Source organism: Peribacillus kribbensis DSM 17871 (assembly GCF_000430765.1).
In the GTDB taxonomy this organism is placed as follows: domain Bacteria; phylum Bacillota; class Bacilli; order Bacillales; family DSM-1321; genus Paraperibacillus; species Paraperibacillus kribbensis.
This window is the reverse complement of record NZ_AUMQ01000016.1, coordinates 288,357-346,027: the sequence shown is the minus strand read 5'-3', so window position 1 is coordinate 346,027 and position 57,671 is coordinate 288,357. Positions and strand designations below refer to the sequence as shown.

38 protein-coding genes, 5 pseudogenes and 1 riboswitch are annotated in these 57,671 nt (G+C 38.9%); of the genes and pseudogenes, 30 read left to right on the top strand and 13 right to left on the bottom strand.

All coding sequences use genetic code 11. The annotated features are described in order from the left end of the window. Nucleotides 1–463: 463 nt before the first annotated feature. On the top strand, nt 464–1,669 hold the full coding sequence (locus H539_RS0101595; protein WP_026692048.1) for an MFS transporter: 1,206 nt from the start codon (nt 464–466) through the stop codon (nt 1,667–1,669). Between the two features lie 419 nt (nt 1,670–2,088). On the opposite strand, the pseudogene H539_RS30535 reads toward H539_RS0101595, so the two are convergent. Beyond that, nucleotides 2,089–2,292 (bottom strand): annotated as a pseudogene (locus H539_RS30535) (alpha/beta-type small acid-soluble spore protein). A 207-nt stretch (nt 2,293–2,499) separates the two neighbouring features. Here H539_RS30535 and H539_RS0101585 point away from each other — a divergent pair. Together H539_RS0101585 and H539_RS0101580 are read left to right on the top strand one after the other, a co-directional pair. Next, a complete protein-coding gene (locus tag H539_RS0101585; protein ID WP_026692047.1) occupies nt 2,500–5,616 on the top strand; it encodes an efflux RND transporter permease subunit in 3,117 nt (1,038 codons plus the stop codon). 276 nt (nt 5,617–5,892) lie between these two features. After that, on the top strand, nt 5,893–6,561 hold the full coding sequence (locus H539_RS0101580; protein WP_026692046.1) for a zinc metallopeptidase: 669 nt from the start codon (nt 5,893–5,895) through the stop codon (nt 6,559–6,561). A gap of 1,006 nt (nt 6,562–7,567) precedes the next feature. Here H539_RS0101580 and H539_RS27515 read toward each other — a convergent pair. From H539_RS27515 to H539_RS27510, 3 genes and pseudogenes are all read right to left on the bottom strand, one after another. After that, the gene (locus tag H539_RS27515) at nt 7,568–8,620 is read right to left on the bottom strand and encodes an N-acetylmuramoyl-L-alanine amidase family protein (protein WP_081415751.1); all 1,053 of its coding nucleotides are present in this window, start codon (nt 8,618–8,620) and stop codon (nt 7,568–7,570) included. A gap of 161 nt (nt 8,621–8,781) precedes the next feature. Beyond that, entirely contained in the window at nt 8,782–8,940 is a 159-nt protein-coding gene (locus H539_RS31280) for a hypothetical protein (protein ID WP_155889915.1), read from the bottom strand. Nucleotides 8,941–9,398: 458 nt separating this feature from the next. After that, nucleotides 9,399–9,536 (bottom strand): annotated as a pseudogene (locus H539_RS27510) (four-helix bundle copper-binding protein); the annotation flags it as partial. Nucleotides 9,537–9,890: 354 nt separating this feature from the next. On the opposite strand from H539_RS27510, the gene H539_RS0101545 reads away from it, so the two are divergent. From H539_RS0101545 to H539_RS0101535, 3 genes are all read left to right on the top strand, one after another. Then, nucleotides 9,891–10,214 (top strand): metal-sensitive transcriptional regulator, encoded by a 324-nt coding sequence (locus H539_RS0101545; protein ID WP_026692045.1) that lies wholly within the window; start codon nt 9,891–9,893, stop codon nt 10,212–10,214. Between the two features lie 13 nt (nt 10,215–10,227). Then, nucleotides 10,228–10,434, top strand: a complete 207-nt coding sequence (copZ, locus tag H539_RS0101540; RefSeq protein ID WP_026692044.1) for a copper chaperone CopZ — start codon at nt 10,228–10,230, stop codon at nt 10,432–10,434. Nucleotides 10,435–10,516: 82 nt separating this feature from the next. Beyond that, on the top strand, nt 10,517–12,952 hold the full coding sequence (locus H539_RS0101535) for a heavy metal translocating P-type ATPase (RefSeq protein ID WP_026692043.1): 2,436 nt from the start codon (nt 10,517–10,519) through the stop codon (nt 12,950–12,952). A gap of 250 nt (nt 12,953–13,202) precedes the next feature. Here the strand turns inward: H539_RS0101535 and H539_RS0101525 are convergent, their stop codons facing one another. Further along, nucleotides 13,203–13,613 carry a hypothetical protein gene (locus tag H539_RS0101525; RefSeq protein WP_026692042.1) on the bottom strand — a complete coding sequence of 137 codons (411 nt, stop codon included), beginning with the start codon at nt 13,611–13,613 and terminating at the stop codon, nt 13,203–13,205. Between the two features lie 232 nt (nt 13,614–13,845). Between H539_RS0101525 and H539_RS31275 the strand changes: the two genes are divergently transcribed. The 5 genes and pseudogenes from H539_RS31275 to H539_RS0101500 all read left to right on the top strand — a co-directional run bounded on the left by H539_RS31275 (nt 13,846) and on the right by H539_RS0101500 (nt 15,777). Then, nucleotides 13,846–13,995 (top strand): hypothetical protein, encoded by a 150-nt coding sequence (locus H539_RS31275; RefSeq protein ID WP_155889914.1) that lies wholly within the window; start codon nt 13,846–13,848, stop codon nt 13,993–13,995. Between the two features lie 177 nt (nt 13,996–14,172). Then, entirely contained in the window at nt 14,173–14,454 is a 282-nt protein-coding gene (locus H539_RS0101515) for a hypothetical protein (protein ID WP_026692041.1), read from the top strand. Between the two features lie 44 nt (nt 14,455–14,498). Continuing rightward, nucleotides 14,499–14,633, top strand: a pseudogene (locus H539_RS30530) (HAD hydrolase family protein); the annotation flags it as partial. A gap of 393 nt (nt 14,634–15,026) precedes the next feature. Beyond that, nucleotides 15,027–15,452 (top strand): MarR family winged helix-turn-helix transcriptional regulator, encoded by a 426-nt coding sequence (locus tag H539_RS0101505; RefSeq protein ID WP_026692040.1) that lies wholly within the window; start codon nt 15,027–15,029, stop codon nt 15,450–15,452. Further along, entirely contained in the window at nt 15,436–15,777 is a 342-nt protein-coding gene (locus H539_RS0101500; RefSeq protein WP_026692039.1) for a DUF3147 family protein, read from the top strand. Before H539_RS0101505 ends, H539_RS0101500 begins: the two co-directional genes overlap by 17 nt. A 293-nt stretch (nt 15,778–16,070) precedes the next feature. Here H539_RS0101500 and H539_RS33345 read toward each other — a convergent pair. Further along, nucleotides 16,071–16,163, bottom strand: a pseudogene (locus tag H539_RS33345) (zinc metallopeptidase); the annotation flags it as partial. 1,643 nt (nt 16,164–17,806) lie between these two features. Between H539_RS33345 and H539_RS0101485 the strand changes: the two are divergent. From H539_RS0101485 to H539_RS0101460, 6 genes are all read left to right on the top strand, one after another. Continuing rightward, nucleotides 17,807–18,571: a SurA N-terminal domain-containing protein gene (locus tag H539_RS0101485; protein ID WP_026692038.1), complete on the top strand. Its 765-nt coding sequence runs from the start codon at nt 17,807–17,809 to the stop codon at nt 18,569–18,571. Nucleotides 18,572–20,347: 1,776 nt separating this feature from the next. Beyond that, on the top strand, nt 20,348–22,516 hold the full coding sequence (locus H539_RS0101480; RefSeq protein ID WP_026692037.1) for a hydantoinase/oxoprolinase family protein: 2,169 nt from the start codon (nt 20,348–20,350) through the stop codon (nt 22,514–22,516). A gap of 29 nt (nt 22,517–22,545) precedes the next feature. Next, nucleotides 22,546–24,855 (top strand): hydantoinase B/oxoprolinase family protein, encoded by a 2,310-nt coding sequence (locus H539_RS0101475; protein WP_026692036.1) that lies wholly within the window; start codon nt 22,546–22,548, stop codon nt 24,853–24,855. 79 nt (nt 24,856–24,934) lie between these two features. After that, the gene (locus H539_RS0101470) at nt 24,935–26,554 is read left to right on the top strand and encodes a long-chain fatty acid--CoA ligase (RefSeq protein ID WP_026692035.1); all 1,620 of its coding nucleotides are present in this window, start codon (nt 24,935–24,937) and stop codon (nt 26,552–26,554) included. 66 nt (nt 26,555–26,620) lie between these two features. Next, the gene (locus H539_RS0101465; protein ID WP_026692034.1) at nt 26,621–27,181 is read left to right on the top strand and encodes an FAS1-like dehydratase domain-containing protein; all 561 of its coding nucleotides are present in this window, start codon (nt 26,621–26,623) and stop codon (nt 27,179–27,181) included. A gap of 27 nt (nt 27,182–27,208) precedes the next feature. Beyond that, entirely contained in the window at nt 27,209–27,649 is a 441-nt protein-coding gene (locus tag H539_RS0101460) for a hotdog family protein (protein WP_026692033.1), read from the top strand. A 73-nt stretch (nt 27,650–27,722) separates the two neighbouring features. On the opposite strand, the gene H539_RS0101455 is transcribed toward H539_RS0101460, so the two are convergent. After that, nucleotides 27,723–28,628: a LysR family transcriptional regulator gene (locus tag H539_RS0101455; RefSeq protein WP_026692032.1), complete on the bottom strand. Its 906-nt coding sequence runs from the start codon at nt 28,626–28,628 to the stop codon at nt 27,723–27,725. Between the two features lie 176 nt (nt 28,629–28,804). Here H539_RS0101455 and H539_RS0101450 point away from each other — a divergent pair, with 176 nt between their 5' ends. From H539_RS0101450 to H539_RS32700, 11 genes and pseudogenes are all read left to right on the top strand, one after another. Then, complete coding sequence (locus H539_RS0101450) at nt 28,805–29,653, top strand: 3-hydroxyacyl-CoA dehydrogenase family protein (RefSeq protein ID WP_026692031.1); 849 nt, start codon at nt 28,805–28,807, stop codon at nt 29,651–29,653. Between the two features lie 230 nt (nt 29,654–29,883). After that, complete coding sequence (locus H539_RS0101445; protein ID WP_026692030.1) at nt 29,884–31,071, top strand: acetyl-CoA C-acetyltransferase; 1,188 nt, start codon at nt 29,884–29,886, stop codon at nt 31,069–31,071. A 193-nt stretch (nt 31,072–31,264) separates the two neighbouring features. Further along, the gene (gene fabG, locus H539_RS0101440) at nt 31,265–32,005 is read left to right on the top strand and encodes a 3-oxoacyl-[acyl-carrier-protein] reductase (protein WP_026692029.1); all 741 of its coding nucleotides are present in this window, start codon (nt 31,265–31,267) and stop codon (nt 32,003–32,005) included. A gap of 276 nt (nt 32,006–32,281) precedes the next feature. Next, nucleotides 32,282–32,582, top strand: a pseudogene (locus H539_RS32705) (hypothetical protein); the annotation flags it as partial. Nucleotides 32,583–33,229: 647 nt separating this feature from the next. Further along, a complete protein-coding gene (locus H539_RS0101430; protein WP_026692027.1) occupies nt 33,230–33,691 on the top strand; it encodes a nuclear transport factor 2 family protein in 462 nt (153 codons plus the stop codon). A gap of 1,248 nt (nt 33,692–34,939) precedes the next feature. Then, nucleotides 34,940–35,024, top strand: a riboswitch (cyclic di-GMP riboswitch). Nucleotides 35,025–35,214: 190 nt separating this feature from the next. Next, the gene (locus H539_RS29965) at nt 35,215–37,815 is read left to right on the top strand and encodes an EAL domain-containing protein (protein ID WP_026692026.1); all 2,601 of its coding nucleotides are present in this window, start codon (nt 35,215–35,217) and stop codon (nt 37,813–37,815) included. Nucleotides 37,816–38,198: 383 nt separating this feature from the next. Then, nucleotides 38,199–38,375, top strand: a complete 177-nt coding sequence (locus H539_RS33340) for an EAL domain-containing protein (RefSeq protein ID WP_081415746.1) — start codon at nt 38,199–38,201, stop codon at nt 38,373–38,375. A gap of 3 nt (nt 38,376–38,378) precedes the next feature. Then, a complete protein-coding gene (locus H539_RS31930) occupies nt 38,379–38,522 on the top strand; it encodes a hypothetical protein (protein ID WP_162144676.1) in 144 nt (47 codons plus the stop codon). A 100-nt stretch (nt 38,523–38,622) separates the two neighbouring features. Next, complete coding sequence (locus H539_RS0101405) at nt 38,623–38,865, top strand: EAL domain-containing protein (RefSeq protein WP_342663989.1); 243 nt, start codon at nt 38,623–38,625, stop codon at nt 38,863–38,865. Between the two features lie 74 nt (nt 38,866–38,939). Then, nucleotides 38,940–40,301 (top strand): sensor domain-containing diguanylate cyclase, encoded by a 1,362-nt coding sequence (locus tag H539_RS0101400; RefSeq protein WP_051348393.1) that lies wholly within the window; start codon nt 38,940–38,942, stop codon nt 40,299–40,301. Between the two features lie 213 nt (nt 40,302–40,514). Then, entirely contained in the window at nt 40,515–40,688 is a 174-nt protein-coding gene (locus H539_RS32700) for an NUDIX domain-containing protein (RefSeq protein WP_245602107.1), read from the top strand. Nucleotides 40,689–41,028: 340 nt separating this feature from the next. On the opposite strand, the gene H539_RS27495 is transcribed toward H539_RS32700, so the two are convergent. Continuing rightward, nucleotides 41,029–43,482: a bifunctional YncE family protein/alkaline phosphatase family protein gene (locus H539_RS27495; protein ID WP_035321718.1), complete on the bottom strand. Its 2,454-nt coding sequence runs from the start codon at nt 43,480–43,482 to the stop codon at nt 41,029–41,031. 424 nt (nt 43,483–43,906) lie between these two features. Here H539_RS27495 and H539_RS0101385 point away from each other — a divergent pair, with 424 nt between their 5' ends. Further along, nucleotides 43,907–47,038, top strand: coding sequence for an efflux RND transporter permease subunit (locus tag H539_RS0101385; protein ID WP_026692022.1), 3,132 nt, complete (start codon nt 43,907–43,909; stop codon nt 47,036–47,038). Between the two features lie 928 nt (nt 47,039–47,966). On the opposite strand, the gene H539_RS0101380 is transcribed toward H539_RS0101385, so the two are convergent. From H539_RS0101380 to H539_RS27490, 5 genes are all read right to left on the bottom strand, one after another. After that, a complete protein-coding gene (locus H539_RS0101380) occupies nt 47,967–49,613 on the bottom strand; it encodes a 5'-nucleotidase C-terminal domain-containing protein (protein WP_026692021.1) in 1,647 nt (548 codons plus the stop codon). Between the two features lie 1,007 nt (nt 49,614–50,620). Further along, nucleotides 50,621–51,508 (bottom strand): STAS domain-containing protein, encoded by an 888-nt coding sequence (locus H539_RS0101370; RefSeq protein WP_081415744.1) that lies wholly within the window; start codon nt 51,506–51,508, stop codon nt 50,621–50,623. 544 nt (nt 51,509–52,052) lie between these two features. Then, nucleotides 52,053–53,153 carry a Ger(x)C family spore germination protein gene (locus H539_RS0101365; protein WP_026692018.1) on the bottom strand — a complete coding sequence of 367 codons (1,101 nt, stop codon included), beginning with the start codon at nt 53,151–53,153 and terminating at the stop codon, nt 52,053–52,055. Continuing rightward, complete coding sequence (locus tag H539_RS0101360; RefSeq protein WP_026692017.1) at nt 53,150–54,238, bottom strand: GerAB/ArcD/ProY family transporter; 1,089 nt, start codon at nt 54,236–54,238, stop codon at nt 53,150–53,152. Before H539_RS0101360 ends, H539_RS0101365 begins: the two co-directional genes overlap by 4 nt. After that, on the bottom strand, nt 54,239–55,603 hold the full coding sequence (locus tag H539_RS27490) for a spore germination protein (RefSeq protein WP_051348392.1): 1,365 nt from the start codon (nt 55,601–55,603) through the stop codon (nt 54,239–54,241). It lies immediately after the preceding gene. 502 nt (nt 55,604–56,105) lie between these two features. Between H539_RS27490 and H539_RS0101350 the strand changes: the two genes are divergently transcribed. After that, nucleotides 56,106–57,200: an L-dopachrome tautomerase-related protein gene (locus tag H539_RS0101350; protein WP_026692016.1), complete on the top strand. Its 1,095-nt coding sequence runs from the start codon at nt 56,106–56,108 to the stop codon at nt 57,198–57,200. Nucleotides 57,201–57,671: the final 471 nt, after the last annotated feature.

Here is a 57,671-nt window from a genome sequence, read left to right as displayed (position 1 = left end):
AACCTTTAAAGAGAGCCTGGTTAGAGCTGAATATAAAGTAATAAAGGATAAATGAGGAACGGGGATGTTATAACTTGGGTTAATGATAAGGATGTAATCCATCACTCATCCTATTACATGGGAAATAACCTTTTCTTTAATAAAAATGAGCAAACCTTCTTTAATCCTTGTAAGATTATGACCTGGAAAGAATTGAAGGAGGAATGGGACCATTACGAAAAAAAGATTTATCGAACACAAAAGTAGTGCTTCCGGAGTAAGTTAAGGCTGCATTACCAGTGGTGGTAATGTATTCTGTTTATCTCTCATATTTAATGGATAGTAAGTGTTTCAATAGCGTTAAAATTTGTGATGAATCTAATCCCCCAGATTCATCCGATCTAGATTGGAGCTATAAATTAATGAGACGTCCAATTTAACATTCCCCTTTTCAAGGTATCATCTAAAAAATGGGGGATATAAAATGATAGGGAACAAAAACTTTTCTTTATTACTAGTGGGTCAATCGTTCGCTAATATTGGCGATGTTTTATATATAGTCAGTGTCATTAAAACCATTTTTGTTTTAACAGGCTCTTCAACTGCATCGTCCCTTGTGCCATTTACGATTACTTCTTCCATGTTCATATCTAGTCTGTTAACACCTCTTTTGGTTGGGAAAGTCAATCTTAAGTGGTTGATGGCTGGGTCGCAAATCGGAAAAACGATTTTGCTATTTATACTTGGGTTTATGTTAATTGGAATTACAGCATCAAATTATTACTGGATCTTTTGGATAATAGGGTTAATTGTTTTTCTTGATGGATGTGCTAATCCAATAAGACAGACATTGATTCCAAATTATGTAGAACGTAAACATTTAATCCAAGCTAATGGTTTGGCAGAAACGGTTACACAGGTCATACAAACAGTCATGTGGTTCGCAGGGAGTATGTTTCTACTTATTATGAATTCCCAACAACTGGTTTGGTTAGTGGGAGCTTTGTTCGGGATTGCGAGCTTCTTACTCTGTCTTTTAGAAAATGTAACTCATAAAGCTGACCCAAAAGGGAAACTAGAGCAAATTAAAGAGGGATGGATAACTTTATCTAAAACTCCAGTATTAAGAAAAATTGCCTGGATCAGTTTTTTCGAAACATTGGCAGGAACCGTTTGGATTGCGGCTATATTATATGTGTTTGTCAGCGAAGCATTGCAAGTTGATGAAAAATGGTGGGGGTTTATCAATGGTGCTTTCTTTTTAGGATTAATTATAGGAAGTATCTATTGTCTTAAATATTCTACTTTTGTTGAAAAGAAATTGGGTTTCTTTATCCTCGCTGGTTCAACTGCCAGTTTCTTAGTCACAATACTCTTTAGCATGAACAGCATCCCAATTATTGCATTACTGTTATCGCTCTGTACAGGGATTTTCGGGCAACTGAAAAACATCCCTCAACAATCCATAATCCAAACTAGTATCTCGAAGAATCAGCTGTCAACCGTATATACTTCATTAGGTGCGATAGAGTCTGGAATCTTTGGCGTTGGTTCTCTTGTTATGGGATTACTAGCAGATTCGTTAGGGATTAGAGTCGTTTTCATTATTTCAGGAATATTGCTGGCGATCGTAAGTACAATAATTCATAAAAATAAGCGATTGTTCGGTAGAAATCTAATGGAAAAATAATAGTAAGCTCATCGAAGACGATTACATATTGGATGGGTTATGGCATTTGCTGTCTTAAATGTATTCGGATACTTAGCTTATTTTGTATATGGGAAAAGGATTCGATCTAAAATTATTAGTTGACTGGCGTACGGCTGCTTAGACAGCCGTTTTTTATTGTTAGTATAAAGGGTAGGTAGTGCATGAAAAAAGTATGAAATTCTTTAAATTGATTAAGTTCCTTGCGAGATAGAAAAATAATTAAGAAAGATTGGAGAATAAGAATATAAAATTTGAGGAAGAGAAAAGAAATAGCGAGAGGAGAAGGTGATATTTTGAAAGCATTAAAAGAGAAACTAGATGATTTATGGGCAAATGTTATTGATGAAATGAATATGAAATAAAGGGACAGTTCAACACTGCCCCTATGTAAGTATGAATTATCTAAAACCAGACATTTGCTGCTGAGCCAAGCTGACTAAACGTTTGGTAATTTCGCCTCCAACGGATCCGTTGGCACGCGATGTAGTATCTCTCTCCCAGTTGTACACCGAATTCCTGAGTAATCTCATATTTCATTTGTTGAATAGATTGTCCTGCACCTTGAACTAATATAGTTGATTCTCATTGCTGTTACTAGCCATTTCTTGAAACCTCCTGAGATTTGATGGTGTTACTTTAATAGATGGACTTTGCAGAGTTTGCGTTATACATGCTGTTTTTCCAATGTTCCATTCCGTTTTAATCTGAATTTAATTCTTCTTTAACCAGGAATTCAGTTTCAGAACTTACACTCCAAGTAGTGAAGCATAAATTTTACACTTCTGAAAAAATGGATGGAGGAAAAGTAAATGAAAAAAATAGTGGAAGGGACGATGCAAAGAGCTATTTTAATGATCGTTTGTGTGGTCATTATCCTGGCTTGGGGCGGAATTTCAGCTTATCAAATGCAGCGGGATTATCTGCCCGGCATCAATAATACGACCTTAACGGTCAGTATGAAACTGCCCATGTATCAAGCGGAACAAGTAAAACAAAATATCACAGATAATCTTGTGAGTGCCGTTAGACAAACGGATGGATTGCAGGATATCGAGACAAGCTCTTACGATGGCGGCGTGTTCATGAGTTTGTATTTTCCGATGAATGCAGACATGAAGCAGGCGGAAACAGATGTTAACAAGGCGTTATCAAATGCCGATATCCCTTCTACCATTACTCAACAGCCGGTTGTAACCCGCATTACGACCAGTTCATTTCCGATTTTAACGTATAACCTAACGAGTGATAAATTAGATCAAAATACTTTGCGGTCAACAGCCCAGCAGGACATTGTGAAGCAGCTGAAGACCGTGCCTGGTGTATCAGATGTAACCACATTTGGTGGAGCAAAAGACGGCTATGTGTTAACCGTAAGAATGAAGGATCTGGCTAAAAATAAGTTAACATTGGATGATATCAATAAATCCTTTACAGGTGCCATTCCGGCATTGCCAAAAGGGAATATCATGCATAACCAGCTCTCTATTCCAGTCAATTTTGAAGGATGGAAATTCAATGAGCAGCAAGTAAAAGACACGAAGATCAAGAATGCAGAAGGAAAAGCTATTCCTTTATCAGCAGTAGCAGCCGTTTCTCATTCTTTAAACGATGTACGTACCGTTGCAAGATCTGACGGGAAAGCCAGCGTGCAGCTAAATGTTATCAAAACACCAAGTGCTAATATCACGGATGTGGCTAAAAATGTAAAAGAACGAGTTCATGGACTGCAGCTGGTAAAAGACGGTTCAGTACATCTTACACCACAGCTTGACCGTGAAAAAGAATTAAATGATTCATTGAACGGATTGATTCGAGAAGGACTTTTAGGATGTTTGTTCTCCATGATCTGTGTATTCTTCTTTTTCCGAAATGTTCGTTCTACTTTACTAATAGCTCTTTCCCTGCCAATTTCGCTATTGGCAACGGCGGCTATACTAAAAACAATGGGAATTACACTTAATATATTAACCGTATCTGGTCTTATTGTAGCGATGGGGCGGATTGTCGATGATTCCATTGTTATTCTGGATAATATGTACCGAAGAAGAGAGGAATCTAAAGATATAGCATTGCTTCCTCTGTTAGGATCTGCTGTACAGGAAATGCTTCCGGCTATTTTGGCTTCCACACTGACCACGGTCGCGGTATATATTCCAATCGCATTTGTTGGCGGTTATGTAAGTGCTTCTTATAGTGGATTTGCCTGGTCAGTGGTTATAGCCTTGATTATCTCATTTTTTGTAGCGATGCTGGTGATTCCTACCCTCGCCTTTATGGGCTGGAAAGGGGCTCCTTCAGCGAAAAAAGCCGTTTCACTCGATCAGTCAATGAAGCCATTGCTTCTAAAAAGTTTAAAACATCGAAAACTAGTTGTGTTGGTGTCCGTCCTTATCTTTGCATGTGCAGCTGCGTATTCTGCATTCCTGCCGGTATCCCTGCTGCCTAGTGCGAAGACTGGCCAGGTTGCCATAAAATTGGAGCTGCCTCAAGGCAGCACATTACCTCAGGTCGATGCTGAAGTGCAAAAAGTTGAAAACAGCTTAAAAGAAAATTCAAAGGTAAAATCTTATTCTTCTACGTTTGGAGCTGCAAGCACACCGCAAAGTGATGATGTGTTTGACCAGGGCGGAGGATTTTTACAGAAACCAAACGTGGCCAACGTTTCAGTGGAGCTGAAGAATGAAAAAGAGGCGGATGCCGTTATTAATCAGCTGGCCTCTGACCTTCCTGAACTCTCAAAAGATGTAGCATACACAGTTACGAGCCAAAATATTTCAGGCGATGACTCGCAAATGAAAATCATGTTTACGGGTTCAGACCAAGATACCTTAGATAAAACGGCTGAAAACGCACGAACAGCTCTAGCAAAGATAAAAGGATTAAGTGTGGATGGGAAAGTGGACTTAACCAACGGTCTGCCAAAATTCAAAGTATCCTTTAATCAGCAGGCAATCCAGGAAAAAGGTGTCCAGATTTCTGATATTACCAAAGTGATTAATAGGTACTTGTCTCAAACAAAGGATGCTACATTAATCGTTAATCATATGAGTCTGCCAGTTGATGAATATCTAGATCAAATCGCATCTGGTGAACAAGCATCCATTCAAGTAAATGCTACACCGGACCAAGTAATAAAATCACTTGGTAATGAAACATTCCAAGGAAACGGTAATCAAACCGTTAAATTAAATGAAATTGCTTCTATTAAAAAAGATACGTCTCCTTCAACGATAAATGAAAGAAACGGCTTGCCTTATGCAGTGGTTACTGCTCAAATCACAGCGAAGGATATGAGTAAAGTATCCAGTCAGGTAGACGACGTCTTAAAGAAACAGGACCTTCCAAGCGGAGTAAACTACTCTATGGGTGGCATATCTCAACAAATTAAGGACATGATTTTTGATATGTCTGTAGCTGTCGCCTTCTCCATCCTGCTTGTTCTGTTAATTACCTCTACCTTATTTAAAGGATGGAGAGCACCGTTGTCTGTACTGCTAAGCATCCCGCTGGCTCTTAGCGGCGTTGTGGTAGCCCTTGTTCTGTTCGGGGGAGAATGGAACCTGGCTGCCCTCATCGGTGTATTAATGCTGACAGGTATTGTTGTGACGAATGGAATTGTATTAATTGATAAGATCGAGAGAAATCGTAAAGAAGGAATGGACTTGCAGGACGCGGTCACTTCCGGTAGTCTGTCAAGGGTGCGTCCAATCTTAATAACAGCAGCAACAACGGTACTAACTTTAATACCACTCGCATTTTCACATAGCAGTGATACGGTTATTTCCCAAACACTCGGTATAGTCGTGATTGGCGGGATGATTACTTCGACTATAAACAGCTTCCTGATCATCCCGATTATTTATCAGTGGCTGCATAAGAAACAGTCTGTAAGGGAAATAAGCAGAGGCGCAGACATGCATCAATAAGATATAACTCTTTAATCGGTTTCCTGTCGAGAAAAAATAAAAAAATTGTGCATCGAATTCCGGTGCACAATTTTTTTTACTTGCGAAATAGAGCAGGCTGGCAGTACGCGGTTTATATTCTAGATCTGACCAGATAATAACAGGGTATTTTTCGGTCTATGTCAATTTAATAGGATTTTAATGAAATGTTCAGAGGATGTTCAGTTTAAAACCTTATAGTGATCATGAACAGAAATTAGGAACTCTTTTTTACCGTACCCTGGGAGGTAATATATCATGATTTTCCATCCGTTGGATATCCTATTATTTTCATCTATGGGTATTTCCATATGGGCGGTAATAAAAATATACCGCTCTATTATTCGCTGCCGGAATGTAAGGTCCTACTCAGGTTTCTCCGGTGCTGAGATTGCCAGCCAGATCTTAGAAAGGAAGAATGTAAGAAATATAAGTATCAGGATTGGCAGGGGGTCTCTTCCAAACAGATATGACCCGATCAGGAAGGTCATTCTTTTATCAGAGGCCGTGTATCTTGGTAAAGATGTGTCTTCGATTTCTATTGCAGCTCATACAGCGAGCTATGCTTTGCAGGAGGGAGCTATTCAAAAACTTATATTAGTTTTTAGGCACTATTTATTTCCTGTGGTAAATGCTGCATCAAGAGCAGCCGCTATTCCATTCATATATGGAATATGGACTTCCAATTCCTCACTTATTGGAATCGGGATCGTCCTTTTTTCAGCCGCTGTCGCTTTTCATGTTGCCATACTCCCAATAGAATTAAATACGAGTGAGCAGGCTTTTCACTATATGGTACAAGAGGGATTCATCCGGAATTTAGAAGAAGAAAATGTCCAGACTGTATTGGATGCAATATCCTTTAATTATGTAGCAGCGGCAATTCCCCGGATTCCTATTTATAATATGAATTTAAACGCGAAGTAAATGCTTGGTCATAATCCCAGAATATCAATCCGGCTTGTCATCAGAGGAAGAGCAACAGTGTAAACTAAATAATGGACAGACCAAACCTCTAATTAGAGGTTTTTTGTACATATTAGTAAAATGCGGATAACATATCTTAAACTATATTCCTACTTCCCTCCTGAAGGAATTAAAAAGAAACCACTTGAAAAACAAGGACTGGCTATAGATATTTCCTATTTACCAACAAGGTTTTTCTACTTCGATTAATCCTATACGCGGAGACTACTTTCCGTTTGTCTACGAAGGACAAGCACCATATATATTTTCGTTATATGGATTTTATTTACCGGAAACCGATAAATATTTTTTACCTATATGGATGGAGAACATTCGTGCGTAGCCCATTTATATATGTGCTGAAGTCCCAGACTATAAAAGCTACAAAGATAATTCTAAAATCATGGCAGGAAGAGTTTTCTGATTACGATGATGAAGAGGATAAACAGGCAGACGACTCAATTTTGTTCATCTCTCTTGCAGTCTTCAAATGAGACATAAGGTATTGACCGCATCAGTGAAAAAAAAGGCGATCCAGTTAATTGAAAAAGGTGGAGATCTTGCTCTGGGAGGAAGGCGATGAGGAAAGTTATCAAGAAAGAAAAAAGGTACTGGAAGAGTTTAAAATTAAGCTGAAAAACACGAAGTCCAGTCTATTTTACTTTAAGCCATAAACGTATATTACCTATAGAGAATGTAAGAGGACAAAATAATCTAGCATTATTACAACCGGTCTCCTTATTCTCGAATAAAAGATTGTGATAACATTGTACTTAAACTAAAGGGTACATTGAAGATCGTCGGGCTATTTCTGTGGCCTTTTTGTTATTTATCAAAATAATTAAATGAAAAAATATGGTAAAGGGGATTGTTATATGATAGAAGAAAACAATCCATTTTTGCATGATATTGTTGATAGTGATGTTAAAAACCACAGGTATAATCCCTGTGGTTTTCGCATTGTTAATTAGTATTTTTTAAAGTAACTCACAATTCCGTTAGTAATGCCAAAAGCTGCTTTATCTCTGAACGAACTTGTCTTTAACAAAGATGCGTCATATGAATTGGACAGGAACCCTGCTTCTACAAGAACGCTCGGAACTGTGTTCTTTCGGAGAACGATAAAAGATTCACTTTTCACACCATTATTTTTCAAACGGGCTGCCGAGTAAGTGGAACTCTGGATGAATGTTGCAAGTTCCTTGCTTTTGGCTGGATATGGATTAATTCTGTTATCATCTTCATCCCTGGAACCATTATAATAGGTCTCCAGTCCGTTAGCTGAAGAAGATGTGTACGAATTATTGTGGATGCTCACGAAAATATCCGCTCCAACCTTTGAAGAATAAGCGGCACGAGTATCAGGAGAAACATAAACATCCGTACTTCGAGTTAAGTACACCTTCGCTCCGTTCGCTTCAAGCTTAGTTTTCGCTCTTTTTGCTATATCGAGAGTAATGTTTTTTTCGTATAAACCAAACCCAGCAGCTCCAGGGTCGCTTCCTCCGTGTCCAGGGTCTAATACAATGATATCACCTGTTGTTAAAGGTTTCACAGCCGTAGTGGAAGTTGTGGCCGTTGCTAAATAATCTTTTGACACATAAGCATCTTTACCGTTATATGTGACGATTTTCCAATTCCCTGTCTGTCCGTGTGTACTAATGATGGTTCCCTGTGCATATGAACCTAGAATTCTGGCTGAAGTGGATGGAGTTTCTCTGATATTCAGCGAAGTGGCGGTCACTTTATATTTAGTTATATAGAGTCTGAGATATTGGTCGAAGGCATATACAGTCTTACCATTGTAGGATACCTTATCCCAATCTCCAGTGGTGCTTATTGCTTGCAATACCGTCCCAGTCGGAACATTTGCAATGATTCTGCTGGAAGTAGACGGTTGTTCCCGTAAATTTAGGGAGGTAGCGTTATACACTTGAACGTTCGTGTAAGCACTGGCATTTATAGCGGCAAGTGGCAATAACATAAAAACGGCAACAAACGACAATAGGAATTTCATCATGTTTCCCTCTCTCTGATGTTTTATCTATTAAGTTACAAAATTATTATAAAGTTAAAAAGCAGGGAAAACAGGAGATAAAAGTCACATTTCATCATAGGTCGATAGGTCTTATAATTGCATCCCTTTTTAATCATAAGGCTCTATTAAACATTCAAGTGGCATTAACGGATATGATGGAGAGTAGAAGAATCGAATGATATTTCTAATACATCCCGATGACTGTTTCCTCGTGCCTTTAATGACTGCAATTCCTGGCTCACACGTGAATGAATGACATGGCTGTGCAGATAGATCATGGACGGTGCCTCGATAATGACCATGCAAGTAAAAAACCATAGCCCGAGTTTCAATGAAATTTTTATTGAATCATCCTTTTGCTTAATAAGCTATTTTATCTGGAAAGTGTGAAGAAATTATGCAGATTTACTAAACCTATAAAAAATGTGTAGTGCAACTCTAGGAAAACCATTATGGTTATATACGTATCCACCATAAACGTTGTGAGGCATGAAGAGCAAGGGAAATTAACCTTTGAGGGAAAGTATTTCAGGAAAGGGGAATAATGGTTTTTAGCTGTGTCCATTCTGCTTCTAATAATCGCAGCAACCAGGCGTAAAAAGAAAGGAATGGTTGCTAACGGTTTAATAATAACTGGAATGATTAACTTAACAGCAAGTGTTTTGATGATTTTGGGGCTATACGATCCGTATCAAAATCATATCCGATAGCCTTATAGATATAATACAAGCATCGGTGTCGGCATCGCTGTGACTGCTATTGCACACTCGCGATCCAAACTGATACATTCTGCCATCATGTTGACATCCTCTTCTTTTAAACAGGAATCAAAACAGGTATTGCAGGCATCCAAGCATTCTAAGCATGCCTTGATGCAATCTTCATACTGGGTTGGCATGGTGTCTTCCTCCTCATATTGGGTTCGTTTTTATGATTACCCCTTTTTAAAAAGGTGTAACAGAGAGAGGGGGGAACTCCATAAGATCTGCACAGATCTTAACATTAGAAGCTACGATAATGAGGCTTATTAGTGGGGATACCAAGAATCTATTTAACGAATAGGCTTTTTAAATAAGTTCTTTATGTTTTTATGGTACCTTGTATAAAGAAATAAGAACCGATACATAGGGTGATTAATTTTTTTAAAAATAAGTTTACTAAAAAGTACTCAATACGAATTTAGCCTTTTTTGAGCAAAACCCTTCACATAGGGTGGGGGGGTAATGTATGATACTATAAAGGGGGTGGAGAAATGGATGAAAATGTAAATAAGCATTGTTCAGATCCTTCTCAAGAAAGAAAAAGCCACCATTCAGAAAAAGTAAAAAAGAATCTGGTCACCAGGTTAAATCGTATTGAAGGGCAGATTCGCGGTATTAAAGGAATGATTGAAAAGGATACTTACTGTGATGATGTCATTACTCAAATTGCAGCGACACAGTCAGCTTTAAATGGTGTGGCAAAAATCCTTCTTGAGGGGCACTTGAAAAATTGTGTTCTGGATAGAATCAATGAGGGAGATTTGGAAGTGCTGGATGAAGTACTTGTTACAATAGATAGGCTGATGAAAAAATAAGGGAGCGATAAAAATGGAAAAAACAACATTAAATGTAAATGGCATGTCTTGCGGACATTGTGTAAAGGCAGTGGAAGGTAGTGTAGGAGAACTTTCAGGGGTCAACTCTGTAAAAGTGCACTTGAAAGAAGGAAAAGTGGACGTAGAATTCAATCCTTCTGAGGTGTCTCTAGATAAAATTAAAGAAACAATTGATGACCAAGGATACGATGTTAAATAAAAAGGATAAACGTGCTTTCAAAAGCACGTTACCCTTAAGAAAATAATATACCCCCTACCCCTATGTAAGAGGTGATGAATTAATGAGTAATGATGTTAAAGAAACCCATTTCCAAATTACTGGAATGACATGTGCCGCCTGTGCTACAAGAATTGAAAAGGGACTTAAAAAACTAGAAGGCGTGAAGGAAGCTAACGTCAATTTGGCGCTGGAAAAGTCAACCATCCAATATGATCCGAGTTTGGTTTCTGAGGAAGATTTCCAAAAGAAAATTCAAGGGCTTGGTTATGATGTCGTTATGGAGAAAAAGGAATTCGATATTACGGGAATGACTTGTGCGGCATGTGCGACAAGGATCGAAAAAGGGTTAAACAAATTGGAAGGGATAGAAAAGGCAGCGGTCAACCTTGCTTTGGAAACCGCCACCGTAGAATATAACCCTTCATTAGTCGGCACACAGGACATTGTGAGTCGGGTCCAAAAACTAGGATATAACGCCATCTCTAAAGAAAATAAAGAAAATCATGTGGATTACCGCCAAAAAGAAATCAAGAGGCAGCAAACGAAGTTCATCGTTTCTGTAATTCTTTCATTCCCATTATTGTGGGCAATGGTAAGCCATTTTTCCTTTGCGTCATTTATTTACCTTCCTGAAGCTCTCATGAATCCATGGGTGCAGTTAGCTCTTGCCACTCCCGTTCAATTTATCATAGGATGGCAATTTTATATCGGGGCCTATAAGGCGTTTATAAACAAGAGTGCCAACATGGATGTCCTTGTGGCACTGGGAACGTCAGCGGCCTATTTTTATAGTCTGTATGTGACCATACAATCCACCGGTTCTCATGGTCATATGGTGGAATTGTATTTTGAAACAAGTGCGATACTCATCACGTTAATTCTTTTAGGGAAACTTTTTGAAGCAAAAGCAAAAGGACGTTCCTCAGAAGCTATCAAAAAACTGATGGGCCTTCAGGCCAAGACAGCCGTTGTATTTAGGGATGGCGCTGAAAAAGAAATACCGCTTGAAGAGGTCGCAGCGGGCGACGTCGTATACATCAAGCCGGGTGAAAAAGTCCCTGTTGACGGCGAAATTATTGAAGGACGTTCAGCAGTAGATGAATCTATGCTGACAGGGGAAAGCGTACCCGTGGATAAAGCGGAAGGTGACTCCGTCATTGGTGCCACCATCAATAAAAACGGATTCCTGAAGATCAAAGCCACGAAAGTGGGAAGAGACACAGCCCTAGCCCAGATCATCAAGGTAGTCGAAGAAGCTCAAGGATCTAAGGCACCGATCCAACGACTGGCCGATCAGATTTCAGGAATATTCGTCCCAATTGTAGTGGGAATAGCCGTGGTAACATTCCTAATCTGGATTTTATGGATCAGTCCTGGCGAGTTTGCAGTGGCCCTGGAAAAACTAATTGCGGTTCTCGTGATAGCCTGCCCTTGTGCTCTCGGGTTGGCAACACCTACATCCATTATGGCTGGCTCAGGAAGAGCCGCTGAATTTGGTATTCTTTTTAAGGGCGGGGAGCATCTTGAAACGACTCATACCATTGATACAGTGGTACTAGATAAAACTGGTACGGTTACAAAAGGCACTCCTCAGCTAACCGATGTCATCATTGCTGGTACACTGGAAGAACATGAGTTTTTGTCCCTGATTGGGGCTGCTGAAAATCAGTCAGAACACCCGCTTGCCCAGGCCATCGTTCAAGGGATAAAAGAAAGAGAAATCCAGCTAAAAGACGTTCAGGAATTTGAAGCCATTCCAGGATATGGTGTAAGGGCAACGGTTGAACACCATAGTATTTTTATTGGTACCCGCAGGCTGATGAACCGAGAAGACATTGAAATTAGCGAAGCCGTTCCTATCATGGAAAGCCTGGAGGATGACGGTAAGACTGCCATGCTTGCTGCAATTGACGGAACGTATGCGGGTGTTGTAGCCGTCGCCGATACCATAAAGGAAACATCAAAAGAAGCCGTACGGAGATTACAAGAGTTAAACATTAACGTAGTCATGATTACAGGGGATAATGCAAGGACAGCCGAAGCCATCGGTAAACAGGTAGGAATTGACCAGGTGATTGCAGAAGTGCTTCCAGAAGGAAAAGCAGAAGAAGTAAAAAAACTGCAGCATGAAGGAAGAAAAGTCGCCATGGTCGGTGACGGCATTAATGATGCACCAGCTCTTGCCGTTGCGGATATAGGAATGGCATTGGGGACTGGTACGGATGTGGCCATGGAGGCAGCCGATATTACCCTCATCAGCGGCGATTTAAATAATATTGCCGATGCTATTTCCATGAGCAAGAAAACCATTCGGAATATCAAACAAAATCTATTTTGGGCATTCGCTTATAATGTAGTGGGTATACCCATTGCCGCTGTTGGTCTTCTTGCCCCTTGGCTTGCTGGTGCTGCAATGGCCTTCAGTTCTGTTTCTGTCGTTTTGAACGCACTGACGCTGCAAAAGGTCAAACTTACCCAGGGCAAAACGATTTCCTAACAGTTTCATTCGAAAGCTAACTCTATCCGTTAAGGAATTTGGTTCGGTGGCTTATCGACTAAGAGGCTCCGTAAACATAGGAATCATGAAAGTTGGCGAAGATCACTTCGACGTATATGTAGGTGGAAAAGCTAAAGGGAGAGATGCTCAAATAGGGCAATTATATAAAGAGACCAAAGGAGTTATATGACATAGTCTAAACGATTATAGATTCCTATGAGTCCTATTCTGCATATAATCTTCTTTATTATTACCTTTTTAATAAAAATCTTGGGGAAGGAAGAACTTCTTGCTCAGCTTCAAAGTAAGCGAGTTTATCTGGTATACAGGAAATGATTGACGGCATTCCCATCCCAACAGCGTGTTCCAGGGCAGTTAATAATGGCAGCTCCTTGCCGTCAATTTCTTCATCCCAAGAAATCACATAACAGGAGTTTCCAGCGCCATTTTCTTTTAATAACTTTACTATTGCTTCGGGATCTGAATTTGGTTTTGCAATGTCAAACATATACTCTTCACGTAGAGTTGTTCTATAAGAATGACAAAGACGATTTAGAGCATTTTTTCGTTTCTTGTCTGAAGACATTTCGAACAAAACCCTGTCTTGGAGCCTTTTAGTGAAAAATGCTTTAACAATTCGTTTCTCTATGTTTTTATCCAATCTAATCCCCCTTACCTCTGTTTTTTTAATGATTATTCAATCGGGGAAAACCTGATAGTCATAGGCTATCATAAGTCACATCCGTCAGGAACAGCTAGCTAACAATGACTATTTTACTTATATGACTTAATACTTTCCATCCGGTTGGAGGGGATGATAAAAATGACCCTGTTCAACTAACGGACAGGAATACTTTAAGAAGCATCTGTTTCAAGGAGGTGTCCAAGGGACTATGGGAAAACAGATTGGATTTTATATAGAGTTAGACTCTTTTAATTTATTGGTTAAAAAGGCTTTTAAATTAGGTTTTAAGGTGCTGCAAGGAAGAGTGGAGAAAATGGAGAAATTAATAAACCAGGTATGCATTGATCCTGAGGATTAATGCTTTTTTTAATGCATTTCCTTTAAAACTGGGTTGCTACAGTAGTCTCATTCGTCTAATGTGTGTTATTTGGGAAAGTAATGGCTGCCTCTGCAGCTTATTTTATGGAAAAGCCAGCAAAATCGGGTTAGATTAATTTTATGTGGTAAAATATTGAAATGTAGGAACGGTGAAATAATGAGTAAAAAAGTACTTATAGGATTTTCTGTTGTATCGTTGCTTTATCAGTTTAGTTTCTTATATACATATTGGATTAAAGATGAATTAACGGGACTAAGTTCGGGAATCGCTGATTTGTATTGGGTTACGGCAGGTCTTTTTGGCATTTCACTAGGAATTTATGTTTTTACTAAATATAGAGTACCCGATATTGCATTTCTTTTTTCCTTAGTCACCTGTTTTCTTGGTTTTCCTATACTCGGACTATTTGTTTTCGCTGCACTAATTACTACCATGTAAATCAGGAAAAAATAGTTCCTGTTCTGTTAGGCGAGGCATAAATAATATTGGAACTTGTAGGTTTTGGTATAGCAATGGGTAACGGAAGTGAAGAGTTAAAAAGTGCTGCGGATTTTGTAACGAAAAAGTCCAGTGAAGATGGAATTCATTATGCATTAAAAAGGTATGAAATTATTTAAATGGATTCCAGTCTGAGTAAATTTGATGTCAGAAAATGAGTTTAACTTGATTGTTGAAATGTTTATGAAACAATGTAGAATACTGGGTAAAGAGAAGATTTATATTGTATCTCACGATGGAACAATAACTTCTTATAGGCAGTTTATTACTGGTGAAAAACTTTCAAGAGTGGATTTTCCCAAAGAGACAGGATGGTTTAAGTTGACTATTAACATTTAACTGATTGCGAAGAAATGTACTTGAACGGGTGCGTTAACTGAAGATCAATCGGTTGCTTATGCAGTCTTTTTCCACTAAAAGAGAAGGTTAGTGGAAGAAGGGTTGCCTTATATTCATATATATCGTAATATAAGATATAATCTTATATTACGATGAAATGGTTGGTAGGTAATATGAATAAGGATATCGTACTTTTAAATCATCTTTGGACGGACATTTACTATCAGTTACGCTATAAGCATCAAGAAAAAATTACTCACCAAGGTATTCGTATCCTACAAGTTATTGACAAAGAGGACGAAGTAGGAATAAAAGAAATTGCGAATGCAATTCACGTTTCCCATAACACAGCTTCAGAGCATATTAAACGTTTACTGGAAAAAGATTATGTTTTTAAAACTCGTAGCAGCAAGGATGAGCGAAAGGTTATTCTTAGGCTTTCTGAATTAGGAATCGATGTACTGCATCGTCATTCGAGTTTAGATGAAGAAAAACTAAAACATATTCTATTCGAACAAATGAGTGATGAAGAAAGGAAACTTATCTTAGAGGCATTTACACTACTAAAGGAGAGAGCAAGTGATGTTCACAATAGTTAAAATTCTAATCTCAGCAATTATAATAGGCACTATTACAGAATTTTCGAGGAGGTATCCTCAACAAGGTGGAATCATTGCCGCTTTACCAATTGTCAGCCTTTTAAGTATCTTATGGCTTTATACTCAAGGAGAACAGATAGACAAAATAAGTAAGTTTGCTATGGGTGTTGTGTGGGGGCTGCCTGGAACAGTAGTTATGTTGTTAATCATAGGAATTGCATTGAAATATTCCATACATTTATTTCCTTCACTAGGTCTTGGTGTTGCTGGCTGGCTAATCTTCTATTTTGCTCAAGACCTCATAGTGAAACATCTTATTAACTAATCTTGAGAAGTTTATGAATATATGTACTTCAACCGAAGGCGCCAGAGGCGCACTGTTTTTCATGCCTGTCTCCCGACCTCGACTTTCGAATCTCAGTTGCCGGTCGAATCATAGGGGTTATACCAACTACCTTTATGACAGTAGCTAATATCGGTTACTTTGGATTTTCGAACGGAATACTTCTTTCGCTTATTGGTGAAACATTAGGAGCTATTTTAAGTTTTTATATTTATAGAAAAGGAATCACTAAAGGAAAACCTTAAATCATAAATACATACAAAAACTGAAACAATCTCAGCCAGCATCAGTTTTTTAGCACGGGAACTGGCATTGAACTCCACAGGCAGTGTAATCAATTGAAAAGCTACTGCTGCTGAGAAAAAGATGCCCATACTTCCCCAGGCCAGGATTTTCTGGCAGCCGTGAAACCATAGTACGCGGTGATTTCTGTTTGAGAAGGCAATCGGTATGGCCATCCTACCCAAGAAGTGCTCGATCGATTGGAGGAAATCGGTGTACAAATTTACCGTACCGATCAAATGAAGACCGTTTTAGCGGTGGCAGACGATAAAAGCATATGGATTTTAAAAAGAAACATTAAAAAGAGCCGCCTGTAAAGGGCGGCTTTTATATTCGTTTGTAATTGAATTTTATTAGGTATTTACTGGGATCCACGGATGTGCCGTTTATCTTGACTGTAAAGTGCATATGCAATCCAGTGGATTTTCCTGTTGAGCCGACTTTGACGATTCCGACTGTTGTATTAATGGCGCTTATATGGCCGTAAAGTCATGCCGTTTCCGTGATCCAGGTAACACAACTCCCTAAACCGCCCATCAGTCCGGCAAACTGACGGTTCCCGGCAGGAAAGCAACGACTGGTTTCCCCATGATTCCGAGCTATCCTCTTTAAATCAAGCCTTTAATTAGGAAAAATCCCGTCTATTAACCGGGATTCAAGTATTAATAACACTTCCTAGAAGTATAATGTCTTGTACAATAAGCTTTTTTATTTCTTTATCTGGACAGTGGTAATATTCAGTAAAGAGGTTCCCCAGTTCTTTAATAAATAAATAATTTTCCCATTCCTCGATTTTTTTCATAAGTGTCCAAACCTTTTTTTATTATTCCTTATTCTTTATTTTAATAGGTAGTTTAATAAAATGATGTAACAAAATTAAGACAAATAAGGATAATTATGTTACGCTAAAAATTGTATTTTGTTTTTTAGGTATCTAGGTTTTAATTTTCCTGTTAACCTTAAGTGAAAAATCATTTGTAGGTGCAAGCTGCCATCATTTTAATTTTTCCTGGGTATAATCATATCAAGTCGCTTTTGCCTGAGTTTTCTTTCTTTTTCTGCTGGGTAAGCTCTTGTTGTTAGTCATAGATGATTCATCTCCTTTAAAATTAGATCGGATTGAGACTCCAGGTCCGTGTGTCCTGGAGCTTTTTCTACGCAAATAAAAAAGTCAAGGGTTATTACACCTTTACGAAATATTCATAGAGTTTCTTAAGATCGGAATATGTAGAAAAAATACGTCTTTCCCTTGTCTGAATAGAAAGGGAATGAAATAAACAGGAAGAATACTAGATAGAGTAAATGGATGGTTTGTCGGTAGGTAAAGTGAGATTTTGATGGTTGTTGTGTTGATGAGTGGGTGGTTTAACGACGTGAAAGGTATTGAAAACCCTAAACCTACGCAGATGAATGCTTAAGAGAAGTAGTAAAGCAACTGAACTCAAAGAATGCCATTCCATTCGTTGCTAGGAGTGTATAACAAAGCAGGGGTAAAAAAGGTAAAATTGCAGGGTTCTCACAGGTCCATGTGTATCTACCTTAATTTGAATATTCATTAATTCCTGCATTTCTTAATCAAATATGTTAGGATAAGAACTATTAAACGCAAGCTACACGACCAAATTGGTTTCGAACAACAAGTTGAGCAAATATCTAGGGTTATATAAAAATAACATCTCAACCCTGGTAATTATATGTTGTGTAATTCCAATAACAAAAGGAGCTAGAGATGAAGAAAATAATATACCCCCTTATTGCAGGAATAATTGTAGTCACTTTGACGGCTTGTGGATCAGAAGATGCAGGTCAACAAGACAAAGCTAAAGATCAAAAGCAGTCATCTCAAACAAAACAGAAAAACCAAGCGAATCAGGCAGAAGAAACGCAGAAAAAACTTGAGGACCAAAAAGTAGAGGATAAGGAAACGGTTGCCATTGTAAATAATAAGCAGCTTATGGGCCGTGAATACAATATGGCCTTGTCTTCTGTACAAATGCAGATGCAACAAATGGGTCAAGATCCCACATCTAAAGATGCAGCGAAACAAATTAAAGAACAAACCATCAATAACTTGGTGGGACAAACCCTAATTCTTCAAGACGCTGACAAAAAAGGGTATAAAGCATCAAATGAAGAAGTTGAAAAGAAACTGACAAATGCAAAACAGCAATATAAAGACGATAAGGCCTTTCAAGCAGCGCTGAAACAAGCTGGTTTAGACATGGAGACATTAAAGAGCAAATCGGCTGAAAGCATTAAATTCTCTAAGTACGTTGAAAAAGAAATACCGGTGGAGGCAGTTACAGATAAAGAAATTCAAACCTACTATGATCAAATGGCCCAGCAGGGGAATGCTGGCGGGAAAGAGCTTCCAAAGCTTGAAGAAGTGAAACCTCAAATCAAGCAACAGCTTCAGCAACAGAAGCAACAAGCACAGCTTACTAAGCAAGTAGAAGAGCTTAAGAAAAATGCTGTGATCGACATCAAGATTTAATGGGTTAAGGTTCATAGTTATAACTCAAATAAACGAACACTGTTCATCCAAATGTTCGTTTATTTGCGCACCATCTTATGTTTCTTTTCCTATGTGGACAACCACTATAGTTCTTTGTCCTTTTTTAGCTTCTCCAACTAATCGCTCCTTAGAAAAAGGTTTAATAATGGAATCTCCCATTAGAATCTTCAACAGTTAAAATTATGAATCTTAAAACTACATGTAAAAGCATACTAAAAAACCCTTACCTTTACCTGTAAGGGTTTTTGTTGAGAAATAAGGTATCTTACTCTTAAAATTGTTACAAAAGGAAACAATCGATCCATTCACATTGACCGGTCATCGGTGTAGAACTGTAACAAAAAGGTACTGAAAGACAACCTTTAATGGACGGGTAATAAGAAAATAACGGAAAAGTATGTAAATAATGGATAGGTATTATTCTTAAACAGATCGGGATTCTAAATTTTAGAAATGTGGATTCTTTTCTTACTTACCTAAATAAATATTAGAATGTATAAAATAGGTCTAGTATATAAGTATACAAATAGCTATACCCCATAAGAAGATCGAAATGAAAACTCCCCATAAACATCCTTTCGCAAATCCCAGCTGCAAAAGTTATATGATTGTATCCGTAATTTACCGTATCAGCAATATGCTCCTAATGAACGCGCCGCAGCGCTAGGGTCGTAGTTAAATTCCTTGGCTATGCTTATGGTTGGGCTGAATGGAGAGATAAGAACGGTAGAATACTAGATGAACTTTTATAGAAAGAATTTAAATTAGCCTATCTTTTGATAGGCTCTTAAAAGACTACAACTTAACAGCTGAGTTGGCTTAAAATTAACTTTCCGATCAAGAAGAAGGGATAGGTTATAGTGACATGTATATCTTAATGTTTAATCAATCGATTGATTAAATGAGTTGAAAAGATGGTTAGTTGACCTACCACTGTATATCTGTATTGTGTAAATCATCTATTTTATAAATAACCTCCCTGGAATATCAATGGTGTTTAAAACAACTTATGTTGCAAGAATAAAATGAAATCTTACGAAGGACAATGTCATCATGCTTAAGTTCACCAGTCAAGACAAGCATGCGATATGGTTCATTAAACAGTACAAAATTTCCACCTTTCCCATATGCATCGGGATAGGGTACTGTTAACCAGATGTTCCCGACTGCTCTTTAGAGTGCGTTAATTTATTCTGCATAAGTTAGTAGCCTGATCAATTTTACCTGTTCCATTTGTCTTTTTTGTCCAAAGCAAGTTTTAGAGCAACCAGATAATGTTTGCTCGCCTGACTTCTATGTATGTGATAATTGCTGTGAACTCTCCAATCTTTTTTCAGTTACATTAGACTTAACGAAATTGCCTTCTTTGAGGAAAATTGCTAGGCACAATTCTACTAAAAAGTATCCTCGTCAATGCTTACATGGTAGCTAATGTGTGCGCGGGAATGTAAGAGAATTGTTTTATTGTTGCAGTCTTGATGGGGCTGGCAACAGCGGCTATTAGCGTTTGTTAAATTATTAATGTAAGTACTACTAACATTAATGTAGAAATTGTTAACTTTACCTTTATAAATACTATGAATATACTTGAATTGAAAACTAAAAATTCGCAAAATTTAGACTATATGGAGGTGTTTAAGATTAAATAATTTGTTTCGTTTAATCATTTTTCCTGCACACAAAAAATATTGAATGTTGTCTTTTAGTTCTATATTGAAGGTCTCAATAATTCAAAGAAAGAGGGGAAACAGAAGCATGACAAAATCTGAACTCGTTTGTGGTGTAGATATTGGTGGCACATTCACTGATTGTGTATTACTTGATTTAGATGGAAATGTAGTATACGGTAAAGCACTCACCTCCTATAACGATGGATTTGAATCGGGTTTTTTTAATAGTATAGAAGCTGCGGGGGAACAAATGGGGCTGTCTACACAAGAGGTATTTGAAAGGTTGTCCAGGATTTCACATGGTTCTACTATAGCAACTAATATTGTTGCAGAAAGAAATGGATCCAGAGTAGGGTTAATCACCACAAAGGGACATGAAGATACGATTATTATGATGAGAGGTTTAGGGCGTGTAGCAGGAGAATCACCTGAGAATATTTTAAAAGTCGTGGAGATACCCAAGCCAGACCCACTAGTAAGTCGTCAATTAATAAAAGGCATTGCAGAGCGAATAGACTGTAATGGCGATGTTGTAGTAGAACTCAATGAACAAGAGATTCGGGAAGCTGTGCAAGATTTAATAAATTCAAAAATGGAAGCGGTTTCAATATCATTTCTCTGGAGTATTAAAAATCCTTCACATGAATTAAGAGCAAAAGAAATTATTCAAGAAATGGCTCCAGATTTATTTATTACTTGTGGACATGAAGTCTCCCAAACACTTGGAGAATATGAACGAACCATTGCTGCAGTAATTAACGCCTATGTAGGACCGACAACGAGCAAATACCTTGAAAAGATCCAAAAAGGAATACGTTCAAGAGGATCTGAAGCATCTTTCCTTATCATGCAGTGTCATGGCGGCATGTTCCCAGCTATCCGCAGCCGTCAAGCTCCTGTATTGACCATCGGTTCGGGACCAGTCGGGGGAATTATGGGATGCGAAAGCTTGGCAGAGGAATTAGGATACAAAAACATCATTGGTACTGATATGGGTGGAACCACTTTCGATGTGGGCTTGATTGTCAATGGAGACCCATTGACTTCTGAACAGGCCATAGTTGATAAATTTTTCTATAATGCCCCCAATGTACAAATTCAATCCATTGGTGCTGGTGGAGGAAGTATAGCATGGGTTGATTCCTATAGTGGTGGGCTCCGCGTTGGCCCTCAAAGCGCTAAAGCTAATCCTGGTCCGGCTTGTTATGGATTGGGCGGAGAAGAACCGACTGTCACAGATGCTGATTTACTACTTGGATATATCGATCCTGAGACTGTGTTTGGCACCGGTTCAGGCCGTGGGCTACATCTGAATAAGGAGTTGGCTGAGAAAGCAATCTCTAAACTCGCAGCAAAACTTGGAATAAGTACAATTGAAGCTGCACAAGGAATTGTAGACGTTGCAAATGCAAAAATGGCTAATCTCATTGAAAACGAAGTAATAGGGCATGGATTAGATCCTCGAGACTTTGTTGTTGTTTCGTACGGTGGAGCTGGTCCAGTGCATGCGGCATCCTATGCAGAAGACCTAGGTATTAGCACGGTCATTATCCCGGGTGAAATATCTTCAGTATGGTCTGCATTTGGAATATCAATTAGTGACATTCGTTACGAGACTGAAAAAGAGGTCGTACTCCTTTCTCCGTTTGATGCAGAAGAATTAGAAACTCTTTTTGTGGAAATAGAGAACAAATCTAAAGATTTAGTTTATAAAGAAGTAGGAGAAGATACAAATATTGAATTTAAACGGTATGTTCGGATGCGTTTTAATTGGCAAAAGCATTCCTTGGAAGTTCCATTATCTGCTGAAACTTTGAATGACGAAACCATAAAAAAGGTTGTAAACGACTTTACATCTATGTATAAGGAGCGATATGGCTCTGCATCCATTCTTCCGGGGGCGCAATTGGAAATAGAATCTATTCGATCAGAACCTGTGGTACGCGTGTGGAAACCGAATAGAAAAATGGAAGCGATTTCACATGTGAGTCCTCCAGCTGAATCGAAGAAACCAGAAAGATTAGTGTATTTGGGAGGAACATCTCCAGTGAAAGCCCAAATTTATAATGGTTCAAAGTTATTAGGTGGCAATATAGTAGAAGGACCGGCTGTTATCGATCTACCGGGCACATCAATTGTTATTGATAGCGGTCAGCAAGTACAAAAAACTGAACGTGGCGATTTCATATTAAGTTTAGGAGAAAAAGAAAATAAGTCAAATGAACTTGTTTCTAGCCTTAAAGAATCTGTTTAAGAAGAAATAGTAGAAAGGGGAACTAAAGTATGGATAAAACTCTGGCTGAATTAAAGGATTTCTGGAATGGTAAAGAACATGCATATATACCGTTTAAACCTCTTAATATTTCTCCAAATGTCAGATTACACAAAGAGTATGAGGAAGAAATTGACCCGATTACTTTTGAAGTTATTCGACATAGCTTATGGGGTGTAAACCAAGAACATGGAAAGGTCATAGAAAACTTGGCAGTCTCCCCAATTACTCTAGAAACAAGGGATTTTCAAACTAGCCTTCATACAGAAGAAGGAGATATTATCCTGTTCGGTCCATACCTTCAGTACTTTTCGGGTGCCATGGATTTAAGTATTCAGTATGTATTGGAGCATCGCGGAGAACAAGGTATCAATGAAGGTGATATGTTTTTACAGAATGATCCTTGGATCGGCGCTCCCCACCAGCCTGATGTAGGAGTATGTGCGCCTGTAGTGTGGGAAGGTAAGATTTTTTGCTGGGTATCAAATGTGATGCACCAAAACGATATTGGGGGAATAATGCCAGGGAGCTTTTGCCAGAATGCGCCGGATGTTTTTTCGGATCCCCCTAGCTTTCCCCCCATGAAGATCGTTAAAGAAGGGAAAATAGACCCGGAATTAGAAGCGATTTATTTAAGGGCTTCTAGAACACCAAATAATCTTGCACTCGATTTAAGAGCCGCTATAGCAGGGTGCCATGCATCACAAGTCCGTATCGTAGAAATGTTAAAGAAGTATGGTCCGATGAAAGTAAAAGGCGCTATGCGGAAAATGATGACTGCAAGTGAAGCTGCTTTTATGGATTTTATGAAATCTATCCCCGATGGTACTTGGAGTGAAAGAGTTTATCAGGAGGTTGCACTCACAGGGGATAGAGGAGTTTATAAAGTTGAACTTTCTGTCACCAAAAAAGGAGGCACGTTGATTTTTAAAAATAAAGGAACAGATCCTCAGGTAGGTGCTATCAACGCTCCGTTTTGCGGTTGGAGAGGTACCATTTTATCAGCGCTTAATGTCATATTGCTTCCGGACCAAATGGGTGCAATCGGTGGGGCGATTCCCCACCTGAAATTTGAACCTACTCCAGGAACACTTACCTGTCCGGATTATGGGGCAGCCGTTAGCCCTGCAGGGATCTATTCGAATGAACTAGCGATCTCGATGGCCAATTCGGTCATCAGTAAAATGATTATGTCTTCCATGGACCCTAAACTTAGAAAGATGGCACTTGGCCCTACTCCTGCTCAGTGGCATATCAATATACATTATGGAGTAAACCAACGGGGGGATTATTACGTTGGGCCAATGCTAGAGCATATGATTGGTACAACAGGTGCAACCCTTGATAGGGATGGTTCATTTGCCAATGGTCTTTGGTGGGTTCCTGAAGGCAAGGGTCCGAATATAGAAGCTTGTGAGAGAGATTGGCCTATACTATACCTCTATCGGAACGAACACCAAGATTCAGCAGGATCAGGGCGTTTTCGAGGAGGTAATGGAGGGATATTAGCTTATATTCCGTACAAGGGGCAAGTAACTTTGGGTACACACTCTTCGGAAGGGGTACCAAAAACTGTAGGTTTACAGGGAGGGTTGCCCGGCAGCCGTGGAGATACTCGAATAATTAAAAATTCCAATATAAATTCATTATTCAGTCAAGGGAAAATGCCAGCATCAACAGAGGAAATCCAAGGCCAGGAAACGCTTACTAATGGTAAGGGGATGCCAATCGATCTATCTGACACAGATATAGTGGAATGGAATTGGGGATCGAGTCCGGGCTATGGAGATGAACTTGATCGAGACCCAGATTTGGTACTTAAGGATGTGACTGACAGAATTATCTCTGAAGAAGCGGCCGAACTGACATACGGTGTTAAATTGACATCAGCAGGATATGTAGATGAGGAAGCTACAAAAATCAAACGTCTTGAAATACGGAAGAACCGTTTTAAACAATGCCAAGCAAGTGCTCCGGATAATTTGGAGGACCTCTTATCTAAAAATATTAATATACCTAATGATGCAATACAGATAGGAGATTACATGTTTGTTCATAAAAACAGCCGTGAAATCACCAATGTACACTGTAGTTGTTGTGGGGAAGTTATTTCGAATGGCAGTCAAGACTTTAAGCGAGGCAGCTTAATTTATGAGGGGACGATTCAGGAAGCGGGTAAACATTTTGTTGAAATCGATAGATATGTAGACCAATCCCTCTCTTTCTTTCAATTTTTCTGCCCGACTTGTGCAACTAGGCTAGCGACAGAAATCAAACGTCCTCAAGATGATCATTCCAGAGAATTTGAAATTACTCTTTAGGCAAACAGTAAATATAGACTAGCTTTCCTGAATAGACAGGGGAGCTAGGACTATTATTAGTGCAGAACGGAGGGACCAAATGAATTCCTTTCAATTAAATTTAAAAACATTGTTAGACAGATCTGCACGGTATTTTCCTGATAACGAAATGATATCAAGAGAACCAGATGGTTCGTTGTTTCGATATAATTATTCCCAATACTATAAACGGGTACAGAAACTAGCGAATGTTTTAAAATTGTTAGGTATAAAAAAAGGGGATAAAATTGCTTCTTTCGCATGGAATAACCATAGACATCTTGAGTTATATTTCGGAATTCCATGTTATGGCGCGATATTACATACCGTAAATATCCGGTATGGTGCAAAAGAAATCGCTTATTCCATAAGCCATGCTGAAGATGCCATTGTGTTTTTAGATAAAGATTTAGTACCAATCATGGAATCAATAGCTCACCAACTCCCTAAAGTCAAAGCGTATATAGTATTGGATTACACTGTACCTGAGACCAGTCTTTCTCCGGTATATAGTTATGAACAGCTCCTATCCAGTACGCACTCTACTTACTGTTTTGAGGAAGTCGATGAGAATCTACCAGCCTCTATGTGTTATACCTCTGCAACAACAGGACTTCCTAAAGGGGTTGTTTATAGTCACAGAAGTATATACCTCCATGCATCCGCTTTATGCTTTAGAGATGTAATGGGAATTTCTGAACATGATCATATTTTACCCATTGTTCCCATGTTCCATGTATGTGCTTGGGGCATCCCTTACGCTGCTATTGCAACCGGCGCAAAATTAATACTACCTGGTACACGTCCAAAAGCAGAAGACCTTTTGCAGTTAATTGACTCTGAGAAAGTTACGTTTTCAGCTGGTGCGGTGACACTAGGAATTGACATGCTGACCATACTAGAAGAAAAAAAATATAATATATCAAGTTTGCGTCAACTTATGTTGGGGGGACAAGCTGTACCAAAAGCCTTAATCGATGAGTATTTCAAAAAATATGGAGTGCCTGTTGTACAAGGATTTGGAGCAACAGAAACTTCTCCAATTGTAACATTTTTGCATATTAGGCGAGATCAATTGAGAGTAAGTGATGACGAAAAGAATGAGATTAGATCCAGACAAGGAATGCTTTTACCAGGCTTAGAAATGAAGGTTGTAGATGAATTGGGAAAAGAAGTCCCCTGGGATGATGAACATATGGGAGAAATTTTGGTCCGTGGTCCATGGATTGCAAGCGAGTATTATAATGACAATCGATCAAACTCGAGTTTTGTTGATGGATGGTGGAAGAGTGGGGATATTGCAACTATAAACAAAGAAGGGTCAATACGCATTGTTGATCGGGACAAAGACGTAATTAAGAGTGGCGGAGAATGGATATCTTCCGTCCAATTGGAGAATGAACTCATGGCCCACCCAGATGTTTTAGAGGCTTGTGTTGTTGCAGTCAATCATGAAAAGTGGTTAGAACGCCCAGTGGCTTGTATTTTGTTGAAAAATAATCAAACCGGGACAACTAATGTAGAAGAAGCACTCATTGAGTGGCTCACACCAAAGTTTCCCAAATGGTGGTTACCAGACCAATTTATGTTCGTAGAAGAAATTCCTAAGAACGCAAACGGAAAATATAACAAGAATTTATTAAGGGAAATTGCCAACCAATCTAGTTCTATTACAAGCTAATTTAGTAGAAGCAGCACAGCAGGTCGGATCTATGAAAGGAAGTAAACACAGAAAGGGTTAGAGGAAATGGAAGATTGGAAAAAAGAGTGGCAACCAATGATAGATGCAATAGGGCTAAATTTCAATGAAGGAAGGAAGCAATGGGGGGCAGACTCTGTTGAACGTGGCTCAATACGCCAATTCTTGGAACCACTTGAGTTCGATTGCCCCCTTCACTATGATAAAGCTGCTGCAAATGAGTACGGTTATAGCGATGTTGTTGCCCCTTATAGCAGTCTCTTTACTTGGTTGATTCCTCCCTACTGGGAACCAGGTATGGGTGTATTCAACCGTGCTGAAAGAAATACTCCAGTTACCGAACTTCCGTTGCTGGTAGTCAGTACTGATCTAGCACCTCCAACCCCCTTTTACTTTGCAACAAATGTTGAGGTTGACTATATCAAACCAATGACAGTCGGAGATCGACTTTGCCGGGTTGGAGATGTATTGCTTTCTTGTGTTCCGAAAGAAACAAAAGTTGGACGGGGAGCATTTCTAACTTGGGAAACAAAAATACAAAATGAAAAAGATGAACTCGTGGCAAAAATCCGTTTAGAAACATATCATTACTTTCCACATGATAAATAAAAGTATAAGCGAAAGGGATTACCATTTATGGGAGTTAAGCAACAGCATTATTGGGAAGATGTTCGTATAGGAGACGAAATTCCATCATTGCATTTTCCACTTAGCGTTGCCCGGCTGGTTATGGCAGCTGGCGCAAATCGCGATCTCAATTCTATCCATCATAATTCGGAGTATGCAAAAGAGACTGGTGCTCCTGATATGTACGCAAATATAATTTTCCTGTACGGAATGTGGGAAAGAACAGTTCGGGAGTTTATGGGACTCTCAGGAACTATAAAGAGTGTAAAGGAATTCCGTATGAAAGTCTTTAATACTGTAGGAGAAACAGTTGTGACGAAAGGATTTGTCAAAAAGAAATGGCAAGAAAATAATGAGTCATTAGTAGAATTACAGATATGGTCCGAAAATTCACGAAGTGTTACTGTAGGTCCTGGGCAAATTATTATTACTTTACCTAAAAGGCCTTAGAATAAAAAACTACGGTGTATTGTTTTATGGGCGGCGTTCATGGCTTATCAACTTCATATGTGGTAATTTTTCCCTAAAAGGAATTGATTTTCGTGATTAAACTGTTGATAAATTCCTTTTCTATAATAGAAGGGTTTTTATTTTTTGTTTGTATACAAATCAGATGAAGAATAGGATTATTCTTGTTGTCAACGTAAGGAATCATTATGATATCTCCATTTTTGATAAGAGGATCGTGCTTCATCAAATCAGTTGAAAAACCGATTGCTAAGTTATTTGCGATTACATTTTTAATTACGTCATCATTATTTGAATAAAATAGAACTTGCCCTTTTCCATATGATGAGAAGATTTTTTCCCAAACTTCTTTTGCGAATTTTTCGTTTCGAATAATCAGGGGATATTGTAGCATGTCTTTAGGATATATTACTTCTTTATTGGCTAAAAGCGAGTGTTTACTGACAGACACCATGAGCTTTGGTTGATAAATCGACCGGGATGTCAAGTGTTGAGAGACGGATTTGAACGTTTCATCTGAACCAAAGATAAAACCTAAATCCAGTTGATAATTTTTAATCGAGGCAATAATATTTTCCGTGCTGTCTTCGTTAATTTCAATTTGGATATTGGGGTATTCATTTTTAAATGCATATAAGGCCTCAGGAAGAACCGTAGAGAAGAAGATAGGGGATGAAGAAATAGATAAATTCCCCTTCATCAAACTGGCTTTTTGGCCTACGTTTTTAAGCTCTGTAATCTTGTTCATGATATCGTAGGACAATTTAAGAACAGTCTTACCCTCCTCTGTACAAATACTTCCTGCCCGTGATCTTTTAAAAATAGGTATTCCCAACTCGGATTCAAGGTTTGAAATAGCTTGGCTAATAGCAGAGTGTGAAACGTGTAATGTTTCTGCAGCACTAGAAATAGTTCCTCTTTTTGCGACTTCTAGTATATACTCCAGTTGTTCAAAATGCATGTTAATAACACTTCCTTATACCCTAAATTCTTGTAATGACTGATTTCGGAAAAGTTCCAATATTCTATATTTTAAGCGCTTACTCAATAACTAACAAGGTAATTATTTTATATAAACAAAGGGGCTATGACCAAATGTCGCTTAGATTAGCCATATAAATAAGGAGGACGGATAAGGTGTCTCGACCACTATTACAGCAGTGTGATGAAGTATTAGTCATCGGTTGTGGATTAATGGGTGCTGGTATTGCCCAAGTAGTTGCACAGGCAGGGTTTAATGTAATTGTTGTGGACAGAACGGAAGAAGATCTAATCAGGGGGAAAGACCAGATTGAAAAAGCTTTAACAAAGCAAGGTAATGTAGACCAGGAAAACATTAAAAAACGTATTACCTTCACAACTCGAATAATTGATGGGAAAAATGCAAATTTGGCTATTGAAGCAATTCCTGAAAAAATAGACCTAAAAAAAGAATTGTTTGTTACACTAGATAAACTTTTAAAGCCAGAGGCTATCATAGCAAGCAATACTTCTTCCTTATCTATTTCAGCCATGAGTTCAGTTACGAAAAGACCGGAGCAGGTAATCGGCCTTCATTTTTTTAGCCCTGTCCCGATTATGCAACTACTAGAAATTGTAGTTTCGATTAATACAAGTAAAGACGTTGTAGAGTCGGCAAAAGCCTTTGGAGAGAAACTGGGAAAAAAGACTATTATAGCAAAGGATTATCCTGGATTCATTGTAAATAGAGTGTTGGTCCCGATGTTAAATGAAGCAGCGTTTCTTGTTATGGAAGGGAATGATCCATACGAGATTGATAGGGGTATGATGCTCGGTGCTAACCATCCTATTGGGCCGTTAAAACTGACTGATATGGTGGGTGTTGATGTTGTGTTATACACATTACAAAGTTTATATGAAGGGTTTGATGATTCAAAATATCGTCCATGCCCTTTGCTAAAAAGAATGGTGGAAGCTGGCCATCTTGGCAAGAAGAATGGAAAAGGATTCTACGAGTATAAATAATGTTTTATAACGATTAATATACAAAACCATGTCGACTGTAGAAACCTGTTTGAGCATGCCATCGGACAGTGAAGCAATTGAGTTTATTGCTTGAAGAATATCAGACGACCCTAACATATTTACTAATTAACAATATGAAATTACAAAACATAGCAAACCTCATTGATTAAATTAATCAGGATAGTTAAGCATAGCAAATGATGGAAGGTAAGGAAAAGGGAGAGAGTAATTTGACGGCAATTTATATTATTAATGGCGCAAGAACAGCGATCGGAACATTTGGAGGAACTTTAAAGAACGTTGATGAAGTTGAGTTAGGAGTGATAGCGACAACAGAAGCAATTAAGCGAAGCAATATATCGGCGATGGAAATTGATGAAATTATTTTTGGGAATGTAATCCACACAAGCAAAAACTCCGCCTATTTAGCTCGACATATTGGCTTGAAAAGTGGCTTGCAAGAAAATTCTTCAGCATTAACGTTGAATAGACTTTGTGGATCAGGTCTACAATCGATTGTATCAGGTGCACAATCGATTGCTTTAGGTGATGCTAATGTAGTAGTGGCAGGTGGTACAGAAAACATGAGTTTATCACCACATATTTTAAGAGGCACTCGTTTCGGTTCTCCAAATAAAGCGCCAATCGTTGATGATATGCTGTGGGAGACATTAACGGATAGTCATGTTGGTTGTGGTATGGGTATGACAGCCGAAAACTTGGCTGTAAAATATTCCATTTCCCGTGAAGAGCAGGATGAATTTTCAGTTAAGTCGCATGAAAAAGCAATTATAGCTAGAGAGAGTGGTAGATTTTCAGAAGAAATCGTACCGATCAAGATAAAAATTCGAAATGGTGAGGAAGTCATTTTTGAAACCGATGAGCATATTCGTGAAGGTACAACATTGGAGGGGTTAGCAAAATTGAAACCTGCTTTTAAAAAGGATGGAACTGTCACAGCTGGTAATGCCAGCGGTATAAATGATGGTGCAGCAGCCGTAATATTGGCATCTGAAGAATACGTTAATAAACATAATTTAAAGCCACTTGCGAAAATTTTATCCTGGGGCGTTACAGGTGTTGATCCAAGCATTATGGGAATTGGCCCGGTACCAGCAAGTAAAAAAGCCTTGGAAAAAGCCGGTTTAACACTCGGAGATATTGATTTATTTGAGCTGAATGAAGCCTTCGCTGCACAGTCTTTAGCTGTTGTCAAAGAATTAGGTGTTGATGTTAGTAGAGTCAATGTTAATGGCGGGGCTATTGCTTTAGGACACCCAGTCGGTTCAAGTGGAACACGTATAACATATTCACTAGCGTTGGAAATGCAAAAAAGAGGAGCTAAATACGGGCTAGCGTCATTATGTATTGGCGGGGGACAAGGCATTGCAATTGTAATAGAAAGCACTAAAGCATAAATTATAAGACTACAAATCATTAAGGACGTTAATCTATAAACGCCAAGGCTTTCTTTGTTTAAGTCCCCAGAATGTTATTTGGCGAATAGTAGTCACGGAATTTAAGAGTAAGACTCATAAACCTATGGAAAGCTACTTTGTACAGCGAGGTCTAGGTAAGTATGAAAAACATCATTAACAAGGGGAAATAAAAATGCGATTGAAAGATAAGGTGGCAATTATTACAGGAGCCGCAAATGGAATAGGAAAAGCGACTGCGCTGAAATTTGCCAGTGAAGGTGCCAAACTTGTGGTAGTAGACCTTAATAACGAGGGTATTGACCAGACAGTCGAAACGATCAAAACAAGGGGAGGTGAAGTAACCGGACTGGTTGTTGATGTGACAAAACGTGAAGAAGTAGAGTGGTTAATGTCTAAAACTATTGACCAATACGGAAGAGTCGATATTGTTATTAACAACGCAGGCATCACACAGGATGCACAACTTCTTAAGATGACAGAAGAGCAATGGGACAGTGTTATTGACGTGAATCTAAAGGGAGTGTTTAATGTTGCACAGGCAGCAGCAAAAGTGATGATAGAACAAAAGAGTGGTGTGGTATTAAATGCTTCTTCTGTTGTTGGGACATATGGAAATTTCGGTCAAACTAATTATGCCGCATCGAAATGGGGGGTAAATGGAATGACCAAGACATGGGCGAAAGAACTAGGTAAATATGGTATTCGTGTAAATGCTATAGCTCCAGGCTTTATTTCCACCTCAATGACAGAAAGAATGCCCGAACATTTGATAGAAATGATGAAGAAAAAATCAGTGCTTAATAGAATGGGAACTCCAGAGGAAATTGCGAATGGCTATGTATACCTTGCTTCAGATGAAGCTAGGTTTATTACCGGCACCATTTTAAATATCGATGGTGGAGTCGTCCTTTAATAATCAATCTAGGAATTGTAATTACATGGGAGGTAACCATCGATAAATATTGCACTTAAACTAAACTAGCTAATAGTTTATCAATATTTTCATCTTTATATTGACACTTATACGTTCAGGCAAAACTTCATCTCCATACGATTTTTGATCAATGATTAAACTTAAACTAACAGGTGTGTTAGTCTGGGCTGCATCAGCGGCCATTTCTATTTCGATTAACAGACTTTCCGAAACCTTTTTTTTGCCGGATTTTTATCGGTAAAAAGACATAAAAAGGTTCATAGCTGCGGTACGGTTAGGCCGCATGGAGAAGCTAAACTTCGGCAGCCTGAAAAGAATTTCTATATTGTGGGCATGAAAACCTCCGGCCGTGCTCCGATTCCTTCTCGCAACAGGATAGGAACAGGTCCGTTCTGTGGTGGCCTATTTGACAGGAGACTTCGAGGGGGCAAAGGAAGTACAATTGGAGATTCCTGAGGGCGGTGGCTTCCTGGCCGTGAGGAAGCCGTGTCCGGTGGGGTGCCAGCAGGTATCGGCCCTTCACGCATGGAAAGAAAAAACTCTTGTTTGTTCTTGATTAGAAAGGCATGCATCGAGCCTGCCTGGCGGCTGTCCCGGCAGCCTGAACATCTGATGGAATCCCGAAGAAGAAAAAGAAGGGAAGCCTCCCGTGAAGCAAATGCCCCCTATGCCTTTAGGCTGCCTGCGCCACTAAAACGAGAGGATCACTTTGAACATCCTATGGAATATATTACTCTCCTGTATTCATGAAATGGTTCGTAGCACAAGGCATAAAGCCCGTTATATCCTTCAGGAAATATAGAGGTCTGCGGGCCTGTGCGTGAATTAGGTTGGATTAGTGAATAGAGCATAGGGTTTCTTAAGGAACAATCTGTTAAAATTAGGCCAAAAACGAGGGATTTTATTATGAGTTTCCTACTAAGCTGTTTGGAAAAAGTAAGAAGAAGCAAAAACGGTGGTGGCCAGTAAACCAAAGACAGCCCCGAGATTGAGCGCAATGGGGATCTAGGCGTGTATAAAATAAACATCCAAAATTCCCGGCTAATTACAAGCATATCGGCGACTTGCTGATTGTAAATGAAACTAGGTGCTTTTTCTTAGTAGATTGAGATTTAACGGCCAATTCCCTTACTCTATCTGTTCGTTGGGGCGGTCTAAAAGCTAACATAAGGAACAAACGGAAAATAGAAAAGAGGAGACTAAATGAACAAACTCGTACCCCCTTTTACCAGGGAAACCGCAATTCAAAAAGTCAGGATGGCAGAGGATAGTTGGAACAGCCGTGATCCGCATCGGGTGTCCCTTGTCTATACAGAGGACAGCCGATGGCGGAACCGTACCGATTTTCCGGTTGGTCGAGCGGAAATCGCAGCGTTTCTCACCAAAAAGTGGGCTAAGGAGTTGGATTACCGGCTAATTAAGGAACTTTGGTCGTTCACTGATGACCGTATCGCAGTGCGCTTCGCTTATGAGTGGCACGATAATAGTGGCAATTGGTTCCGTTCCTACGGGAACGAGAATTGGGAGTTCGCTACCGATGGCTTGATGAAGCGACGCTATGCGTCCATTAACGACATGCTGATTAGCGAATCCGAACGGAAATTTCATTGGCCGCTCGGTCGGCGCCCAGATAACCATCCCAGTTTAACGGATTTAGGCTTATGACCCGTACCGTATTCGAAAAGGCGGATGTCATTCCGTTGGTTGCCGAGGTTTTTCGCGAACTCGGTAACGAAGGAGCATCCATGAGCAAGATTACGGCCCGCACAGGAATCCAAAGGGAGCCTTTACTATTTCTTTCCCTAAGGAAAAGACGAAATGGCCGCCGAGATCCTTGCACATATAGATACCTGGTTCGTTGGCTTGTAGGTGCTTTTGCTCTCGACAAGACTCGGGACCGTTTCGCTACGGTGATTTACCAATATTTCCGAAGATGCTCGGCGCTCAATGATGAATCGATTTTCGAGCGTACCATCTCGGGTTTGGCCAGCGTGTAGCGATGTGTACTCAGACAAAAGGATAAAGCTAACGAAGTATGTTAGTCATTCATCGGTGTTTTACCCGGTTTCGGGTGCGTTAGTTGAAGATCGTTTGGCTGCTTATGCAGCCTTTTTTGTTGATAGAAGGGCTTATCAGTATTTAGGGCTTAATGAGCACAAAGGATCATCTAAAGGGTGTTCCTTTTTTTATTTTTAAAAATAGTATGTTTAAAAAATATCGAAATCTTGCCGAAAGAATAGGTGAAATCTCTTTGTATGCAGGATGTTTGTAATAGATGTGAGGCTTAAAGTGAATGTGTAATCTGAGTCGGTTAGTTTTTTAAAGCAGTTTGTCCATAGTATTTTTACGGTTTTTCTTTCTAGGGATCAATATTTTTTCTTTTTTTAAGAAGTCTGCTATTTGTAATTGAAAAACGGAAAAAGAAGAACGTTGATAAATAATAAACCCCGCTATTAACTGGTATTTTATCTTATACTTGGCGCCTCCTTATCAAGAAGTATGAAAAAACACAGAACTGTATTCATGTATCTATGTTGCGGCTTTTGCATTTTCTTTCGTGGATTGATTCGTTTCTGCCCCTGCCTTTGCAGAATCTTTGGTTTTCGGATGCTGCTGAAGCTGCAAAGCCAGCTCTGTCTATTTTAAAATATTATTGACAAAGAGGAATGGCAGGATTTGATGACTTTAAAAAGTAGGATCCGTCCATGGATTGATAGTATTGGTGAATAGTAGGGAGGATTAAATGAATAAAAGTTTCTACCCCATGATGAGCTGCGAGTAAGTTCCAAGGAACTCGTTCTGATATTCTAATTTTTTATGGGATAGAGCGGAAACACATTGACGTGTGAAATTAGACCTATATAATAAAAACAAACGTTAGTTAAATTTTGAAAATTAACCATTCACATACAATTAAGATAAAGGCAAATTCTCCGAAAGGTGAAGACGCAAAGCTATAGGGACTAAAATCGAAAGATTATGTCAGCCAGTTACCGATTAATTTTTAAAGAAGTAGACTAATCGGTTTCGATTAGTTTTTTTTATTATTTTATATATAGACAAACCCGTCGCCTTTAATGGTTGTTTAAATGTGGAAAAATCGCTTACCGAAAATGGCAAACCCCAAAAATGTGAACAAAGCATTGCCATATCAGTTCTATACTGACTCGGTCTTTTGGAGGGCTATAATGATGAAGAACTTAGAAATGAACCTTATGAAAGCACTGAAACAAAAAGAATTTGTTCTTTATTATCAGCCAAAACTTAATTTAAGTTCAGGAAAGATTATGGGAGTTGAGGCATTGATTCGTTGGGAGCATCCCGAAAAGGGGACCATCCCTCCAAAAGACTTTATTCCTTTTGCGGAAGAATCAGGATTGATCATTCCAATCGGTGAATGGGTTTTGCATACCGCTTGTCAGCAAAACAAAGCATGGCAGGAAGATGGATTACCTCCTTTAATTATGGCGGTCAATTTGTCTGCGCGTCAGCTTTTTCAAGCAAATATAGTAGATAGGATCCAATTTATTTTAAAAGAAACAGGACTTTCTCCTGAATACCTGGAAATTGAGATTACCGAGAGTATGGTAATGGATGTTCAATCCACTCTTCCTATTTTAAAGGAGTTGAAACGAATTGGTGTCCGAATTAGTTTAGATGATTTCGGAACAGGATATAGTTCCCTTTATTATTTGAAGGAATTTCCCATAGATATTATCAAGATAGACCAGAGCTTTGTGCGCAATTGCACGATGGACATGAAGGATTCCACGATAGTAAAAGCAATAATTGCAATGTCTCACGAACTAAAACTGGAAGTGATTGCTGAAGGAATTGAGTCAAAAGACCAATTGATTTTTCTACAACAACATCTTTGTAATAAGGGACAAGGATATTTCTTTAGTAAACCATTACCTCCTAATGAATTTGTTATAAAATTTTATGAAATAGAACAAATCGTTCGACAGGAGGGACTTCCTCAAAAAGTAAGCAATCAAAAATGGCTGGAAGTAGCACTAGAAAAAACCCGTCAAGAATTACGGGAAACTATGAGACAACAACAAGGGATGATATTTAAGTTTGTCGAAAAGGATGGAAAATTCATTCATACTTTAAGTGATGGTGAATTGCTATATCGAATGGGGCTTACCCCTGAACGTATTAATGGAAGGGAAGTATATGATTTTCTTGAAATTACCGATGCTGAAGAAAAGCTTCCATATTATCAAAGAGCGTGGGAAGGCGAGGAGAACGTAACTTATGAAGGGAAATTAAATGACATTTGGTATTTTGCCTCTTTACGTGCTATCCGAAGAGGCGGACAAGTTGCTGAGGTCATTGGTTCCTGTGTGGATATTACGGATAGAAAGAAGGTTGAAGAACAGTATAGACGGTTAGTAGAATTTTCTCCAGAACCGATTATTGTATATCATCGTGGATTTATCCAATATGCGAATCCTGCATGTATCCAATTATTAGGTGCATCCTCATTAAAAGAGTTAACGGGAAAATCGATTATGGCTTATTTCCATCCTGAATCCGTTCGGATAATTGAAAAACGAATCCAAGAGTTGAATGAAATAGGTATTTCGGTACCTCCAACTGAAGAAAAAATTATACGTGTAGATGGAACTTTGGTTGATGTGGAAGTAACAGGAATCACAATTGAACATGATGATAAACCATCTTTCTTGATGATATATCATGATATAACAGGAAGAAAACGGACTGAGGAAGCTCTCCGAAAAAGCGAATCGGAGTACCGACTCATTGCAGAAAATATGCAAGATTTAATTAGAGTGATAGATACAAACGGTGTAATTCAATATGCCTCTCCTTCGCATGAATCTGTATTAGGATTTTCACCAAGCGTTTATAAAGGCAGTTTATATTATGGATTTATGCATCCTGACGATATATCAAGAACACAAGAACAATTTTCTCAAATGATTTCTACGAAAACACCTCGTCAAGTTGAATTCCGATATAAACATTCCAATGGTGGATGGGTGTATGTGGAATCTTTCGGTACTCCTGTACTTAATGAGCAGGATGAAGTAACATCTATTGTAATTGCAGGACGAGATATTTCAGAACGAAAGAAAGCGGAAGATTTAATACGAAAGTCAGAAAAACTATCCGTTGTAGGTCAATTGGCCGCAGGAGTCGCACACGAAATAAGAAATCCGCTTACTTCGATCAAAGGCTTCGTTCAACTATTACAAAAGGAATTGGATAAGCCTTTCTTTACAGACGTGATACTTTCAGAAATTAAAAGAATAGAAAGGATTGTGGGAGAATTTTTAACCCTTGCCAAGCCCCAATTACCACAAATGAAAGAAATAGATGTAATCGTTCTTTTAGAACAAGTGGTATTCTTATTTGATTCACAAGCGTTCTTGCATAAAGTTGGATTCATACAAGAAGTTGATTCAGTTTCGGAATTACCACCTATCTACTGTGATGCAAATCAAATCAAACAGGTTTTTATAAATATTTTACAAAATGCAATAGAAGCCATGACACATGGAGGAATTATCAAAATCCTTATTAATCGGGAAGATTCAGATTCCATAAAGATTCGATTTATTGACCAGGGATGTGGCATACCTGAAGAACGGATAAAAAAGATTGGAGAACCCTTTTACAGTACAAAAGAAAAAGGAACAGGGTTGGGGTTAATGATTAGTCAAAAGATTGTCCAAGAGCATGGAGGGACAATGAATATCGAAAGTACCGTTAATCAAGGAACTAAGGTTGACGTTATTCTACCAGCGTTGGAAAGATGACGCTGGGAACTACCGATGTTTTGAGAATACGTTACACCGTTCCATAAAAATGGTGAAATTGTGGTTATTCTTAGAGTTAAAATGCTAAAGGAATTGCAATATAGATTAAACCATGATACTTTGACGGGTATTAATAATCGGGAATACTTTGAACGGAAATGTCCTACCTATTTGAATGGGTCCAAACACCTCAACAATTCCTACAGCAACGAAATCGGGGGTCTAGTACTCCGGGAAATTGCAGGGCGAATTCAGTCGCTTCTGGGGAAAATGGTTTTGTCGCTCGTGCTGGAGGGGATTAATTCGTAGTCGTTTACAGGGGGAAAAGTCTACAGGATGACGGGCTTTGTCTAAGGACCTCTTGATGGAACCGATTCGAAGCGTTGTTGAGATGGAATGTTCCTGAATGCGGAATGGTCTCGCCTGGGGAGTTCATACCGGTAGCTGAGCAGTCATGTGCCATCATTCCACTGGGTAACTGGGCGTTGGACCGGGCATGCGAGGATTTTAAAGAGATGTATAAAAAGGGGCTTCCTTACAAGCTTTCGGCGAATGTCTGAGCCATGAAAAGCCAGCAGAAAGACTCTGTACAGACCGTCCAATCTACCTTGCAAAAGCATGACTTTGATCCCCGCTTTCTGACGCTGGAAATCGACGAGAGCATCTTGTTAAACAACATGGATGAAACCATACAAAAATTGTGGTAGATTCGGAGGATGGGAATTTCTATTGCAATCGACGACTTTAGGGTATTCCCTCCTTGAGTTATTTGAAGGGACTTCCTATAGATATCCTTGAAATGGACCAATCCTTTATCCGGGATTTATCTTAAGTGAAAAGGAACGCTCTATTGTACAATCGGTAATTGCCATGTCCCATGGACTGGATTTATTGGTGGTGGCAGAAGGTGTAGAAGAGATCGACCAATATAAGTTGATGCAGAGCTTGCATTGCGGCTTTGTGAAAAGGTACTACCTGGGACGTCCGGTTCCGTTTGACAAGGTAAGGGATGATTTTCTTAAAACAACAAGCCGTCAAATTTTAACATAAAATAGGATACTATCCAATGTAGCCCACTTTCTTATGAATGAAAGAAACCATGAAGGAGACTAAAGTGAAAATACATGCATAATACAAATTTTTTTACAGAAAGCTTCAGTCAAAATATTATCGGCGATGAACAAAGTGGTGACATCCAGGCAAGTGAGCAACAAATGCGTATATTAATTGATTTAATTCCAGAATTGATCCTTTTAAAGGACGGTATAGGACGCTGGATCCTGACAAACCAGCTGGTGCTGGATCTATATGGATTAGGCGGTCGCGATTACATTGGAAAAACGGACATGGAGCTTGCGGATATGAGTCCCCAGCATAAGGAGTCGTTTGATTATAATGTTGAAACCGATGAGTTGGCCTGGGAAAGACGCACTGAATTAAAAATCGAAAAGAACATTCTGGGACAGGACGGCGTGATGAAGGTTTGGGAAGTGATCAAAACCCCTATTTTCGATAAAAACGGAAGAAGGCACCGCATGGTTATCGTGAGCCGTGATGTAACAGAGAGGAAAAAAGCCGAAAAAGCTTTGCAATTAAGCGAAAAGAAGTACCGTTTGATAGCAGATCATATGAATGATCTAATCGCTATGATTGATAAAGACGGCAACATGAGATATGGATCTCCCTCTCTTGAGAGGGGATTAGGTCGTTGTGGAACGTTTAACATTTTCAAGATTGTGCATGCAGAAGATTTGCCTTCAGTACTTAAAACGCTTAAGCGGATGATTTCTGAACAAAAAAATGAAGCAAAAGCGGAGTTAAGGTTCAGACATATGGATGGACGCTATATTTGGTTTGAAATCAGCTTCTCATGCGTGCAAGAGGTCGATGGTGTGATGAATCATTTCATTATGGCTGCTCGAGATATTAGTGAGCGTAAGTGTTACGAACACCATCTAGAATTCCTGGCCTACCATGACCCGTTAACTGGCACTCATAATCGCCGCTGGTTTATGGAAAAAATCCCGCATGAAATCACAGTGGCTAAACGTAACAAAACCCAAATGGCGTTCATGTATCTTGATGTCGATAATTTCAAACAGATTAACGATTCATGGGGTCATGAAGTTGGAGATGAGATTCTCATACAGTTAATCGAAAGAATTAAAACAGCGTTGCGAGCGGTAGATACAATTACAAGAATGGGGGGAGATGAGTTTGTTATCGTTATTCCTGACTTGAAGTCTCAAGAAGAAGCTTTCACTGTTGCAAATCAACTTTGTACGCTCCTTCAACAACCCTGGCTGGTCAAGGACCAAGAAATACTAACCACCTCATCCATTGGTGTAGCCATGTATCCCAATCATGGTAAGACCCTTCAGCTGCTGTTAAAGCACGCAGACCAAGCCTTATACAGGGCGAAAACAAAGGGACGCAACCAGGTTCACTTCTTTAATAACAATCTTAATATCGAAACTTGTTATTAATTCGCATTTATGTGACGAAGTACAAGGTTATTTTAATAGTAAACCCATAATACCTAAAGTGTTAGAAGCAAAGTTCTCACAACTTTCAATCTCACAATAAAAGGTATCAGCCATTTTAATTTACATGTCCTACTATTATTGTTATGAACGAAAAAAGAGATTTTTTTTCAACACCCTTCAGATACAAAGGAATGGGGTTTGCCCGGCGGGACAATGGAAATTGGTGAAAGTTTAGAACAAACCGGTGAACGTGAGCTTTTTGAAGAAACGGGGGTAAAAGCAAAGCGTTTTAAGTTTAATGATGTTTTGTCAGGAAGCGAAGTTTATTATAAATATCCTAATGTTGATGAAGTGTATAGCGTTATTTGTGTTTTTAGCAGAAGATAGAAGTGGTGAGTTAGCAATGAATGACGGTGAAAGTGTTGCATATTTTGATTATAAGGTATGGAAACAAGTTGTAAAAATACCTTTTTACGGAATACATAGAGAGTTGAGGGATGTTTATTTTTTTCTTAAATAAAAAAACTCTCAGTTTTCTAATGCGAGTTTTCTTTGTTATAGCCTTATGGTATAGCAACAATATTTACGAAAACAGCCTAAAAATTGTATTAATATACCATCAGAATTCTACACATGCGGAGAGTATCGCGCAGCTCATTTTAAAGAGAGTGAATTAAGGGATCAGTCCCCCATTACGTTAAAGCAATAGGGGACTGTCAATTCAAGTTTAATGATTCTTCGATTTCGGATAGTGCCCTTTAATAATTTTCCAGTTTTCATCATTCAGCTTCTTGCGGTCAACAGAGTCCGGCTTGGAAAAATCCATATCAGCAGGGTATAATTTACTTGCGGAAGCTGCTGATGGCTGGACAGGCGATGAATCGCCTTCTTCCGCCCAATATTTTGTTTTCTCCAGGTTATAAGGTGTAAAGTTTGGACGATTTGTAAAGGAATTGAACATTGGAATGGCTGCTTCCTCAAACTGGGTCATAGGCTGCAAGCCTAAGATCAGTTCCATTGTCCTCAACATGGCTGGAGTGTCATAGAATGTACTATCCACTTTGCCGATTTGTGTGTAAGGGCTGATAACCATTGCAACACTTCTATGGGCGTCAACATGGTCTATTCCCCCCTGAGCGTCATCCTCTACCACAAAAATAGCTGTATCTTTCCAATACTTTGAATGACTTACCTTTTCAACAAGTTTACCTAATGCGTAATCATTTTGCGCAACCATCTGCTGCGGACCCCAATTCCTTCCGCCTGTATGATCGTTTGGTAAATACATTACCTCTAATTGTGGAAGGTTTTTATTCTTTTCGAATTCTTTGAATTCCTTTTCCCATTCTTTGTATCGTGTTACGTCGGAAATACTTAAATCCCAGCTTGGATAATAAGGATCATAATTACCGCCAAAATCAGTCGTGTGTGGATTATTAGGCAAATACGTTTTCGTTGCTGGATCATAATTATATGCGAATTCCCCGTAATTGCGGAAGGTTAAGCCAGCTTTCATGGCTACATCCCATATATATCCCTCTTTAGATTTGGTGTAAGGAGCTGCATCAAGGATGCTGCCTCCTCCGCCGCCATCAAAATCATAATCTCTATTTCGGCCCGAATAGTTCGCTAGCCAGTTCTTTTGTACATAATCATTTGCCTTACCCGCGGTTGTCCAGTTGTGGCCATCCGCGCTTACTTCTGCGTCCGCGTAAAAATTGTCTAATGTAACAAACTGATTAGCCAGCTTATGATGATTTGGTGTTACATCCTTGCCATACAGCGCAAGGCTTGGGTCGCCGTTACCTTTGCCTAAATCACCAAAAACGTGATCATAGGTTTGATTTTCCTTAATGACATAAATGACATGCTTAATTGGTGAAGCATCTTTTTTAACATAACGCGGGATTGGGAATTCCTTGTTGCCTTCAGCAGTTTTCCACCAGCTTTTGGTGCTTGCCTCTTTAACATTGTTATTATCATTTGTTTGTTGTGTATATTTTTTTAACTGCTTTTGGTCAGGCACATCAATGAAAGAGATCGTTCCATTAATCATGTTTCCAAGCCATTCTTTGGATTGGTCATTTGGCCCTGCACCTAATCCTTTGGCATTAAGCGCCATCAGCTGATTATCATTCTTTCCAAGGTACACCCCAGTTGGATACCAGCCTGTCGGAATCAGCCCTTTAACCTTGGCTTTTTCTTTGCCAGCGCCATTCCCCAGATCAATCACAGCTATGTCGTTATTCAACGTATTTGCCACATAAAGTGTTTTTCCGTCCTGGCTTACAGTTAAAGCATCAGGCTGGCTGCCGGTTGGTGCCCCGCGGTATGGAGCAAGGGAAACTGTATCCACTACCTTTAGCAAATTTGGGCGAATGATAGAAACTTCGTCACTATCTGAGTTTGCAACATAAATAGAGCCGTCTACCGGATTTTCAGCAATAGCATTCGGGTGCAAACCTACTGGAATAGTCTTTTTCACGGTTAAATCCTTTGCGTTTAGGACTGTAACACTGCTTTCTCCCCAATTGCTGACGTACAATGTGTTTCCATCACGGCTGACAACCGCAGCATATGGGCTTTTCCCAACAGCCGTTGTTGCTGCAATCTGATTGGTGGAAAGATCAATACGAGATACGGAGTGATTCATGTTATTGCCTGCATATAGAAATTTACCATCAGGTGAAATGGATATTCCCGCTGGGTAAAATTCTTTATTCGTCTGATCCTTCGTAAGGATTGGTGCTTGTTCAGTCAGCTTTTCGCCGGTAAAGTTGAAAACACGAATTTTGTTGTTGCCGCCAGCAGAAGCGTACATTTTTTTGCCATCAGGGCTAAAAGCAACACCAATATACAATGCTTCTGGTGAATCATAGGAAATAGTCTGTGTCACTACTTTTTTTTCAGTATCTACTAATTGTAGCGATTGTGTTCCAGCTCCCGCGTTGGAGACCACTATGTATCTCCCATCCGGGGTCAATGTACCGCCCATCGGAAAATTGCCCAGATTCACTTGTTTTCCTGCCGGTGTCAGATGCCATCCATTGCTTGTTACGGCTGTCCCATCACCCTGAGGACCTGCGAACCAGGTATATGCTGCTGATACGCTTGAACCGAAAAGTACCGAGGCAAGCGCGGCACCTGCTATTATTTTTTTATGTTTTCCTTTCAACTTCATATTTCAGCCTCTCCCCTTATTGTTTGTTTACATAGTAAGAATAAGCTTGAAATACCAATTTATAGTGTTGATAGAGTGAAGAAAATGTAAAATATTTTAAAGCAAAAAAATGAAATATTAATAGAAATGTTTATTTTGGGGAAATAAGGAAACCGTGTTTTTAATAAATCACGACTATTTTATCAGGAAATTTGGAGGGGTATTTTCATTAAAGGTTCAGTTATAGTTAATTAGTGCTATATAATTGGGGAATTTAACAGGTATATGGTATGGTTTTCCTTGGTTTACAAAACATTGCATTCTCTTAACAAAGGAAAAATACTTTATTAATATTCTTTATGTTAAATAGGGATGATAATAATAGGTAGGTAATAAGGAATTACGGGTTAGATCGATTCTACCTTAAAGAAAGGTTTTTATAACTATGAATAGATTTATCGAAGGAATGATGAAAAGAACCATTCTGATAGTAACTTGCATCGCTCTGATTATGATATGGGGCGCTGTTTCTGCCTTTCAGATGCAGCGTGATTATTTGCCCCCCATAAACAATACGGCTCTTATGGTAACGATTCAAGCGGACAACTATCAAGCGGATCAAGTCAAACAATTCATTACTGCAAAGGTCGAGGAAGCGGTCAGGTCCATCGATAACCTTGACTATACGGAAACAAATTCGTTTGATGGCGGATTAATGATGAGCCTCCATTTTCCTAATCGTACCGATATGGAGAAAGCGGAACATGAAGTGAAGGCGGCCGCTGAAAAAGTTCAATTACCCGATGGTGTACAAGACCCTACAATAACCCGTGTTAGCACAAACTCTTTTCCTGTGATGCGATTAAGTTTGACAGGCGGATCTAAAAAAATGGATGAAAATCTTCTGCGTACATCCATTCAAGAAAAAGTTACAAGTGAAATTAAACGTGTACCAGGGGTAAGGGAAGTGCGTGTAACTGGTGCGGGGAATAAGGGATATTTACTGACTTTAAACAATGAGGCCCTTAAAAAATATCGTTTAACAGCCAAAGACGTCCAAGCTGTACTTTTATCTATCCAATCAACCTGGCCGCAGGGAACGATAAAAGAAAAGGGAGGACGGGGCGGTGGCGGACAAATCAGCATGCCAATCCGTGTAACAGGCTGGAAGATTAATAGCAGGGAGATGCTAAACCGAAAAATTCCTGTTATCGGGGGGAAAACAGTTCGTTTAAAGGAAGTAGCAAGCATTCAAAGCACCATTGTTGACTTGAAAACAATCTCTAGGACAGCTGGTCAGTCAAGTGTGCTGATCGATGTTTTAAAAACTCCCTCTTCCAACATTACTGAAGTTAATGAACGAATTAACGAGAGACTCAAAGAAATACCAGAAATCAATGATGGAACCGTGCATCTTTCAATCTTACTGGATCAGGGTAAAGATATAAACTCTGCTTTAAAAGGTTTAGTAAAAGAAGGAATTCTGGGTGTTTTTTTCTCCGTCATTTGTGTACTTTTATTTTTCAGGAATACCCGTTCCACCTTGATTATTGCCTTATCCCTGCCAATCTGTCTTCTCACTGCTACAGCAATCTTGAAAATAATGAATGTCAGCTTGAATATCTTAACAATTTCTGGATTAATTGTAGCGATGGGCCGTGTAGTAGATGATTCGATCGTTGTGATTGATAATATGTACAGAAAACAAATGGACAAATGTAATGGGCAAATAACGATACAGAAAATGGCTGGCGGCGCAGCGGAAATGATCCCGGCAATTGTTTCCTCAACCGCAACAACGGTCGCAGTTTTTCTGCCTATTTCCATCATTGGCGGGATGATTAGTTCTGCATTTTCCGGGTTTGCCTGGTCCGTTGTGATTGCCCTTGTAACATCACTCGTTGTTTCAATTATTGTCGTCCCGGCATTGGCAAATTTATTGTGGAAAAAACAGACGAAGACAACGTCAATTGATATGGAGAAAAGAGCTCGAAAAATCCTTCAGTGGGTGTTCTTAAAGAAAAAAATGATTGTAATGCTTGCTGTAATCCTATTTGGCATTACGATAGCACAGGCTGTGTCTCTTCCGATCAACTTTTTCCCCAGAGGAAATTCAAAGGATATAGCGATACAAGTTGAACTTCCAGAAGGAGCACAGCTTGCTGATGTCGATGCGGAAGTGAAAAATATTGAAACGATCTTAAAAAGTAACCAACAGGTGGACACATTTTCATCTACTCTTGGCTCAACCTTCACTCCGATGTTTGATGATGTCTTCGATGAAGGCGGCGGTTGGCTGCAAAAGCAAAATATCGCCAATATCTCATTGGGAATCAAGGATAAAGCCGACATTGATTCCGTTGTCAAAGAGTTACGCGGGCAATTGGGAAGATTATCAAAATCCGCGGTGTATACGGTCTCCAATCTAAATATTTCCGGAGATGATACGAGGTTAAAGGTTATTCTAACTGGTGCGGATCAGCAAGCACTGGCTAAAGCCGCGATATTAGTCAGAAGCAGGCTGCAGATGATTGCTGGGTTAAGTGTGGAAGGAACGGCAAATGATGCCGATACTTCAATGAAGTATTATTTATCGCTTAATCAGGATAAAATACAAGAATTAGGTATAAATGTTGATGAAGTCCTTAATCGAATTAATAGATATTTACCACAAGACGTTAGATTAGAGGTTTCTTCAGGTGATTCGGTAACTCCAATAGTGATTCATTCAGCTAACAGCAAAATGAACTTATCAGCGGCTGACCTGGATCCTCAAAGAACCATTTTATCAAAAATAGGTCATGAAATGTTTACTGCCAAGGATGGATCAGAAGTGTCATTGGCGGAAATTACGACATTAAAAATGAGTACTCAAACAGTTATAAGTGAGCAGGATGGCCGTCCATTTGCCGCCGTCACTGCTAACATTGTCACAAAGGATATAGGAGGGGTCACTAAACAAGTAAAAGAAACAATGAAGAGTTTGGAACTGCCTTCAGGGATTGACTATTCGCTTGGAGGAATCTCTCAGCAGGTAGCCCAGATGGTAATGGAGATGGGCCTGGCACTCGCCCTGTCACTATTGCTTGTTCTATTGATTATTAGTGCTGTTTTCCGGGGATGGCATGCTCCCGTTTCCGTAATCATGTGTATTCCTATGGCATTGATCGGTTCGGTTTGGAGCATGGTGATATTCGGAATGGAATGGAATCTTGCCGCATTAATCGGTATTTTAATGCTTACTGGTATTGTTGTGACAAATGGAATTGTGCTCGTCGATAGAATTGAACGAAATCTATCTGAAGGAATAGAAGCCAGACAAGCAATCTTGCAGGGGACCGCTACGAGGGTCAGACCGGTGCTTATGACTGCAGGAAGCACCATTTTAACCTTACTTCCATTAGCGATTTCAGGGAAGGCAAACACAATTGTGTCACAAACACTCGGCATTGTCGTTGTCGGAGGAATGATAAGTTCTACGATTATCTGTCTTTTGGTCATCCCAATCATGTATCAGTGGCTAATTAGCAAAGCGGGAAAAAACAGGACAAAGCATGATCGTCAACTTACAGCTTAAATCAATAATAAAAAGAGCACTAAAACGCATTTTAAAGAAAGGCAGCTAACCCTTATTTATCTAGGGTAAGGCAAGGACCTTAAAATGTATGTAAATAAAGAGACTGAACATAATATATATCAAATATGTTCAGTCTCTTTTGGTTATAGGCTTTGTTAAATAATATTGTTGATAAGTTATTATAATCAAGGTCCTTGTTATTAACCACAACTCGTTATTAAACACAAACTATTTACTTACTTTAATATAAAAATATATCTCCATATAACACATAGATAGAGAACGACTAAGAAGACACCTGTACCAATAAGGGCGTCAATCCAGCCAATTGAATCAATTAAATTGACTTCAGTCCATTCTTTTACAAATATATAAAATCTTCCCCAATAATCCCAGCCATAAGCTGAAATTGTGGCACCTGCAACATAATTAAACTATTAGAGTTCACCGAAATGTTTCTCAGGTTTACCTACGAAATGCCAGGCAAAACTGAATAAGTATAGAAAACAAGATTGAACAAACGCATCCATATTTGGGTGCTTTTTCATTGTCAAAGAAGGAAATATTCTCCTTTTGCCAAAATAGAAGGTGAAAGGATCTGAGCATTGTTGAAATAAAAAAAAGTCAATATTCTAAGCACTTTGCTTTTGAATATTGACTTCTATTTTTTTCATACTTTTATTGCCGCAGACTTTACATTTTACATTTATCTTTGATAAGTTTAAACAATTTGTACAGTAATATCTCTTCATATTTATTTCTCACCCCCTATCAAGTTTATTTTAGTGCTAAAAGATTTTTGGAGTATATTAGTTTTGTAAAATCCTCTTAAAAAATGAATCAATTTTTACCTCAAAAATAAAAAAGACCTTTATCAAATAATGATAAAGGCCGGTTAGTAATCAAAACTTCCTATGATTTTACGAACCTATTGAAGGGCTGCAGCAACTGTTGCTGCTTCCTTAATACGTCCTTCTTGTTTATATTCAAACGGGTTCGGCAATGTTTTCACATAATTTTCAGTTGCCTCAATATCTTCTGATCCAACTTCCATTCCATGTGAAAGTGCTGCAATACCATACTTGGAGTTACCATACATATAGTTGTTTACAACTACAGTATATTCTTTATTTTTATCAATCTTGCTTCCGTCAGGAAGGGTAATATCCACAACCTTTGCGGTATTTGTCTGGGTATCAACTGTATAAGTATAGTCGAATCCAGCCACATGGAAATCATAACCAGAAGGTGATAGCTGGTTGTTCAATACAGTTTCTAAATCTGCACCGGTCAGTGTGACTTTATTTAAAACATTGCCAAATGGCTGAATGGAGAATAAATCGCCAAAAGTCACTTCTCCCGCATCTAGAGGAGCTCTTACACCGCCGCCGTTCATTAATGCGAAATCCGCATTCATACTCGCTTTCATTCCGTCCGCGATTAAGTTCCCAAGCGGCAGATCACGATTTTCACCAACAGCTGCCTTTGTTGTAGTAAGAGTATTTAATGAATGGCCAACAACCGCTGCTTTAATCGGCTCCACCTTATCCGAGTACTTTTTTATGATTCCAGATACAGCTGGATCTGGCTGGTAATCCTTCTGGTAAACTGTGACGATTTCTGCTTTTTTGTTCACTACATCTCCTGAGATAGGATCTAGTTCAAGATCTACATCAGAAAATGCGGATCCGTAGGAATATGCTTGAACAATTAACTTGTTATCCACTACTTTATTTACACCCACATGGTTGTGAGCAGCAAATATTACATCTACCTCATCATCTATGTTCTCTGCAATTTTCGAAGCATCAAAAGCATCATTACTGCCTGTTTGTGTAGTCGGATTATGAGCGAGAACCACAATAGTTTTTACGCCTTTTTTCTTTAATTTAGCCGCATATTTATTAATTGCAGCAGCTTCATCTGTTATTTTAAGTGTTTCATTCCCTTTGCTTATAATCATGCTCGGGGTCTCTTGGGTTACAACGCCGATAAAACCAACCTTCACGCCGCCGACCTTTTTAACTGTGTACGGTTTTGTGATCAATTCACCGGTCGATGTATCAAAGGCATTTGCCGCTATTATTGGAAAATTCATGCCATCATAACCAGGTGTCCCTTTAGGATGATCTCCTCCATAAATCATACGATGCAATTCATTAATGCCTTCGTCAAATTCATGGTTACCAATCGTACCTACATCAAAACCCATAGATTCCATTATTTCTACTGTAGGCTCATCCTGAAATGCTGCTGAAACCAGAGGGCTTCCGCCAATCATGTCGCCTGCATGAACAAGAAGGGTATTTGGATTGGCTGCTTCACGCTGTTTTATTGCTGCGGCTGTATATTCCATACTCCCTGCAAGCAGTGTCTCACCATTTGAACCCTTTAGTTTTGTGTCAGTATCAATTTGTCCGTGCAGGTCATTTACACCAAGCAATTGAACCTTTACAGGAGTTTTTTGGGTTGAGTTTTCTTTAGCTGATACCTGCGAGGAAACGAATGGTGCAGAAAGCAATGTTATTGCAAGAGAGGTTTGTAATACTTTTTTTACATAGCTTTTCTTTCTCATTTTCGTTAGTCACCTTTCTTTATTCGTTCTAAAAATACTAATCTAGCTTATCAGATGAAAGAAGAGCATAGTGTTAAGTGTTTATTAAAATATTGTAAAAATGTTCTTGTATATACCTAGCAATCTTGCCTATGACTCTCTTTCTCTTCAAGCCTACTTTTTCACATGCTGCGAGCATCAGCGAAGCAAACAAAACTCCTTTAGGTCCCAATAAGGATGCAATAAGATTTTCTCTGAAAAATTTACTGGAACAAAGGCGGATAGACCACAGTTCCAGGCTTTACACATTTGAAAATGGCTGGGGATTGGAAGGCTTTTCAACTGATTGAAATGTAAAAAGGTTGAGTTAATATTTTCATAATATCAAACGCCCTGAACTCAGATGAAAGGTAACTGAGTCAGGGCGTTTGATATTTTATTTAACAGCTGTGAGTTTTTGTGCCAGGCCATATTAATATTTCAAGGTTATTTGCAAGTTGATGTGCTTTCTTCAATCACTCATTATTATTGTTTTGATGGTTGGAGCCCTTAGGCTGGTGAGAATGGACTGAAGATGGCGGTCTGTCAAACTATATAAAGATCCCGCTTCAAGACCTACTTCCAAATTTAAATTGATTTGCCCAATAGTACGAGTATACTGCTCATTGATAGCGTACCCATCAAAGTTTTTTTACTAGCGGGTACTTTAGTAGAAAAAGCAAAGCAAATCCTTTATGTAAAAAAATCGCAAATTTTTATTGCGAGTTTTTTTATCCCTATGATATAGAACAATTTTTATGAAACAGCCTAAATAAATTAAAAACCCAGTGGACACAATCTCCACTGGGTTCGTTATATACAAAAATCAAGGTATGTTAGCCCAATAAGAATCAGCATACTTTTAAGTAAAAGTGCTTGTTGAGTTAACGGAGCAGGTGATCGAATGAACTAGAAGTAGTTCCTTTAAGGATGGATGGCTGATAAACAGTAATAATGGTATAAAGACCATACGTAGGTCAGTTTAGAGATTAAACAGCTTGAATAGTTTTAATGGCAATATGGAGACTGGAGAACGAGATAACTCCATCTAGCTTTATTCCTAAATTGACCATCGTTTGGGCAATTTCTGGACGTATTCCAGTTAGAGCCACTTTAACCCCAATTAATTTAAGTGCGTCTACTACCTTGAAAAGGTGGTTTGCAACCATAGTATCAATAATAGGCACACCTGATAAATCAATGATCACGCAGTTTAACCCTAAATCTGTTCCGTAATTAAGAGCTTTCTCCATTAGATCTTGTGCTCTATTTGTATCTAAATCACCAACAATAGGAAGGACACCAATCTCTTCTGTAATTCTTACCATTGGAATGGAAAGTTCTAAAGCAGTAATTTCAGCAGCCTGAATACGGGCTATATATGTTTTCGTATAGGATAAGCTAAGCCAATGCACAGCCCGGTCAACAACAGAATCAAAACGAGAAATTATTACATAAAATTCTTCTAGTGATAATTTGTTCTTTATGGATTCATTTTTAATAATTTCACCAATGGTATTACGATAAAACCGAACCTCGTCAATCGCCAGGTCCAAAGGTAAAGTTAAATCAACTAAAAGATGTACACTTTTGTTCCCCCACTCTGTCAAATGGGTATATGTTTCTTCTATACTTTCGGAAATCGAATCGGCAAAGATTCTTATAAGTTCCTCTCTCCAGGACCGTAATTTTTCCTCATTTACATCTGAATAAATGGTTATATCTTCATTAAATCGCTGTCGAGCTAATTGTTCTTTTAGGCTTCGGACTTTATAGGAAATCTTGCCTATGATATCAATTGAGGTCTTCAAAATGGAATCATCACCTCTTAATGGAATTTCACAGTTGGAATACTGCTTTTTTTGATATAGGGGCATCACTTCTTATCCTCCTTTCCAATAGGGAGGAGGTAACTAAGTAGAGTCTTTAGCTCCGAACATCCTTTTATTTTATGCAAACAAGTATAACATTCTCTCTTTTTGATTAGAAGCTTTTTGCCTTGCAGCGGTTAGAACTGGGTGAGGAACCATTTGAGATTTTGTCCACTAGTAGCATCATTTATGCCGAAACCATCTGGGGAGACATTCCAGAGTAAGGAAAATTAATCCATTCAGCTGAGCGAAACCCTTCAATCAAAGCGTATATGAAAGAAATTGTATATTAGGATATGTATATTACGATGCTTCTTCAATACCAGGAACACCTATTAAGGTAATACAAGCTGGATGTGAAAACAAATATTGAAACTATTCAAAGTTTGTCATTTTGAGATTCATGGCGGGTGGGGATTTAGAATAGTCCAAATCGTAATTGCCATGAGGCTTTGAAACTGAACCACTATATTCTGGACAGGCCCTTCCGTCTGGCAGATTCTCATTGCTAAATTCACACATATCTTTGAGTATTAATTCTAAATAGTGATTAGTACATGATTCCAGTTCCTCGAAGCTTAAGGTCTGTTTTTACCTTAAATTGAATATGCGGATATATTTTATTCCATTTTTTAACTTTGTCCTCTGAGACTCCGTGCTTAGCTTGGTACTTTAGGCCAAGGCCTAAGGGGTCAGATCCTATTTTTTGTATGGTTTCCAAAGTGCTCTTTACTCGATTACTTATTACCTCAGATGCCAGCCTTTGATCCTCCAGCAGCTCATAGTTATGGGATAGCTTTTTTTCGGAGGATTCGATATATCCATCGATCTTAATATGAACGTTGACATATGGCTTTGTATTCCTCGGAATAACGACTGTTGTCTTCGTCTTAAAACTTTCTACATTTACAAAAAATTCATTTTCGTCTTTCTTAACATCGATCAGTCCTCTTCTGTCAGTGTTAAGAAGCTCATTCAAAATCCTTGTTTCATCCATGTTTAATTCTTTACTTAATCTGGAGCCTTTAACTAAAACTACCCTGTTGATGGCGTAAGTATCTTTTAAAGGCTGAATTACAGGCAGATATGGATCTATTCCTTCTTCTTTAAGCCGCATATAAAAGTCATTAAGTATTTCAGGTATGATGTACGGAGAGTCATTGGAAGTTTCATCAAAGGACAGAATGATCGCATTTGAGGGCAGCCGTTCCGATTTCGCTTTCACTTTTATAACCTTTTCCGCAGTTGGATCGCCCAGTGCCATATAGGCTATTCCCTGGATATCCCTTCGACGCATGAACCAGTTCAAAACCTCAGCCTGGTGTTTTCGGAGAATCTCCCTGCCAAACACCAGAACTCTGCAGTGGCCAAAATCAAAATCCTTATCCACCTTGGATTTCATGACCCGTACCGCTTCAGCGATGGAATCTGCGTCCTCAGTAATAAGCTGAAACTTAGTTTTGCCTGGCTGAACCTGGGGGGATGGAATCGCTAATTTTAAAGAAACATGGTATGGTTTTTGTGGGTTTTTTGAGTAATCCACGCCAATGGACGTTACAAAAAAACGTTTGTCAATGTCCTTATATGCGCAGCCTGTTAACAAACCCGCTAGTACAGCAAACGTACAAACGAGTACTGCTTTCCTGTTCATGCTTGTTTCCTCCTTAAGGAAAGTAAAGAAAGCGCCAATACTAAAAGAATCTCAACAGGGAGCCGCAGGTTAAACCAGATCTTTACTGCCTCGAAGTAAGATCTTTGGTTGAGGGTTTCCTGAAAATAGACAGTCAGAAATCCCACAATCCCCAGAAAGACCAGTGTAAAAAGCCGCTTCCCTGTTTTTCTATCTTCTATTCCGAGAGCGCTTTTCATAAGCTCCAGTCCCACATTCCAGTTAATGATCGCAAATAGAATCGACAATTGCATAAAAATCATAACTAAAAGAAAGCTTGCCCGTTCAATAAAACCATATTCCATTCTTATTGTATCCACCGTTACCATCCAAGGGAGTACAAAATCACCAATTGATTTAATTCCTAAAAATCCAAATGGAATAAAATACGTAAAAGCCAGGATTAATGTTCCTAATACAGGAATAAGCCAGAAGTGTTTAAGTATTCTCTTAGCTTGAATATTTCTGTTCATAATGACAAGGTTAATATATCCGGTAAATATGTAACTGGCAGCAGCGACAGAACTGTAGTTAGGCATCTCTAGGCTGTATTGAAGAGCTCTTTTTATATGTACTGGGTAAAAATAGTTACTCGTTAACGCCTTAAAGATGATATAAGCAATGAATGGTGAAACTGTTAGGATGGTAATTTCTACTTTATAAAGGATAGATTGTGTCCCACGGGTAGATCCGTATAGGAGCACAAGAACAAGAAATCCTAAAATGATTCTCAAATCCATCTCGGGATTTAAATAGAGCTTAATTAAATAGGCAAACGAACCAATAGCCAGACTCCCAGCAGCAATCCACATTAACGATAAAAAAATTAAAAAGGGAACCCTAATATACGCAGGCAGCAAGTCCATGAATATTTCCGGCAGGCCGTTATAGGGATATTTGCTCATTGCCTTTATAAACATGTAGGACAAAATGGTTCCGATCACAATACTTAAAGCCATTGAGATAACTGCGCCATTGAAGCGGTTTTGAATTAAAATCAGCGGAACATTAAAAATGATGTGCACAGTCATATTCAAAAAAACAATCATATAAAAATAACGCGCCAATTACCCCTGCTCCCCCTTCGGTTTTTCATTTATTTTCTCGATCCTCCTCGAGGATCCCCAATATAATCTCAAGAAAGGGGTGCCGAAGCTTCTCTTGTCTGTAAGATAACATATTAGCAGGATAAGTCCTGCTGCCACTCCCATCATCCCAAAAAAACTTGCAAGAAGGATTAATGGATAGCGAGCCACCCTGATGGAGAAGCTCATCGGATTAACGGGAATCGTAAAATTAGAAATGGCGACAAAGGCTGTAATAATAATCATGATGGAACTGACTAGCTGCGCCTGCTGTGCCGCCTGCCCGAGTATGAGCCCCCCAACTGTAGTTGCAGTCGGTCCAATCGCTTTCGGCAGCCTCATACTGGATTCAACCAGCATCTCTACAGCCAGCATCATGAAAGTTACTTCAAAAAAAGAGGGATATGGCACTCCTGCACGGCTTCCAGCAATAGTAGCCGCCAGCTGAGACCTGAGTACTTCAGGATTATATGAAGTAAGAGCTATATACAAGGCTGGCAGAACAAGGGTAAGGAGAAGACCAATATATCTAATTGCAATCATCAGCCTGCTGCTCCAAAATGTGTGTGAAGTATCATCCATCGATGCCATAAAATCGAAAAAAACAGCAGGGACAATAAGGCCAAATGGAGTTCCATGCATGAGAATAATAACTTTTCCCTGTGAAAGATTTAAAGCAATCCGGTCCGGCCGTTCCGTAATCATCATAATCGGAAACAAATGATGTTTTTTCTTGGTCATGGCATTCTCAAGCTGGCCGATTGCCTGAATCATATCCATCTTAATTTCCGGCAGACGCTTCTTTACATCTCTTAAAACATCATGATCTACCAGCTTTTTATCATACATAAGAGCAATGGATGTTTGAGACATCGTCCCGACGGTCTGCTGTTCCATGATTAAATTTTCAGAAGGGTAACGGTTTCTTACTAAATTAATATTCGTGCTTAAGTTCTCGCTTAACGCCTTTTGGGGACCGAGAACCGCCATTTCAACACTTGAATCTCCCGGCTGGTTATTTGAGGCTTTCTTTGCATTATACGAGAAAATAGAATCCGTTGTGATGATCAGGAGATTTCCCTTAATAAGCAGTGATAATAAATTGTCTCCGGTTTTTAGCTGTCTGCAAGGGGGGAGTGAGAGCAAATGCACCAAATATTTATCCTCTTTTTCACAAAACAGCAAAGGTTCAATGAGGTCTTTATTGATCTTTTTGTAGTCAATTAAACTTTCTATATAAACGAGGATAATTTTTTTGCGGAAAGAATCAATATCCTGTATTTTAAAATCGCTGCTATTGCCAAGCTGCTCCTTTAAGGTACTCACTATTTTCTGTTGGTTTGCCATATCATCTTCACACCTTTAGTTCATATTGCTGTAGTATTCGTAAAAATAGTATGATTTATACCAATAGATAACCGGTTTGGCAATACAGGGCAAAAAATGAATTACAGGAGCTTGACCTGTTCTTAAATTCACATTGCGCTCGAAGATGTCTCCGAGGGGGAATGCATTATTACGGCCTCCATAAACACCTGTAACCTGGCAGCGGATATTATCATCCTCGGAATGTAAATGAACAGCTTGCAGTGGATGCCCAAACAACAAATACGGCGTCGACTACATAATTTTGCAGCGCTCGAGATAATATCATAAAATCTCCTCCTAAGAAGGGATTATATCCAGATAATTTTTTTTAAAATCTTTCGTCTGAAAGACGAATTTAATTTGAAGACGATCAATCCATCATGTTTTCGCATAAAAAAACTTATTAAGAAAACATGCACTAGAAAGAAATATAATCATATACAGGAAATATCCGTTTGAATGCTTGAGGAGGATATTTATCATGAAACATATGTTACCTAGTGAAATATATTTTGGGAATCTTGAACTTGTTTATACATTTTATGGGGCTATGCCGACAGGTGTTACTGTTTCGGAAACGGGTCGTATTTTCATTTGTTTTCCGAAATGGGGAGACGATGTTAAATTTACGGTAGCAGAAATCGTTGGGGATCAATTGGTGCCATATCCTAATCTACAAACCAATTTGGTTCAACCCGAGAATATCACAATGACTTTCATCAGTGTCCAAAGTGTAGTTGCGGATGGTTTGGGCACACTTTGGGTATTAGATACAGGGGCACCCAATTTTTCTGAACCAATTAAAGGCGGGGCAAAATTGGTCGCTGTTGATTTGAAAACCAATACAATTAGAAGGGTATATACCTTTACAGAAGATGTTGTCCTGCCAACAACTTACCTGAATGATGTCCGATTTGATTTTCGTGTTGGCAACGCAGGTTATGCCTATATAACGGACTCTTCTTCCAGAGGACCAGGAGCTATTATCGTTGTAGATTTAGAAAATGGAACCGCGTTTAGACGGTTAAATGGAGCAAATTCTACTTCACCAGATCCCTATTTAATACCAAAAGTAGAAGGTCTAATTTTAATGAATCGAAACAAAGATGGTTCAACCTCTCCATTTAGATTGGCGTCTGACAGTCTTGCGATTTCTCCCGATGGAAAAGTATTATATTTTGCTCCGCTGACCAGTCGTCATTTGTTCTCGATCTCCACAGAAGCCCTGAGAGACAGAACGATATCGGACATGGATTTACCTTATTATGTGAAGTATTGGGGAGAAAAAGGCGCGTCTGATGGAATGATCACCGATGCAAAGGGAACGGTTTATGCTGGAGATTATGAAAACAACAGTATCCGTAAAATATTGCCAAATGGCATAATGGAAACAATCGCACATGATCCTAGAATTTTATGGCCAGATACTTTTTCAATTGGTCCGGACCAATATTTGTATGTCATTGTGAACCAATTACATCGGCAGCCTAGATTTCATTATGGAAAAGACCTGCGGCAGAAGCCTTATAGTTTACTTCGTATGAAAATTGGTGAATTTCCTGCTCCTTCCATTTGAAAAAACTATCGATAAAGATGGGGGGGAGGGGAACCATAACAGCAATCAATGGTTTATCAAGAACAGTTTAAGCCTAGAAGGCTAAACTGTTCCTTTTTTACACAAGTTCATTGCTGAATTGATATTATTTAAATCTAAATTGATTTGTTCGTTTGTATCCAAGCATGATGCTATCCTTTTCCTCCTTTTAATTTTGACTTTTTATTCAACAATCAGTAAATTACTCGAAGTACAAGGGGCTGCAGTTGCAGCTCATTTTTATTAAAATAAATGATATAGTTAATGGAAGAAGGGGATTTTTAGGTATATAAAGAATTATTATTATGGGAGTGATGAAGGTGGAAATTCCAGACGAGTTAAACTTAATATCTGTTTTCAATTCAATTCCTAAAAGAAAAGGTGAAACTGATAGTTTTTATTATGATGACTCCACATTTTCATTTGAAAATTCTAATGAAGTATTTCAGTTAA

Bases quoted from the DNA above. Each gene is read 5' to 3' on its own strand.
- H539_RS0101350 (WP_026692016.1), top strand. From the start codon at position 56,106: ATGAAACATATGTTACCTAGTGAAATATATTTTGGGAATCTTGAACTT.
- H539_RS0101505 (WP_026692040.1), top strand. From the start codon at position 15,027: ATGAATAAGGATATCGTACTTTTAAATCATCTTTGGACGGACATTTAC.
- H539_RS0101545 (WP_026692045.1), top strand. From the start codon at position 9,891: ATGGATGAAAATGTAAATAAGCATTGTTCAGATCCTTCTCAAGAAAGA.
- H539_RS0101370 (WP_081415744.1), bottom strand. From the start codon at position 51,508: ATGCCCCTATATCAAAAAAAGCAGTATTCCAACTGTGAAATTCCATTA.
- H539_RS27515 (WP_081415751.1), bottom strand. From the start codon at position 8,620: ATGATGAAATTCCTATTGTCGTTTGTTGCCGTTTTTATGTTATTGCCA.
- H539_RS0101460 (WP_026692033.1), top strand. From the start codon at position 27,209: ATGGGAGTTAAGCAACAGCATTATTGGGAAGATGTTCGTATAGGAGAC.
- H539_RS27495 (WP_035321718.1), bottom strand. From the start codon at position 43,482: ATGAAGTTGAAAGGAAAACATAAAAAAATAATAGCAGGTGCCGCGCTT.
- H539_RS0101535 (WP_026692043.1), top strand. From the start codon at position 10,517: ATGAGTAATGATGTTAAAGAAACCCATTTCCAAATTACTGGAATGACA.
- copZ (WP_026692044.1), top strand. From the start codon at position 10,228: ATGGAAAAAACAACATTAAATGTAAATGGCATGTCTTGCGGACATTGT.
- H539_RS0101470 (WP_026692035.1), top strand. From the start codon at position 24,935: ATGAATTCCTTTCAATTAAATTTAAAAACATTGTTAGACAGATCTGCA.
- H539_RS0101500 (WP_026692039.1), top strand. From the start codon at position 15,436: ATGTTCACAATAGTTAAAATTCTAATCTCAGCAATTATAATAGGCACT.
- H539_RS31275 (WP_155889914.1), top strand. From the start codon at position 13,846: ATGGGAAAACAGATTGGATTTTATATAGAGTTAGACTCTTTTAATTTA.
- H539_RS0101365 (WP_026692018.1), bottom strand. From the start codon at position 53,153: ATGAACAGGAAAGCAGTACTCGTTTGTACGTTTGCTGTACTAGCGGGT.
- H539_RS0101475 (WP_026692036.1), top strand. From the start codon at position 22,546: ATGGATAAAACTCTGGCTGAATTAAAGGATTTCTGGAATGGTAAAGAA.
- H539_RS0101465 (WP_026692034.1), top strand. From the start codon at position 26,621: ATGGAAGATTGGAAAAAAGAGTGGCAACCAATGATAGATGCAATAGGG.
- H539_RS0101515 (WP_026692041.1), top strand. From the start codon at position 14,173: ATGAGTAAAAAAGTACTTATAGGATTTTCTGTTGTATCGTTGCTTTAT.
- H539_RS0101400 (WP_051348393.1), top strand. From the start codon at position 38,940: ATGCATAATACAAATTTTTTTACAGAAAGCTTCAGTCAAAATATTATC.
- H539_RS0101380 (WP_026692021.1), bottom strand. From the start codon at position 49,613: ATGAGAAAGAAAAGCTATGTAAAAAAAGTATTACAAACCTCTCTTGCA.
- H539_RS31280 (WP_155889915.1), bottom strand. From the start codon at position 8,940: ATGGTCATTATCGAGGCACCGTCCATGATCTATCTGCACAGCCATGTC.
- H539_RS27490 (WP_051348392.1), bottom strand. From the start codon at position 55,603: ATGGCAAACCAACAGAAAATAGTGAGTACCTTAAAGGAGCAGCTTGGC.
- H539_RS0101430 (WP_026692027.1), top strand. From the start codon at position 33,230: ATGAACAAACTCGTACCCCCTTTTACCAGGGAAACCGCAATTCAAAAA.
- fabG (WP_026692029.1), top strand. From the start codon at position 31,265: ATGCGATTGAAAGATAAGGTGGCAATTATTACAGGAGCCGCAAATGGA.
- H539_RS32700 (WP_245602107.1), top strand. From the start codon at position 40,515: ATGGAAATTGGTGAAAGTTTAGAACAAACCGGTGAACGTGAGCTTTTT.
- H539_RS0101485 (WP_026692038.1), top strand. From the start codon at position 17,807: ATGAAGAAAATAATATACCCCCTTATTGCAGGAATAATTGTAGTCACT.
- H539_RS29965 (WP_026692026.1), top strand. From the start codon at position 35,215: ATGATGAAGAACTTAGAAATGAACCTTATGAAAGCACTGAAACAAAAA.
- H539_RS0101595 (WP_026692048.1), top strand. From the start codon at position 464: ATGATAGGGAACAAAAACTTTTCTTTATTACTAGTGGGTCAATCGTTC.
- H539_RS0101585 (WP_026692047.1), top strand. From the start codon at position 2,500: ATGAAAAAAATAGTGGAAGGGACGATGCAAAGAGCTATTTTAATGATC.
- H539_RS31930 (WP_162144676.1), top strand. From the start codon at position 38,379: ATGAAAAGCCAGCAGAAAGACTCTGTACAGACCGTCCAATCTACCTTG.
- H539_RS0101480 (WP_026692037.1), top strand. From the start codon at position 20,348: ATGACAAAATCTGAACTCGTTTGTGGTGTAGATATTGGTGGCACATTC.
- H539_RS0101385 (WP_026692022.1), top strand. From the start codon at position 43,907: ATGAATAGATTTATCGAAGGAATGATGAAAAGAACCATTCTGATAGTA.
- H539_RS0101580 (WP_026692046.1), top strand. From the start codon at position 5,893: ATGATTTTCCATCCGTTGGATATCCTATTATTTTCATCTATGGGTATT.
- H539_RS0101455 (WP_026692032.1), bottom strand. From the start codon at position 28,628: ATGCATTTTGAACAACTGGAGTATATACTAGAAGTCGCAAAAAGAGGA.